This is a genomic window from Enterobacter sp. 940_PEND (assembly GCF_001059415.1).
GTDB lineage: Bacteria > Pseudomonadota > Gammaproteobacteria > Enterobacterales > Enterobacteriaceae > Enterobacter > Enterobacter cloacae_M.
In genome coordinates this window covers 55912-113154 of the sequence record NZ_JUMS01000098.1, presented here as the reverse complement: position 1 = coordinate 113154, position 57243 = coordinate 55912, and the positions used below count along the sequence as shown (strand labels likewise).

Below are 57243 nucleotides of genomic sequence, written 5' to 3'. Positions count from 1 at the left end.
GTTGGCGGTATCCACAATCTCCGGTTCGCGCGCGGCGTTTTCGATGATGGTAGTACCTTCTGCCAGCGTCGCCGCAGACATAATGGTTACAGTTGCGCCCACGCTCACTTTGTCCATGACGATGTGCGCGCCTTTCAGACGACCATTAACGGACGCTTTAACGTAACCTTCTTCCAGCTTGATCTCGGCGCCCAGTTTTTCCAGACCAAAGATGTGCAGGTCAACCGGACGCGCACCGATGGCGCAGCCGCCCGGCAGAGAGACCTGACCCTGACCAAAACGCGCTACCAGCGGGCCAAGCGCCCAGATGGATGCACGCATGGTTTTCACCAGATCGTAAGGGGCTGAAAAGTTGTTCACCTTGCTGGCGTCGATCCAGACGGAACCGTTACGCTCAACTTTCGTGCCCAGTTGGGTGAGCAGCTTCATGGTGGTGTCGATATCTTTCAGCTTCGGTACGTTCTGAATTTCTACCGGCTCTTCAGCCAGCAGCGCAGCAAAGAGGATTGGCAGCGCGGCGTTTTTAGCGCCAGAAATTGTGACTTCGCCCTGGAGACGCGTTGGCCCCTGTACACGAAATTTATCCATTGTGTGCTCTCTTATAAATTCAACCGTGCTGCGGGCCTGTCGCCCTCAGCTCAAAAACCGTTTAGTTTGCGATCGCGTGCCCACTCTTGCGGGGTGAACGCTTTAATCGACAGGGCGTGGATGCGGTTATCCGCAATATATTCCATCAGCGGCGCGTACACAGCCTGCTGTTTCTTCACGCGGCTCATACCGTCGAACATCTCACCCACAGCAATAACCTGGAAGTGACTGCCATCGCCAGTGACGTGGGCTTCCTGAAGGGAGAGTGCATTCATCAGCACTGTCTGGATTTCATGATTTTCCATGGGCTCTTAATCATCTGATAGTGAAAACAAGCCCAACATCTTAGAGCAAAGTGGCGTTGTCTTAAACAAGCAAAAAGCCCCGACGATGAAACAGTCAGGGCTTTCGGAAGTAACGCACTGAAAATATTAACGAGGCAGTACGTCCTGAGGGAGATTGTAGAGCTGCGCAAGGGTCACGACATTATCGCTCGCGCCGTGAAGCGTGACGCTTGTCCCCTGCTTTTTCCCCACGGCAATCAGATGGGCAAGCAGCGCAACACCTGCCGTATCTACCCGCGTGACGTCTGTCAAATCGATAAGCGTCACGCCCTGCATCGCTTCGTGGCGTTTGTCCCACAGTGGGTTCAGCAGATCCTGATCCAGTTCACCGGACAGCTTTAATGTCTCGCCTTCACGCGACCAGCTGAGTTGCTGTGACATTACTTCTTCTCGTCCAGGGTAATTTTCTGGCGAGAGATAGACTGCAGCTGAGCGGTCAGGCCATCAATGCCTTTGGTGCGCAGCAGGTCGCTCCATTCGTTCTGTTTGGTGGTGATCATGCTTACCCCTTCGGCAATCATGTCATACGCCTGCCAGTGACCGGTCTGGCTGTTTTTACGCCACTGGAAATCCAGACGAACCGGCGGACGACCGTTAGGATCGTTGATCGTCACACGGATAGGGACGATAGTCGCATCGCCCAGCGGCTGCTCAGGCGCAATCTGATAGGTCTGACCGTGGTACATCGCCAGAGCCTGGCCATAAGCCTGTTTCAGGTATTCACGGAACGCGGCAAAGTAGGCATCACGCTGCGCAGGGGTCGCGTCTTTGTAGTAACGTCCCAGCACCAGCGCACCCGCATATTTAATCTGCACGTACGGCAGCAGCTCCTGGTCAACAACTTCACGCAGATAATCAGGATTAGCACGAATTTTAGGCTGTTCGTTTTTAAGACGGTCGAAGGTCTTTTTCGCCGCTTCGTCCATCAGTTTGTACGGGTTACTCTGATCCGCAGCGTGGGTGGCGGTTAGAGGGGCGATGACCAGCATGGCAACCATTAACAGTCGTTTAAACATGAATGACTTCTCCTGATATTAATTCGCAGCACCTGGCGTCGGTGCGACGTCGGTATGATCTTCGCTCTGCGCTGGGGCAGCGTCGGATTTTTTCTCATCCCCTTTACTGCTGTAAAGGAACTGACCAATCATATCCTCCAGCACCATCGCGGATTTCGTATCCTGAATGACGCTACCGTCTTTAAGGATAGTCGTTCCCAGCTCGGGGTCTTCAAAGCCGACGTTAAGCGCCAGATATTGTTCGCCCAGCAGGCCGGAAGTGCGGATAGAAAGGGAGCTGGTGTCCGGGATATGGTTGTAACGCTCTTCGATATCCATCGCGACGCGTGGCAGATAGGTTTTCTCATCAAGCGTAATGTCAGATACGCGTCCGATCACCACGCCGCCGATGCGAACCGGTGAACGCGCCTTCAGCCCGCCGATGTTATCGAAGGTGGCATAGATGCGATACGTCGGCTCGGTGCGCACAGACGTGATATCCGCCGCTCTCAGGCAGATAAACAGTGCGGCCAGTAGCGCCAGCAGCAGGAATACACCGACCCAAATTTCATTTTTTCTCGTTTGCATGAACTCAATTCCCAAACATCAGTGCGGTGAGCACAAAATCCAGACCCAGTACGGCCAGCGACGAATGTACGACTGTACGTGTTGTTGCGCGGCTAATGCCCGCCGACGTCGGGATGGCATCGTATCCATTGAACAATGCAATCCAGGTGACCGTAATGGCAAATACCACGCTTTTAATCAGGCAGTTAACCAGATCCATCCGCAGGTCGATGGCGTCCTGCATAGCGGACCAGAAGAAACCGGCATCAATGCCTTTCCAGTGCACGCCAACCAGCGAACCGCCCCAGATACCCACGGCGACAAACAGAATAGTCAGTAACGGTAAAGAGATCACCCCAGCCCAGAAACGCGGCGAGATCACGCGACGCAGCGGATCGACCGCCATCATCTCCATGCTGGAGAGCTGCTCGGTCGCACGCATCAGGCCAATTTCAGCCGTTAATGCCGACCCCGCGCGCCCGGCGAACAGCAGCGCCGCCACAACCGGCCCCAGCTCGCGCAGCAGCGAGAGCGCCACCAGCATCCCAAGGCTGGTTTCCGCACTGTAGGTTGTCAGAACAAGATAGCCCTGTAGCCCAAGCACCATACCGATAAACAGACCGGAGACAATGATGATGAGCATCGACAGCACGCCGACATTATAAAGCTGCCGCACCAGCAGCGGTGCGTGCTTGCGGAATTCCGGCTTGCCGACCAGCGCGTTGAATAACATCAATCCGGCACGCCCGAACGTCCTGATGGTTTTTATGCCACGGTGTCCGAGAGCGGCCAACGCATTTAACAGCATGAGTGGCTTAACTCCCTATTCCCAGTAAATCGTCACGATAGTCGCCTGCCGGGTAGCGGAACGGCACGGGGCCATCGGCAATACCGTCGAGGAACTGCCGCACGCGCGGATCGCAATTTTCCTGCAGCGCCTGAGCGCTGCCGTGTGCGACGATCTTTTTGTCCGCCACGATATAGGCGTAATCGGCAATGCTCAATACTTCAGGTACGTCGTGAGATACCACAATGCAGGTGACGCCAAGCGCGCTGTTCAGTTCAGAGATGAGCTTAACAAGCACGCCCATCGTGATGGGATCCTGTCCAACAAACGGTTCGTCGAACATGATTAAATCAGGTTCTAATGCAATGGCTCGCGCCAGCGCGGCGCGGCGCGCCATCCCGCCGGACAGCTCCGAAGGCATCAGCTTCGCGGCGCCCCGCAAACCGACGGCTTCGAGCTTCATCATCACCGTGCTTTTCAGCAGTTCAGGCGGCAGGCTGGTATGCTCGCGCAGCGGATAGGCCACGTTATCAAAGACATTCATGTCGGTGAACAAGGCTCCCGACTGAAAGAGCATGCTCATGCGTTTGCGGACAGTATACAGACGCGAGCGTGACATCTCCGGGATGTTTTCGCCATCGAAGAGGATTTCACCGCGATCGGGTGGGATTTGCCCACCAATGAGGCGCAGCAGGGTCGTTTTACCGATCCCGGACGGCCCCATGATGGCAGTGATCTTGCCACGTGGTACGGTCAATGAAATATCATCAAATATCAATCTGTTGGCGCGAGAAAAACTCACGCCGCGAACATCGACTAAATTCGCCATCGTTTGGCTCATTTATGGTTCCTTTATTACCCTGCTCACGTTAAGGCATGCCGCCTGAATCAGCCCTCAACTCTGCATTTTTACAGAATAATAGCCGTTGAGGTTAGCGAAAGCTGGCATTTGTTTTACTTTTCCGGCGCATAAAGTCAAAATTAGGAATTCGTTACGCCTCAGACTGTATGCAGTCCAGCCATTCCCGTGCGATGGACCGACGAGTATACCTGAAGAAAGGACTTTTGATGCTTTTAGCAACAGCACTGTTAATAATTGGTTTACTTTTGGTGGTCTACAGTGCTGACCGTTTAGTGTTTGCTGCATCTATCCTGTGTCGCCTGACGGGCGTACCGCCTGTCGTCATCGGGATGACCGTTGTCAGTGTGGGAACGTCACTTCCTGAAATCATCGTCTCTGTCTCGGCATCGCTGCATGGTCAGTTAGACCTGGCAGTAGGTACCGCGATTGGCTCCAACATCGTTAATATACTCTTGATTTTAGGCCTGGCCGCACTGCTCCATCCATTTCGCGTGCATTCTGATGTTCTGCGCCGCGAATTGCCGCTAATGTTAATCGTAAGCCTGCTGGCAGGCTGCGTATTTTACGATGGTGTGCTGAGCTACAGTGACGGCATTTTCCTGCTGGCGCTGGCCGTTATTTGGCTGCTGTATAGTGTTAAAATCGCCCGTCTGGCTGAGAAGCAGGGTCAGGATAGCCTCACGCGGGAGCAGGTCGCCGAACTGCCGCGAGAAGGCACGCTACCTGTTGCCCTGCTCTGGCTTGGCGTTGCGCTGATCATCATGCCGATGGCAACGCGCATGGTCGTGGATAACGCGACGGTGCTGGCGAACTATTTCGCCATCAGTGAACTGACCATTGGCCTGACGGTGATTGCCATCGGCACCAGCCTGCCGGAGCTGGCCACGGCCATTGCGGGGGCACGGAAAGGTGAGGATGACATTGCCATTGGTAATATCATCGGTTCCAACATATTTAATATCGCCATTGTGATGGGCCTGCCGGCCCTGATTACGCCAGGGCCTTTTAATCCCCTGGCGTTCTCACGTGACTACGGCGTGATGTTATTGGTCAGCGTGATATTTGCCCTGCTCTGCTGGCGGCGGCAACGACAGATCGGCAAAGGCGCAGGCGCGCTGCTGACGGGTGGATTTATCGTATGGATGGCGATGCTGTACTGGCTCTCGCCTCTTCTCTCTGGGTAAACGGAAACGCATTATGTCGCAAATAGAATTGCAGCCGGGTTTTGACTTTCAGAAAGCAGGCAAAGAGGTTCTGGAGATTGAACGTGAAGGTCTGGCGCAGTTAGATCAGTACATTAATCAGGATTTTAGTCTGGCATGTGAGAAGATGTTCTACTGTGCCGGCAAAGTCGTGGTGATGGGGATGGGTAAGTCCGGCCACATTGGACGCAAAATGGCGGCAACGTTTGCCAGCACCGGAACCTCTTCCTTCTTTGTACATCCGGGGGAAGCCGCGCACGGTGACCTGGGTATGGTCACGCCGCAGGATATCGTCATCGCGCTGTCCAACTCCGGGGAGTCCAATGAAATTCTGGCGCTGATCCCGGTACTGAAACGACTGCAGGTGCCGCTTATTTGCATGACCAGCCGTCCGGAAAGCAGCATGGCGCGGGCGGCGGATATTCACCTGTGCGTGAAAGTGCCCAAGGAGGCCTGTCCGCTCGGCCTGGCGCCGACGTCCAGCACCACGGCCGCGCTGGTCATGGGTGATGCGCTTGCCGTCGCGCTGCTCGAAGCCCGCGGTTTTACGCCGGAGGATTTCGCACTTTCCCACCCCGGCGGCGCGCTGGGGCGCAAGCTTCTGCTTCGGGTTAACGATATTATGCACACCGGGGATGAGATCCCTCACGTCAGTAAAGAAGCCTCCCTGCGTGATGCGCTGCTGGAAATCACCCGTAAGAATCTGGGTATGACGGTCGTGTGCGACGGTCTGATGAAAATTCAGGGGATCTTCACCGATGGCGACCTGCGTCGCGTGTTCGACATGGGTGTAGATGTCCGCACGCTCGGCATTGCCGACGTGATGACGCCGGGCGGTATCCGCGTCCGTCCGGGTACGCTGGCGGTGGATGTGCTGAACCTGATGCAGTCCCGTCACATTACCTCAGTGATGGTTGCCGATGGCGACCAGTTGCTGGGTGTGGTACATATGCATGATCTGCTGCGCGCAGGCGTAGTGTAATGAAGGATAAGACAATGAGTAATGCGGGTGCATCCCTTGCAACCTGTTATGGACCGGTCAGCACCCAGATGATGGCGAAGGCGGAAAACATTCGTCTGCTCATCCTGGACGTGGATGGCGTACTTTCCGATGGCCTGATTTACATGGGCAATAATGGTGAAGAGCTGAAAGCGTTTAACGTTCGCGACGGCTACGGTATCCGCTGTGCGCTCACCTCGGGTATTGAGGTGGCTATCATCACCGGGCGAAAAGCTAAACTGGTAGAAGACCGTTGTGAAACCTTAGGAATTACCCATCTGTATCAGGGTCAATCCGATAAGATGGCGGCGTTTAAGGATTTACTGGGTAAACTGGCTATCGCACCGGAAAACGTGGCCTACGTCGGAGACGATCTGATTGACTGGCCCGTGATGGCTGAAGTCGGGCTGAGCATCGCCGTTGCCGATGCGCATCCGCTGCTGATCCCGCGCGCTGATTATGTCACCCACATCAACGGGGGCCGTGGTGCCGTACGTGAAGTCTGCGATCTGCTTTTGCTGGCGCAGGGCAAGCTTGATGAGGCCAAAGGGCAATCGATATGAGTAAAACCAGACGCTGGATTATCATTTTGCTTTCGCTTGTCGCACTGGTATTGATTGGCGTGAACCTTGCCGATCGCGACGATACGCAAACGGAAGTGGTCAACAATAACGATCCAACCTATAAAAGCGATCACAGCGACACCGTGGTCTACAGCCCGGAAGGCGCGCTGAACTATCGCCTGATTGCCCAGCATGTTGAATATTTTTCAGATGACGGTATTTCGTGGTTTACCCAGCCTGTCATGACCACATTTGATAAGGACAAAGTGCCGACGTGGTCAATTAAGTCAGATCGGGCAAAACTGACAAATGACCGTATGCTTTATCTGTATGGTCACGTTGAAGTCAACGCCCTGACCGCTGACTCGCAACTGAGAAAAATTACGACGGATAATGCCCAGATTAACCTGGTAACCCAGGACGTGACCTCGCAGGATCTGGTCACACTGTATGGCACAACATTTAATTCCAGCGGTTTGAGAATGCGCGGGAACTTACGCAGCAAGAACGCCGAGCTGATTGAAAAGGTTAGAACCTCCTATGAAATTCAAAACAAACAAACTCAGCCTTAAAGTAATTATCGCCAGCGCGATGCTGGCGACCAGTCTCCCCGCGCTTGCTGTAACGGGCGATACCGACCAACCGATCCATATCGAGTCTGATACCCAGTCTCTCGATATGCAGGGCAACGTCGTCACCTTCACGGGTAACGTCGTCATGACTCAGGGCACCATCAAAATTAACGCCGACAAAGTGGTCGTGACCCGTCCGGGTGGCGAGCAGGGCAAAGAGATCATTGATGGTTACGGCAACCCGGCAACCTTCTACCAGATGCAGGACAACGGCAAGCCGGTGAAAGGTCACGCCTCGCATATGCACTACGAGCTGGCGAAGGACCTGGTCATCCTGACCGGAAATGCGTATCTGGAACAGCTGGACAGCAACATTACCGGCGACCAGATCACCTATCTGGTGAAAGAGCAAAAAATGCAGGCTTCCAGCGAGAAAGGCAAACGCGTCACGACCGTACTGGTTCCGTCGCAGCTGCAGGACAAAGGCAAAGGCCAGGCCCCGGCACAGAAGAAGAGTAACTAATTCGTTATGGCAACATTAACTGCAAAAAATCTCGCGAAGGCCTACAAGGGCCGCCGTGTCGTAGAAGATGTCAGTCTGACCGTCAACTCCGGCGAAATTGTAGGGCTGCTCGGCCCTAACGGTGCGGGTAAAACCACCACCTTCTACATGGTCGTTGGCATTGTGCCGCGCGATGCCGGCAACATTATCATTGACGATGAAGACATCAGCCTTCTGCCGCTGCACGCGCGCGCGCGTCGCGGGATCGGCTACCTGCCGCAGGAAGCCTCCATTTTCCGTCGTCTTAGCGTTTACGATAACCTGATGGCGGTCCTGCAAATTCGTAACGATCTGACCAGCGAGCAGCGTCAGGATCGTGCCAACGAGCTGATGGAAGAGTTCCACATTGAGCATCTGCGCGACAGCCTCGGTCAGGCACTCTCCGGGGGTGAACGCCGTCGCGTTGAGATTGCGCGTGCGCTGGCCGCAAACCCGAAATTTATCCTTCTGGATGAACCGTTTGCTGGCGTTGACCCGATCTCGGTTATCGACATTAAACGCATCATTGAACACCTGCGTGACAGCGGGCTTGGCGTACTGATCACCGACCACAACGTCCGTGAAACGCTGGCCGTGTGTGAACGCGCGTATATTGTGAGCCAGGGCAATCTGATCGCCCACGGTACGCCGCAGCAGATCCTCGAAGACGATCATGTTAAGCGCGTCTATCTTGGGGAAGACTTCAGACTCTGATAGGGTAGAGGTAACGTAACGCCGAACCGGAGAAAAATGCTCTGAACATGAAGCAAGGTTTGCAATTAAGGCTCAGCCAACAACTGGCGATGACGCCGCAGCTACAGCAGGCAATTCGCCTGTTGCAGCTGTCCACGTTAGAACTTCAGCAGGAGCTCCAGCAGGCGCTGGACAGCAACCCCCTGCTGGAACAAACCGATCTTCATGACGAGGTAGATACTCAGCAGTCACAGGATACAGAAGCGCTCGACACCGCGGATGCACTCGAACAAAAAGAGATGCCCGACGAGCTTCCGCTGGATGCCAGCTGGGATGAAATCTACACCGCCGGAACCCCTTCCGGTACGCGTGCAGACTACCAGGATGATGAGCTACCGGTCTACCAGGGTGAGACCACTCAGTCGCTGCAGGATTACCTGATGTGGCAGGTGGAACTCACCCCCTTCTCCGATACCGACCGCGCGATTGCCACGTCCATTGTCGATGCCGTTGACGACACCGGCTATTTGACCGTCACGCTGGACGATATTCTGGAAAGCATGGGCGACGACGAGATTGAGCTTGAGGAAGTCGAAGCCGTTCTGAAGCGCATCCAGCGTTTCGATCCGGTAGGCGTGGCCGCAAAAGATCTGCGTGACTGTCTGCTGATCCAGCTTTCTCAGTTCAGCAAAGAGACGCCATGGATCGACGAGGCGCGCTTAATCATCAGCGATCATCTGGATCTGTTGGCCAACCACGATTTCCGCAGCCTGATGCGCGTCACGCGCCTGAAGGAAGAGGTGCTGAAAGAAGCGGTGAATCTGATCCAGTCGCTCGATCCGCGCCCGGGACAGTCGATCCAGACCAGCGAGCCCGAGTACGTCATCCCGGACGTGCTGGTCAGAAAACACAATGACCGCTGGGTCGTTGAACTGAACTCAGACAGCATCCCTCGCCTGCAAATCAACCAGCAGTATGCCTCCATGTGCACCAGCGCGCGTAACGACTCCGACAATCAATATATTCGCAGCAATCTTCAGGAAGCGCGATGGCTGATCAAAAGTCTGGAGAGCCGAAATGATACGCTGCTACGCGTCAGCCGCTGTATTGTCGAACAGCAGCAGGCGTTCTTTGAGCAGGGCGAAGAGTATATGAAACCGATGGTACTGGCGGATATCGCCCAGGCCGTCGAGATGCATGAATCAACCATTTCCCGTGTCACCACGCAGAAGTATCTGCACAGTCCACGCGGTATTTTTGAGCTTAAGTATTTCTTCTCCAGCCATGTGAATACCGAGGGCGGCGGCGAAGCGTCGTCAACGGCCATTCGTGCCCTGGTGAAGAAGTTGATCGCCGCGGAGAACCCCGCGAAGCCACTAAGCGACAGTAAGTTAACCACCATGCTGTCCGATCAGGGTATCATGGTGGCACGTCGTACTGTTGCGAAGTATCGAGAGTCTTTATCCATTCCGCCGTCCAACCAGCGTAAACAGCTGGTCTGACACAACCGATAAGGAAGACACTATGCAGCTCAACATCACTGGACAAAACGTCGAAATTACTGAGGCTTTACGCGACTTCGTGAACGCGAAGTTTGCAAAACTCGAGCAGTATTTCGAAAGGATCAATCAGGTCTATATTGTGTTGAAAGTGGAGAAAGTGACTCATATCTCGGATGCCACCCTGCATGTTAACGGGGGTGAACTGCATGCCAGTGCGGAAGGGCAAGACATGTACGCTGCTATCGACGGCTTGATTGATAAGCTTGCACGACAGCTCAATAAACATAAAGATAAACTGAAACAACACTAATTGTCCGGGCAGTTAACGGGTGCAGGACGGCCTGTTGTGAAACACAACAGGCCATTTGTACAGTTAGCGCTTAGGTGAAATTATGATGAACAACGATTCCGCTCTTCAACTGAGCAATGTCCTTAACCAGGAATGTACCCGCAGTGCGGTTCACTGCCAGAGCAAAAAACGTGCGCTGGAGATCATCAGTGAACTGGCTGCCAAACAGCTGGGCCTGCCGCCGCAGGTGGTGTTCGAAGCGATTCTGACCCGTGAAAAAATGGGCAGTACCGGTATCGGCAACGGCATCGCGATCCCGCACGGCAAACTGGAAGAGGATACCCTGCGTGCCGTTGGTGTGTTTGTGCAGCTTGAAACACCCATCGCTTTCGATGCCATTGATAACCAGCCCGTCGATCTCCTCTTCGCGCTGCTGGTGCCCGCTGACCAGACAAAAACCCATCTGCATACGCTGTCGCTGGTCGCAAAACGTCTGGCCGATAAAACCATTTGCCGTCGACTGCGCTCGGCCCAAAGTGATGAAGAGCTCTATCAAATTATCACTGAAGCAGAAGGCAATCAGGATGATGCATAACCAGGAGATGGCCTTCACATCTGTTGTCCTGAGGAGAAACGGAACATGGTGCTGATGATTGTCAGTGGCCGTTCAGGGTCCGGGAAATCCGTTGCTCTGCGCGCCCTGGAAGACATGGGTTTTTACTGCGTCGATAACCTGCCGGTCGTGTTATTGCCCGACCTGGCCCGCACGCTGGCGGAGAGACAAACCTCTGCCGCCGTCAGTATCGACGTTCGCAACATGCCTGAATCGCCAGAGATCTTCGAACAGGCCATGAGCAACCTGCCTGACGCGTTCTCGCCTCAGCTGCTGTTCCTTGATGCAGACCGCAATACGCTGATCCGCCGCTACAGCGATACCCGTCGCTTGCACCCGCTATCCAGCAAGAACCTCTCTCTGGAGAGCGCTATCGATGAAGAGAGCGACCTGCTGGAACCGCTGCGTTCCCGTGCCGACCTGATTGTCGACACCTCTGAGATGTCCGTTCACGAGCTGGCGGAAATGCTGCGTACCCGGCTGTTGGGTAAACGCGAGCGCGAATTGACGATGGTGTTCGAATCCTTCGGCTTTAAGCACGGTATTCCAATCGATGCGGATTACGTTTTCGACGTGCGCTTCCTGCCGAACCCGCACTGGGATCCGAAGCTGCGTCCAATGACCGGTCTGGATAAGCCGGTGGCGGCGTTCCTCGACCGGCACACAGAAGTACACAATTTTATCTACCAGACGCGAAGCTACCTTGAGCTATGGTTACCTATGCTGGAGACAAACAATCGTAGCTACCTGACGGTGGCGATTGGCTGTACCGGCGGTAAACATCGTTCGGTTTATATCGCCGAACAGCTGGCCGACTATTTCCGCTCGCGCGGGAAGAACGTTCAGTCCCGTCATCGCACGCTGGAAAAACGTAAAACATGACCGTAAAACAAACCGTTGAGATCACCAATAAGCTGGGTATGCATGCACGCCCGGCGATGAAGCTGTTCGAGCTGATGCAGGGTTTCGATGCCGAGGTTCTGCTGCGGAATGACGAAGGTACCGAAGCGGAAGCGAACAGCGTGATTGCGCTGCTGATGCTGGATTCCGCCAAAGGGCGCCAGATTGAGGTTGAAGCCACCGGTCCTCAGGAAGAGGAAGCTCTGGCGGCGGTGATTGCCCTGTTTAACGCAGGGTTCGACGAAGATTAAGGTCTGCTATTCAGGCGGGTAGCGCTGCGCTTACCCGCTCTACATAAGATTATTACGCTGCATAAACCCCTCTCCACCCAGTTGATTCATCTGGCGCATAATCCACGCCTGACGGCTTCGCACGTACCCTGATGGGGCACTAGCCTTAAAGCGGATAGGGTTCGGTAACACAGCGGCCAATAGCGCCGCTTCTGACATGCTCAGACGGCTGGCTGGCTTATTGAAATACCGCTGTGCGGCAGCTTCCACGCCAAATATGCCGTCGCCAAACTCAGCGACGTTCAGATAGACGGTCAGAATGCGTTTTTTGCTCCAGACCGTTTCCATTCCCAGGGTCAACCCCGCTTCCAGCCCTTTTCGCAACCAGCTTCGACCATCCCACAGAAACAGATTTTTGGCCGTCTGCTGCGACAAGGTTGACGCACCGCGCACGCGGTTTTCATGGCGTTCGTTATGGGCTAGCGCCTTCTCAATGGCCGCCACGTCGAACCCCCAGTGCTCCGGGAATTTCTGGTCCTCCGCCGCGATGACCGCCAGCCCCATGAACGGTGAGATCTCGTCCATGCTCACCCAGTCAGAGTGGGCAACGTAGCCGAAATCGCCGCTGAACCACGCGCTAAGCTGGCGCTCAACCATAACGGCAGAGAACGGAACCGGCATAATGCTGAATAAAGCCAGCCCGCCTCCCCAGAATACCGCCAGCACAAGTACGATGCGCAAGAGAAAACGTTTCACTCCTGCGCCTGCGGCAAATTTACGCCTCATTCAGTCAGCACCAGCACGCGAGCCACCAGCTTTTCAATACCTGAGGCCGCCTCAGCGATATTATTCGCCAGCATATACGCTGGCGTGGTGACAATTTTGTTATCTTCATCAACCACAATGTCATCAACCGGGCACGGAACGTGCTCGCCCCCCATTTCCTCCACGATCTCCGCGGTATCAATATCCGTCCCGATAGTCAGCCGCAGCGGGAAATCAAAAATCCTGGGCAGCATTGCCGGCGCGATGCAGATAAAGCCCAGCGGTTTTCCTGCCGCATGCATGGCCTGCGACAGTGCTTTAAGATGAGGATCGATCTGACACTCCGCCCCCTGCGCAGCAAAGGTACTGAGATTTTTGGCCGCGCCAAACCCACCCGGCACAATGAGCGCATCAAGCTCTGTAGGGTCTGCCTGAATAAGAGGATGGATATCACCTCGCGCAATACGCGCGGCTTCAATCAGTACATTACGAGCTTCTGCCATCGGCTCGCCGGTCAGATGGTTAATCACATCTGCCTGATTTTTGTCTGGCGCAAAACAAATAACCTCTGCTCCCTGCTTAGCCAGGGCCAGCAGCGTGATTACGGCTTCATGTATTTCAGAACCATCGTAAACACCGCATCCGCTCAGCACGACACCAATCTTTTTCATCATGACAATCCTTTTCTGCAACTTGCTGAAGCACATTAATAATTTTGATTAAAACGCTATGCTTCACACATTTCACTGATTCATGTAACAAACCATTTAAGATTTGCTATCTTATCTGCGTGCGGCCTAAATTTTTCAGGCAGCGCCCTTTCGAAAATAACTTTATAAAACAGGCGCAGCCACGATTTCCCTGGTGTTGGCGCAGTATTCGCGCACCCCGGTTAAGCCGGGGTCATTTTTTTCTGGCGTCGACCCAGGCTTTAAGCACCGCCACATCGTTTTGCCACTCTTGTTTCATCTCTTCAACCCAATCACCCACGTTATCTTCCCATGCAGGTAAATCAGGCGACTGAATCTGTTGACCCAGCTGCTGCAGATGGCGTAAGCCGACCGAGCCGGCCGCACCTTTAATCTTATGTCCTTCTTCGACGATGCCCTTCTGGTCCCGGGCGGTCAGGTTTGATTCCAGCACGCTCAGATAGCCCGGCATCATTTTTTCGAACACCGCCAGACCATCGGTAATCAGTTTCGGGCCGACCAGATCGATGTACTGCTCCAGCATCGCGGTATCGAGTATCGTTTGGGCTTTTGCGCTATCAACAGACGTCATGGTGCTCTCCTCTTCATCATGGGTATCCCAGAACTTCTTGATCATGGCGGTCAGAGCAGGCACCGCCAGCGGCTTGCTGAGTACATCGTCCATACCGGCATCGAGATACTCTTTTTTATCTTTCAGCACGTTCGCCGTCAGCGCCACCAGCGGCGGCAGTTCGTCGGCCGCGTACTGACGCGTCAGCTCTCGCGAAATATCCAGCCCGGTCATATCCGGCAGCTGAATATCCAGCAGAACAAGATCGTATTCGCCCGGTTTAAACATCTCCAGCGCGGCCTTACCGGTCATCGCGACATCCACGCTGTTGCCCAGTTTTTCCAGCACCGATCGCGCCACAATCACGTTCAGCTCAATATCTTCCACCAGCAGGACGTGCAGCGCGGGCAGCGGCATGTCGTCGTTTTCAAAGGTGTCTTCAACCTCTTCCGCCACCGCCGGCGCATGGACCGTCAGCGTGAAGGTTGACCCTTTACCCGGCTGGCTGGCAACGGTGATATCGCCACCCATACTCTTCGCCAGCCGTTTAGAGACCGCCAGGCCAATGCCCGTTCCGGTCGCCGGTTTCCCGCCGTTGCTGTCCTTCACCTGGTAGTACATCGCGAAAATTTTGTCCTGCTCCTCCTGCGGAATACCTATCCCGGAGTCCTCTACCTCGAAGTGCAGCATGTCGCCTTCGTCATAGCGGATGCGCACCGCCACCTGCCCCTTCTGGGTAAATTTCACCGCGTTGCTGATAAGGTTCCACAGGATCTGGCGCAGACGCGTGCCGTCAGTCACCACTTTATGCGGCAGCGGCAGGGTTGGCTCCATGACAAAACTCAGTCCCTTCTGCTGCGCCTGCAGGCCGGACAGGTTTTCGAGGTCGGCAAGGAAGCTGGTGAAATCAACAGGCTGATTATCAAGCTGAACTTTACGGCGCTCCATCTTATCCATATCAATAATATCGTTGAAGATATTACCCAGCGTGACCGCTGAGACATGGATAGTCTTGAGGTATTTTTCCTGCTCTGCGGTCAGGTCGGTATCCAGCAGAATACGGCTCAGCCCGACAATGCCATTAAGCGGCGTACGCAGCTCGTGGCTGATGGTGGAGATAAAGGTCGTCTTATCACGGCTGGCGCGCTCCAGGGCATCCTGGTAGCGCTTACGCTCGGTGATATCACGGCCAAAGCCCATCAGGCCGTGGCGTTTCCCCACGCGGTCATAGTAGGGCACCTTACGGATCTCAAAACAGGCCTTGCGTCCGTCCGGGTAATCCAGCCACTGTTCATAGGTCAGCGAGACGTTATGGCGGAATACTTTTTCGTCCGTCTCCATGACCTTGGCCGCCGCTTCTTCAGAGTAAACGTCCTGCGGCTTCAGGTTAATCAGCTGCTTCTCGCTTTTCCCGGTGAGCAACTCCATCGCCCGGTTACAGCCGGAAAACTCTTTATCTTCATTACGGTAAAACACCAGATCCGGCGAAGCATCGAGGAACGACCGCAGGAAAGAGGATTGCTGCTCAAGCTGGATTTGCGTGACCTCGCGCTCTTTCATTTCGATTTTCAGCTGCTCCAGCGTGGCCTGACGCTCGGCTTCCGCCTTCTCACGATCTGAAATCTCCTGATTCAGCTGCGCAATGTTGTCTTTAAGCTGGACGTTGAGCTTCAGGTCGCGCTCACGCATCTCTTCCAGTTTATCGACCAGTTTTGACAGACGCTGACGGGACTCTTCCAGCTGTTCAACCACCACGGAAAGGAAATAGACCGCCCAGGGAGTAATGAGCAAGCCAAAGAAGATGGAGCGGATAACGTCGATACTCTCGACCTGACCATGCAGAACCATGGTGACGGCCATTTGCACGACAATGGCCAGAACGACCAGCGCCAGCGCAAGCAGCATGGAGAAACGCACCAGCCCAAGCTTCATCATCAGGTCGACGTAATACTGGGCAAGCATTCGAATTTGCTTCATAGAGGATCCCTTCACGACTTTATCGCTCAATAATACTCAAATTCAGGGCGAGGCGTTGAAGGTTGTGAGAAAAAGTGCGGGGTGAAACAGGAGATTAGCCTCGCTCCCGGTTAACCGGAAGCGAGGATAGGTCGATCAGGAGCGTTTCAACAGCAGCCAGAGGCTGATCAGGAGGAAACTTGCGCTTGGCAGCAGCGCACCAATTATCGGCGGAATGCCATAAACCAGCGTCAGCGGACCGAAGATCTGATCGAGCACGTAGAACACAAAGCCGAAGCTGATACCGGTCACTACGCGCACGCCCATCGGCACGCTGCGTAACGGGCCGAAGATAAACGACAGCGCCATCAGCATCATCACCGCCACGGACATTGGCTGGAAGATCTTGCTCCACATGTTGAGCTGATAACGTCCCGCATCCTGCCCGCTCGACTTCAGATATTTCACATAGTTGTGCAAACCGCTGATGGAGAGCGCGTCAGGGTCCAGCGCAACAACACCGAGCTTATCGGGCGTCAGGTTGGTCTTCCACGTACCGGTTACAGTCTGAGAACCGGCGATCTGTTTCGGATCGGTCAGGTCAGACTCATCGACCTGGGACAAACGCCACAGTTTATGTTCGGCGTCAAATTTCGCCGAAGAGGCGTGGCGGACTGACTCCAGACGGCGCTGGTCATCGAAAGCATAGATGCTCACCCCACCCAGTTCATCATTCCCCTTCACCCGTTCGATGTAGACGAAATTTTTACCGTCTTTCGCCCATAAACCTTGTTGAGTCGAGAGCAGCGAGCCGCCATACATGGCCTGCGCACGGTAGTTACGCGCCATCTGTTCGCCCTGCGGCGCGACCCACTCGCCAATCGCCATGGTCAACAGCACCAGTGGGATCGCGGTTTTCATGACCGACAGCGCAACCTGCATGCGGGTAAAGCCCGAGGCCTGCATAACGACCAGCTCGCTGCGCTGCGCCAGCATTCCTAGCCCCAGCAGCGCGCCCAGCAGGGCCGCCATCGGGAAGAAGATCTGCACATCTTTCGGCACGCTGAGCAGGGTATACATCCCCGCGCCCATCGCGTCATAGCTCCCCTGCCCGGCTTTTTTCAGCTGATCGACAAATTTGATAATGCCGGAGAGCGACACCAGCATGAACAACGTCATCATGATGGTGGTAAAAATGGTTTTACCGATATAGCGATCAAGAACGCCAAACGCCTGCATTAGATGGCTCCTTTACGCGAGAATCGGGCACGTATGCGGCGCACAGGCACCGTATCCCACAGGTTTAATCCCAGCGCCAGTAAGATGTACAGGCTGTTGACGAACCATGTCCAGACCATAGGGTCCAGCTTACCCTTCGCGCCGTTAGAACGAATCGAGGTTTGCAGCAGGAAATAGATCAGGTAAAGCAGCATCGCCGGCAGCATAGAGAGCACGCGTCCCTGGCGCGGGTTCACCACGCTCAGCGGAACGACAATCAGCGCCATCATAAACACGGTGAAGACAAGCGTAATACGCCAGTGGAACTCAGCGCGCGCTCTGTCGGTATCGGTATTCCACAGGGTACGCATGTCCATTTGCTCGGTATCCGTTGGATCGAGCGCCACCGCCTGATGGCCGATAATGGCCTGATAGTTCTGGAAATCCGTAATACGGAAGTCGCGCAGCATCGCGGTGCCTTCGAAACGGGTGCCTTTGTTCAGCGTCACGATCTGAGAACCATCTTTGCGCTGAGCAAGCTGACCGGAGTCTGCAACCACCACGGAAGGACGCGCGTTACCTTTGGGACGTAACTGCGCCAGGAATACGTCGTTGAATTTACTGCCGTCAACGCTCTCAATAAACAGCACGGAGTTGCCGTCGGTCGCCTGCTGGAACTGACCCTGAGCTAAGGCTGCCATGCCGGGGTTGGCTTTCGCTTCGGCCAGCACTTCGTCCTGATGACGGGAAGACATGGGACCCGCCCACATCACATTCACCGCCGCGACAATACCCGTGAACAGCGCCAGTATCATGGCCGCTTTCACCAGTACCGCTTTGCTCAGGCCACAGGCATGCATCACCGTGATTTCACTCTCGGTGTAGAGTTTCCCAAGCGTCATGAGCAGGCCAAGGAAAAGACTTAGCGGCAGGATGAGCTGCGCCATTTCCGGGATCCCTAAACCAAGCAGGGAAAGCACCAGATTAGTTGGAATTTCGCCGTCAACGGCCGCACCGAGGATCTTAACCAGCTTCTGACAGAAAAAAATCAGCAGCAGGATGAAGAGGATCGCCAGTTGGCTTTTGAGCGTCTCCCGCACCAGATATCTTATGATTATCACTTTAAATACGCCCGTAAAAACCCGTCTCTTTGCTGGAAAATCGCTTGTTTCATGGCTTAAACGTCATTTATTCTCTTGAGTCGTCGAAATCATCGCTAAGATTAAAACATCCGGCGGATTCACGCTTCAGGACTTTTTCTGACGTGTCGAAACCGTAGTAACGTAAGATTAACACGAAGTCACCACAACAGCGGACATGAGTTACGAAAGGTTTCAATTCTATCCGTAGCTGCCGCCGTTGTCTTTAAGATTCAGGAGCGTAGTGCATGGAGTTCAGTGTAAAAAGCGGTAGCCCGGAGAAACAGCGGAGTGCCTGCATCGTTGTGGGCGTCTTTGAACCACGCCGACTCTCCCCGATCGCCGAGCAACTCGATAAAATCAGTGACGGCTATATTAGCGCCCTGCTGCGCCGTGGCGAACTGGAAGGCAAACCTGGGCAGACGCTGTTACTGCACCATGTTCCGAACGTACTGTCAGAACGTATTCTGCTGATTGGCTGCGGCAAAGAACGCGAGCTGGATGAACGTCAGTATAAGCAGGTGATTCAGAAAACAATCAATACGCTGAATGATACCGGCTCAATGGAAGCCGTCTGCTTCCTGACGGAACTGCACGTTAAAGGACGTAACACCTACTGGAAAGTGCGTCAGGCGGTTGAAACGGCAAAAGAGAGCCTGTACAGCTTCGATCAGCTGAAGACCAATAAAAGCGAGCCGCGTCGTCCACTGCGTAAAATGGTCTTTAACGTGCCAACCCGTCGCGAGCTGACCAGCGGCGAACGCGCGATCCAGCACGGTCTGGCGATCGCGGCCGGCATTAAAGCGGCCAAAGATCTCGGCAACATGCCGCCTAACATCTGTAACGCGGCGTACCTGGCCTCTCAGGCGCGTCAGCTGGCCGACGCCTACAGCAAAAACGTCATTACCCGCGTCATCGGCGAACAGCAGATGAAAGAGCTGGGGATGCACTCTTACCTGGCGGTCGGTAACGGCTCGCAGAACGAATCCCTGATGTCCGTCATCGAGTACAAAGGCAATCCGTCCGAAGACGCGCGCCCGATTGTGCTCGTCGGTAAAGGCCTGACCTTCGACTCCGGCGGTATCTCCATCAAGCCTGCCGAAGGCATGGATGAGATGAAGTATGACATGTGCGGTGCGGCGGCGGTTTACGGCGTGATGCGCATGGTTGCGGAACTGCAGCTGCCTATCAACGTGATCGGCGTTCTGGCGGGCTGCGAAAACATGCCTGGCGGGCGCGCCTATCGTCCGGGTGACGTTCTGACCACCATGTCCGGCCAGACCGTTGAAGTGCTGAACACCGACGCCGAAGGCCGTCTGGTGCTGTGTGACGTGCTGACCTACGTTGAGCGCTTCGAGCCGGAAGCGGTGATTGACGTCGCTACCCTCACCGGAGCCTGTGTGATTGCGCTGGGCCACCACATCACCGGCCTGATGTCGAACCATAACCCGCTGGCGCACGAGCTTATTGGTGCCTCAGAGCAGGCTGGAGACCGCGCATGGCGTCTGCCGCTGGGTGACGAGTATCAGGATCAGCTGGAGTCTAACTTTGCGGATATGGCGAACATTGGCGGACGTCCTGGCGGGGCGATCACCGCGGGCTGCTTCCTGGCACGCTTCACCCGCAAGTACAACTGGGCGCACCTGGATATCGCGGGCACCGCATGGCGCTCCGGTAAAGCCAAAGGCGCAACCGGTCGTCCAGTGGCGCTGCTGTCGCAGTTCCTGCTGAACCGCGCAGGTTTTAACGGCGACGAGTAAGTCAAAACGGCAGTAAACCGTAGGCCGGGTAAGGCGAAGCCGCCGCCCGGCTTAAGCATTTAAAGTGAGCACAAGAAGCCCCATATATGAAGAATGCAACGTTCTACCTTCTGGACAACGACACCCATCAGGATGGCCTCAGCGCCGTAGAACAGCTGGTGTGTGAAATTGCCGCAGAACGTTGGCGCGCAGGTAAACGCGTTCTGATTGCCTGTGAAGATGAACAGCAGGCGATTCGCCTGGATGAAGCGCTGTGGGCGCGCCCGCCGGAAAGTTTTGTGCCGCATAACCTGTCGGGCGAAGGCCCGCGCGGCGGTGCACCGGTTGAAATTGCCTGGCCGCAAAAGCGCAACAGCAGCGCGCGCGATATTCTGATTAGCCTGCGGATAGATTTTGCAGATTTTGCCACCGCTTTCACAGAAGTGGTAGACTTTGTCCCTTACGAAGAATCTTTGAAACAACTGGCGCGCGAACGCTATAAAGCGTACCGCCTGGCTGGTTTTAACCTGAATACGGCAACCTGGAAATAATGGAAAAGACATATAACCCACGCGATATCGAACAGCCGCTTTACGAGCACTGGGAACAGCAGGGCTATTTCAAGCCTAACGGCGACGAAAGCAAAGAGTCCTTCTGCATCATGATCCCGCCGCCGAACGTCACCGGCAGTTTGCATATGGGTCATGCTTTCCAGCAGACCATCATGGACACCATGATCCGCTACCAGCGCATGCAGGGTAAAAACACCCTGTGGCAGGCGGGGACTGACCACGCGGGTATCGCGACCCAGATGGTGGTTGAGCGTAAAATTGCCGCTGAAGAAGGAAAAACCCGCCACGACTACGGTCGCGACGCGTTCATCGATAAAATCTGGCAGTGGAAGGCGGAATCCGGCGGCACAATTACCCGTCAGATGCGCCGTCTAGGCAACTCCGTGGACTGGGAGCGCGAGCGCTTCACCATGGACGAAGGCCTGTCTAACGCCGTTAAAGAAGTCTTCGTCCGCCTGTACAAAGAAGACCTGATTTACCGCGGCAAACGCCTGGTAAACTGGGATCCGAAACTGCGCACCGCCATCTCTGACCTGGAAGTGGAAAACCGCGAGTCTAAAGGCTCCATGTGGCACATCCGCTATCCGCTGGCCGATGGCGCAAAAACTGCCGACGGTAAAGATTACCTGGTGGTCGCAACGACCCGTCCGGAAACCCTGCTGGGCGATACCGGCGTAGCCGTTAACCCGGAAGATCCGCGTTATAAAGATCTGATCGGCAAATTCGTGGTGCTGCCGCTGGTAAACCGCCGTATTCCGATTGTGGGCGACGAACACGCCGACATGGAAAAAGGCACCGGCTGCGTAAAAATCACCCCTGCACACGACTTCAACGACTATGAAGTCGGCCGTCGTCACGCCCTGCCGATGATCAACATTCTGACCTTCGACGGTGATATCCGCGAAAGCGCAGAAGTGTACGACACCAAAGGCAACGAATCCGACGTTTACTCCAGCGACATCCCGGCTGAGTTCCAGAAGCTGGAGCGTTTTGCCGCGCGTAAAGCCATCGTGGCTGCCGTTGACGCGCTCGGCCTGCTGGAAGAGATCAAACCTCACGATCTGACCGTGCCGTACGGCGACCGTGGCGGCGTGGTTATCGAGCCAATGCTGACCGACCAGTGGTACGTGCGTGCCGACGTGCTGGCGAAACCGGCTGTGGAAGCGGTAGAAAACGGCAGCATTCAGTTCGTGCCGAAGCAGTACGAAAACATGTACTTCTCCTGGATGCGCGACATTCAGGACTGGTGTATCTCCCGTCAGCTGTGGTGGGGTCACCGTATTCCGGCGTGGTACGACAACGAAGGCAACGTTTACGTTGGCCGTAGCGAAGACGAAGTGCGTCAGGAAAACAACCTGAGCGCGGACGTTGCGCTGCGTCAGGACGAAGACGTTCTGGACACCTGGTTCTCCTCCGCGCTGTGGACCTTCTCCACCCTCGGCTGGCCAGAAAACACCGACGCGCTGCGTCAGTTCCACCCAACCAGCGTGATGGTGTCCGGCTTCGACATTATCTTCTTCTGGATTGCCCGCATGATCATGATGACCATGCACTTCATCAAAGACGAAGACGGCAAGCCGCAGGTTCCGTTCCATACCGTCTACATGACCGGTCTGATCCGCGACGATGAAGGCCAGAAGATGTCCAAGTCCAAGGGGAACGTGATTGACCCGCTGGATATGGTTGACGGTATCTCTCTGGAAGATCTGCTGGAAAAACGTACCGGCAACATGATGCAGCCGCAGCTGGCTGAGAAAATCCGCAAGCGTACCGAGAAGCAGTTCCCGAACGGGATCGAGTCTCACGGTACCGACGCCCTGCGCTTCACCCTGGCGGCACTGGCCTCAACCGGTCGTGACATCAACTGGGACATGAAGCGTCTGGAAGGTTACCGTAACTTCTGTAACAAGCTGTGGAACGCCAGCCGCTTCGTGCTGATGAACACCGAAGATCAGGATTGCGGCTTCAACGGCGGCGAGATGACGCTGTCTCTGGCAGACCGCTGGATCCTGGCGGAATTCAACCAGACGGTGAAAGCGTTCCGCGAGGCGCTGGACAGCTACCGCTTCGATATCGCGGCGGGCATTCTGTATGAATTCACCTGGAACCAGTTCTGCGACTGGTATCTGGAGCTGGCGAAGCCGGTGATGAACGGCGGCACTGAGGCGGAACTGCGCGGCACGCGCAACACGCTGATTACCGTTCTGGAAGGCCTGCTGCGCCTGGCGCATCCGGTCATTCCATTCATCACCGAAACCATCTGGCAGCGCGTGAAGGTAATTGCGGGCATCAACGCCGATACCATCATGCTGCAGCCGTTCCCGGAATTCGATGCGGCCAAGGTTGATGAAGCGGCGTCCGCGGATACCGAGTGGCTGAAACAGGCGATCGTTGCGGTACGTAACATCCGTGCTGAAATGAACATCGCCCCTGGCAAACCGCTGGAGCTGCTGCTTCGTGGCTGCAGCGAAGCGGCCGTTCGTCGCGTCACCGAGAACAACACTTTCCTGAAGACCATGGCGCGTCTGGAAAGCATCACCGTGCTGCCTGCGGATGACAAAGGTCCGGTTTCCGTGACCAAAATCATCGACGGTGCCGAGCTGCTGATCCCGATGGCAGGCCTGATCGACAAAGACGCCGAGCTGGCTCGTCTGGCGAAAGAAGTGGCAAAAGTCGACGTGGAAATTGGCAAAATCGAAAGCAAGCTGGCGAACGAAGGCTTTGTGGCCCGCGCGCCGGAAGCGGTCATCGCGAAAGAGCGCGAGCGTCTGGTTGCTTTCGCCGATGCGAAGACCAAACTGATCGAGCAGCAGGCGGTTATCGCAGCCCTGTAATGCTTTTACCCCTTACGCTTCAGGGCGTAAGGGGTAACCTTCCTGAAAACTCCTCGCTTGCACTCCCCTTTCTGCGGTGCTATTAACAGCAGTTATGTGTCAATTTTTGTTATGAGTAATGCTATGAGCGTGATTACCCCCGTCGCGACGACGATGCGCCGGATCGCTGAGCAGGATAATTCGGCTATCGCCGCCGTTATCCGCACCGTTTCTGCCGAATATGGCCTGACGGCTGACAAAGGCTACACGGTTGCTGACCCGAACCTGGACGAGCTTTACCAGCTCTACAGCCAGCCAGGGCATGCATACTGGGTAATCGAGCAGAACGGCCAGGTGGTGGGCGGCGGCGGCGTGGCGCCTCTCAGCTGCAGCGAGCCGGATATCTGTGAACTACAGAAAATGTATTTCCTGCCAACGGCGCGCGGGCAAGGACTGGCAAAAAAGCTGGCGCTGATTGCGCTGGACCACGCGCGCAAGCAGGGTTTTACACGCTGCTACCTTGAAACAACCGCTTTCCTCAAAGAGGCCATCGGCCTGTATGAACATCTGGGCTTTGAGCATATCGATGCACCGCTGGGCTGTACCGGCCACGTTGATTGCGAAGTCAGAATGCTGAAAAGTCTGTAACTTTCGTTCCTGCCCTCTTCTGTTAAGCGGCTGTAAACTGAATGCTCTACACTCTCAGTTCACACCACAACGGGGGGAAACACGATGTCGAAGATAAAAAGCTACGCCGCACCGCAGGCGGGTGCAGAACTTGAGCTGTACGAGTACGATGCGGGCGAATTAAAAGCAGAAGACGTCGAAGTACAGGTTGATTACTGCGGGATCTGCCACTCGGATCTCTCGATGATCGATAATGAATGGGGCTTCTCGAGCTATCCGCTGGTTGCCGGGCACGAAGTCATTGGCCGCGTCGTGGCGCTCGGTAGCGCCGCGCAGGACAAAGGGCTGAAAGTGGGCCAGCGCGTGGGCATTGGCTGGACGGCACGCAGCTGTGGCCACTGTGACGCCTGTATCAGCGGCAATCAGATCAACTGCCTCGAAGGCGCCGTTCCCACCATTCTGAACAAAGGCGGTTTTGCCGACAAACTGCGCGCCGACTGGCAATGGGTGATCCCGCTGCCGGACAGCATTGATATCGAATCCGCCGGTCCGCTGCTGTGCGGCGGTATCACCGTCTTCAAACCCCTGCTGATGCACCATATCACCGCCACCAGCCGCGTGGGCGTGATTGGTATTGGCGGTCTGGGCCATATCGCTATCAAGCTGCTTCACGCGATGGGCTGTGAAGTCACGGCATTCAGCTCGAACCCGGCGAAAGAGAAAGAAGTGCTGGCGATGGGTGCGGATAAAGTCGTGAACAGCCGCGATCCTGAAGCGCTTAACGCGCTGGCTGGGCAGTTTGACCTGATCATCAACACCGTTAACGTCGATCTCAACTGGCAGCCGTACTTTGAGGCGCTGGCCTACGGCGGTAACTTCCATACCGTAGGTGCTGTGATGAAGCCGCTGCCGGTTCCGGCGTTTACCCTGATCGGCGGGGATCGCAGCGTGTCAGGCTCCGCGACCGGTACGCCGTTTGAGTTGCGCAAGCTGATGAAGTTTGCCGGACGCACCAAAGTGGCGCCGACCACCGAACTGTATCCGATGTCGAAAATCAACGAAGCGATCCAGCACGTGCGTGACGGCAAAGCCCGCTACCGCGTGGTGTTGAAAGCGGATTTTTGATGTGACATAGGCGGGGAATGTGCGGCCTGATGCCCTCCCCCCAACCCTCTCCCACAGGGAGAGGGCGCACACACTAAAAACGGTAACGGTCGTTACCGTTTTGCATCTACCAGGGCCTTAAACACCTCAGCCACCGCGACCGCACCGGGATCCATTACCCCATCCAGATTCTCTTTATTCACATACGATGAACGTCCCGCGCCGGCTTTCGCCATTTTCGCCGTTGCTTCGGCACCGTGCTGTGCGGCCTGCGCCGCTGCCTCGATATCGCCTTTCAGCAACGCCTCCAGCGCCGGCTGCAGCGCGTCGATCAGTGTACGATCGCCGAGATCTGCCCCACCGTACTGCTTCATCTGCGCCAGCCCGCTGAGCAATGCCTCGGGCAGCGGCTGACCATCGTGAAGCTTTTGCCCGGCCGCGGTGAAGAAGATCGACATCAGCACCCCGCTCGATCCGCCCATCACCGTAGCCAGCCGCTCGCCCACCAGCAACAGCAGCGTCGATACGTTATCAAGCGGGAGCTTGCGATCCTCCAGACGCTGCGCAATATCCCGCGCTCCTTGCGCAAAAGTGGAGCCGGTATCGCCGTCGCCCACTTTGGCATCCAGCGCGTTCAGTCGGTTTTCCAGCTGGAGCAGCGTTTTCGTCACCGAGGAAACATATTCAGCCACCCGCAGATTGTCCGACGGAGTGTATTCCACGCGATCGTGAATGGCGGTATGCGCCACGGTGCGCAGTGGCGCAAACGCCACGGGCTTCTGCCAGCCCAGCGTTTCGACCTCGGCGTGAATCGCCTTTTCGAAGAAATCGTTGAGCTTAAGCAGCGTGAGCGAAAAGCCCTTCATGTCCAGCGCGCTCACCAGCGGCGCGGGGCCTATCAGGTACGCGATCTCCTCTTTCAGCGCCGAATGCGCCAGCTCTTTGGTCAGCAGCGCCATCTCCAGCGCCGATACGCCGCCAAGATTGTTAATCAATACCGCAAACCGCCCTTCTCCCGCCTGCGCGCGTAACGGCGTCACCAGCGTGTCGATAATGGCTTTGCTGTTCTGCGTATCAACGACTGAAGCACCGGGCTCGCCGTGAATGCCCAGCCCCAGCTCGACATGGCCCTGCTTAATGCGCCCCTCTTCCTCGTCGCTGCCCGGAAGGTTGCACGTTTGCATCGCAACGCCCAGACTCCAGAGGTTATCGCAGGCCTGTTGCGCAATATCCCGCACCTCGCTTAGCGATTTACCGTGCTCCGCCGCATAGCCCGCAATCTTGTGCACCAGTGCCGTACCGGCAATACCGCGTGGCTGTTTGTTATCCGGCAGCGCGATATCGTCCGCCACGATCGCCATCTCCACCTTAAGACCGTAGCGTTTGGCCTTTTCTGCCGCGAGGCCAAAGTTCAGGCGATCGCCGGTGTAGTTTTTGACAATCAGCAGACAGCCGCGATCGCCCGTGACCGCCACAATGGCATTCAGCACCGCATCCACGCTCGGCGAGGCAAACAGATCGCCACACACTGCCGCCGTCAGCATCCCTTTGCCGACAAACCCGGCGTGCGCGGGTTCGTGGCCTGAGCCGCCGCCGGAGATCACCGCCACGCGGCTTTTGTCCCAGTCTCCACGTGCGACGATCCTGATGGCCGGATCGATATCAAGTTTGACGAGATTTGCGTGTGGCGCAGAAAGCAGTATGCCTTCAATGGCATCGTTGACCAGCTGTTTGCGATCGTTAAAGAAGAATCTGGACATCGTTTCCCACTATTTTTGTGAACCGTATGCAAAAGCATAGTCCGCGCTGGATAATGCGCCGCAAAGTCAGGAATTTACTCAACCAAATTGCGGTCAGGTTGCCTATACTCCACCCAGGACTAAGAGAGGAAGCGCATCATGAGTACACCATTGTTAATTGCCCGGACGCTGGAAAAAGAGCTGTATTTACTGCCTGCGATGGCGAACCGCCACGGTCTGATCACCGGAGCGACCGGGACAGGCAAAACCGTCACCCTGCAAAAGCTGGCTGAGTCGCTTTCGGAGATTGGCGTACCGGTCTTTATGGCTGACGTGAAAGGCGATTTAACCGGTGTGGCTCAGGAAGGTACGGCCTCTGAAAAACTGCTCGAACGGCTGAAGAATATTGGCATCACGGACTGGACGCCGCATAACAATCCGGTGGTAGTGTGGGATATCTTTGGTGAGAAAGGCCACCCGGTGCGCGCTACCGTCTCCGACCTCGGCCCGCTGCTGCTGGCCCGTCTGCTTAACCTCAACGACGTGCAGTCCGGCGTGCTGAATATTATCTTCCGCATTGCCGACGATCAGGGGCTGTTGCTGCTTGATTTCAAAGATCTGCGCGCCATTACGCAGTACATCGGCGATAACGCCAAATCCTTCCAGAACCAGTACGGCAATATCAGCAGCGCCTCGGTGGGAGCCATTCAGCGCGGGTTGCTGACCCTGGAGCAACAGGGTGCCGAACACTTCTTCGGCGAGCCGATGCTGGATATCAAAGACTGGATGCGCACCGACAGCAGCGGCAAAGGCATCATCAACATTCTGAGCTCCGAGAAGCTCTACCAGATGCCAAAGCTCTACGCCGCCAGCCTGCTGTGGATGCTCTCTGAACTCTACGAACAGTTACCCGAAGCGGGCGATCTGGAAAAACCGAAGCTGGTCTTCTTCTTCGACGAAGCGCACCTTCTGTTTAACGATGCGCCGCAGGTATTGCTGGATAAGATTGAACAGGTCATTCGCCTGATCCGCTCCAAAGGCGTTGGCGTCTGGTTTGTTTCACAAAACCCGTCGGACATCCCGGATAACGTGCTCGGCCAGCTCGGTAACCGCGTGCAGCACGCCCTGCGCGCCTTTACGCCGAAGGATCAGAAAGCGGTGAAAGCCGCCGCGCAGACCATGCGCGCTAATCCTGCCTTTGATACCGAAGCGGCGATTCAGGCGTTAGGCACCGGTGAAGCGCTGATCTCATTCCTGGATGCGAAGGGCAGCCCGTCCGTGGTGGAACGCGCCATGGTGATCGCGCCCTGCTCGCGCATGGGGCCGGTTACCGACGATGAACGTAACGGCCTGATTAACCACTCTCCGGTTTACGGGAAGTACGAAGACGAGGTTGATCGCGAGTCCGCGTTCGAGATGCTGCAAAAAGGAGTGCAGGCGACCACCGAATCCCAGGATGCGCCTGCCGCTAAAGGGCAGTCTGTCGCCGTGGATGACGGTATTCTCGGGGGGCTCAAAGACATCCTGTTCGGCAGCACCGGGCCGCGCGGCGGCAAGCGCGACGGCGTGGTACAAACCATGGCGAAAAGCGCGGCGCGGCAGGTCACCAATCAGATAGTGCGCGGCATGCTGGGAAGTCTGTTAGGCGGCCGTCGCCGGTAGCGGGGATAAAGTAAAACTGTCCTATACTTACCTGAGATTCGCCTTTTTGAATACCTCCCCCGTTTGGGAAGGTATTCAAACGCCTCAGTGCTTATCCATATCGCAGCGCATATGATCCCAGCCGGTGTAGTTTTTCACTTCTGGTACTTTGTCTGGCTGTCCTTGCCAGTTGATTTTAAATTGCTCAATACTCCCCTGGAGCCCTTCTTTGGTCATGTAGACCATGCCCCATGCCGCTCCCGGAGAGCGTGGTTTAATATGATGCACAGAGCCGTCCTCAGCTTCATAGGTTATCCCCGGCCCCCCTGTTGCCAGACGGGGGTCATCATAGGGTTTGGATGACATATATAGTCGGTGTTTGGTTTGCAAGAATCCCTGATCGTTTACGACGGTGAAAGATATCAGGGCATCGTAGGGTGGCGAGGAATCGCCATTAGGTTCGTTTTCAGTGGGCGGGAACGATGAAGGATACCATGTCTTCCCATAGTCTTTAGACACAATCGAGCCGGCTGAATCCCAGGTTGGCAGCGCAATATAACGTTCTGAAGGATGAATAAATTTTTTGGTAAAAATACGATAAAACTGGCTTACGGGTTGAGTTCGAATCCCCCGTTTCGTATCGACATACCAGATTTCACCTGCACAATTCCAGCCTTTCAACTCCAGGTAGCGGTGGCCATCAAAACGGTACACAATTTGCGTAGGACTGGTATCTGCGGAGGGCTGATTCATCGCCCAGATGGTCACGATACCGATAACTAATACTAACCATAAGATGAAAAATTTCCGGCTCACGTGATATACCTACTTTTCGTTAATTTGGCTTATATTTAACGCTCGTGGCATTTCCCATTGCAGAATAATTTTTTCTTCGAACTTAACAGGCTTAACAATGCCATATTCAATTTCCATCCTGTTGCGTTTATGGGGTCGGACACCAGCATAATTATTCACTACCCCAAATTCATCTTTCGGTAATATTGCGTCAGGTTTATTCATAAAAAATTTGGTCGTAGAATCATCCAGTTTTCCTGTTCGGTAATATTCTTTAGCCTGAAAATTCTTATTCAACGGATCCCGCCAGTCCGCGCGATGCAAAAGATCCTCCCAAAAACGGCCAGCCTTATAATCAAAAGATTTGCATTGCCCGATGGCTAAATCAAAGGCCATGGCCTGGGAAGGTGCATACTCGCTCATCACAATGGAGGAGTGCTGGCTGTACCCAACGGGATCAGCTTTCTTCCATTCATCTTCCAGCTCATCGCGGTTTTTCAGCCAAACCAGCGTCAGGTTTCTGAACGTATCGACGCCCGACACAACTCCCTGAATCACTTTGTGCTTCCGCTCAACTGTCATCTCTTGCAGCTCGTCAGGGGTCAGCGAATGGCCTGGCTTCATCGTTGGGTAATAATATTTATCCATAGGAAACATGCCTGAGGCTGTTCTGCTCAGGGCATGGGCTTTCGCGGAATACGAAATATAGGCGTCGGGACTTTCTGGATCGATATAAGCTTCATAGGGTATATCGCAGGTTTTCGGGTCGTTGTCTTTTCGGTTTTTCTCACCCTGTAATTCAAATACAAATGGCTCAGGTAATTCTTCGCCATTGATGACAACATCACGAGCAGAGTAAATCGCGTTCGTAACTGAACTGTATTTCGCATCCCCTTTCTGTATTGCGGGCAGTTCGAAGCACGTTTTGTCTGGCGGGAAACCGACATGACCATGCTGGTAAAAGACCCGCTGATACAGGTTTGGAATATGACAGGCGATGTTTTGCGGGATACCGCGCCAGCCAATGCCCTGAATGTTTTTCAGGGATACCGTTCCGTCATTCGGGCAGAAATAATTATACACCTTGCCGTTATTATCCCGTCGGAACCGAGCATCCTGCCGTAATGGGTTATCTGACGGTTTTCGTAATGTGCAAGCGGCCTCCATCGCCAGCATGTCTGCCTCAGTCACCTCGCCACCTTTGTACTGCGTTGCCATCAGGGCACAGAAATTGCTGAATGTCTGCTGACGGGCAACGCTGGTCTGGTGATGACCAGACTGGGCATTTTCTAATAGTCGCTCTTCCAGCGAATACGGGGAGTGGGTCAGAATGGTGCAGTTAACGGGATCATAACCAGCCTGCTTCACCAGCATATTAGCCAGCATTGTAATGATAGTGCCCTGGCTGTGCGCCACGATGTTAATCACATCGTTCTCTGTAACTGGCTCTTTTCGGATTTGAATAATCAAATCCGCCAGCCGCTGAGCGGCAAAAAACTGATAGATGCGGTGTGGGTTGGGAAAGATGGGGTGGGTGAAATCGCCGCCATTTGCATGCAACGTCATAAAACCGGTGGCAGCGACGGCAACGCCACCGGCCCCCGGGCCAAGCATGTCCGGTATATTGGTGGTTGCATTGGCAAACGTGCCACCACCTTTGGCAAAATTGATATCGAGCGCATTTTTAAAGCAGTCGTTCTGAAATGCAAACGCCCCTTTACTGTCATTACCCAGCGCGGCCTTCTTGGTTTCGTCATCTTCCTGGTAGGCGTCGTAAGGGATGTGGGCGTCGCTGCCCAGCTTTCCGACTTCGTCCCGATAACGCTTCTGGTCAGCGCGCCACTCCTCATGCGTAACCGGCTTATAGCCCCAGTAAAAGGGGATAATGGGAGAACGTCCAGGCTCACAGATTTTCTTTTGCGCCTCTTCGTTGTGGGACATGATGAAATCTTTCCACTCGTGCGCATACAGGTCTGAACGGTTCAACCGCTTGCTTAACCCGGAAATAATCCCTTTTTCCTGATTCTGATAAGCTTCCCCAACATCGTTCACACCGTGCACCAGAATCACAATGCATGGCATCGGGCGCGGAACGCCAACTTTACGGGTCTGGGCTACCAGGCCCAAACTTTTGTGAACAGGAATATCGTTTTCAGATATAACGCGTGGACAATACGGACTTATTCTTACACCTATCATCAACGTATCTCCAGATAATGAATACCGCTGAGACAGCTAAAACAACATAAATTACCTTCCATACGGAATATCCTTTTTAAGAGTGGCGATGTAAGACATTACGCCTGTAAGGAAGGCATTTAAATACGAAATAAAATATCAATAAGCACCACAGAAACTCGGATTATTCATCCAGTGAATAACTCACAGAAAAGAGAAAATGGATTTACTGCGATATTAATAGTCTGACGACTACCCACAACTGAAAAGAATAAGAACCATAGCGACTTAAATAAATAAAACTCATCAAATAAACAAATAACGGGATTCATTTATATTGATAAGTTTTCATTAATACTATTCAAATTATTTATAGCAAAACGCTAACGGTCAGAAATTGGAACCCAAGGCATTCCCAGCGCCGTCCCCTGCACGCCATTCTCCTGCAGGTAGCGGTCGATTTCCACCATCCCCGTCCAGCGGTTCTCACACCATAGCGGTGCCAGAAGCGTTGGACGGCGGGCGCTGGCCGAGATGCGGTGGTAGACAATTTCCGGCGGGGTGTGGCGAATCATCTCCCCCGCCGTCACCGTATAGTCCTCAAGCTCAATACCGCTTAACCGCCCGGCTTCCCAGGCTTTCGCCATAATGCTTCCCGTAACGATATGCAGCGGGTGCAGCTTAATGCCGTCCACGCCGGTCTCAACCACCTTTTCCAGCGTCTCCAGGCCGTGCTGCTGCCCTTCACCCGGCAAGCCGACAATCAGGTGCGAGCAGACCTTCAGCCCGCGCTCGCGGGCCAGGCGAGTGGTGCGCTGGTAGCAGGCGAAATCATGGCCACGGTTAATACGGTGCAGGGTTTTGTCGTGCGCGGTCTGCAGGCCCAGCTCCAGCCAGATCTCGTAGCCTTGCTCTTTGTATTCGCTGAGCAGGTCCAGCACCGCGTCCGGTACGCAGTCCGGGCGCGTGCCCACGCACAGCCCAACGATGTTAGCCTGGCTGACGGCCTGCTGATACATAGAGCGCAGCACCTGCACCTCCGCCCACGTGCTGGTGTAGGCCTGAAAATAGGCCAGATACTGCTTCGCGCGGTTCACCTGGCTTGCCTGATGGACAAGCTGTTCAGCGATAGATTTATGCTGCTGGGCTTCGTCAGCAAAGGACGCAACGTTACAGAAGGTGCAGCCGCCTCGCCCGATGGTGCCATCGCGATTCGGGCAGCTAAACCCGCCGTGCAGCGACAGCTTATGAACCTTTTGCCCGTACCGCTGCAAAAGATCCCCACCAAACATATTGACTAATTTCTGTAACTGCATAATCTGATAGACCGTCCCGGAGAAAGGGGACAAGCCTGCCACTTTTAGCCTCTGTCGGCGATGACCTGGATCAATCGCCCTGGACGGCTTTTATCTATATGAATAAATACTCAGGATTACTGCAATTTCATTCACGCTACCCGTGATTACTTTTCCTTATGTTCTGATTGTTTTTTTCATTTATAGCGCCACCACTGAAAAACAGTGGGTTTATGCGGGTTTGCAGCCATTGCCAGATTATTATTCTGCTATAAAACGGCTATTCAGCACGCTACATTGATAATACCGCTTTCATATAGTGAGTCAGATCACACTCCGCTGCGTCCTGCCAGGGCATACAATCAATGTAAAAATAGTTAAATGACATTTAATTTCAAAGACATAAACTCTCTTTAGCACATTTTTGTATAAATAAGATTGCCATTTGACCTGTGTACCAATTCCCGATAAGTTGGAAATCCGCTGGAAGCTTTCTGGATGAGCGGCCTGCTCATCATATTTATGCAGTAATTGAGATTCCCTCTGAAGCAAGTCCTCAAACTTGTTTACCTGCGCGAAAGGATGAAAAAGAGGGCGAATGCGAGGTCCGCGTATGAAACGCAAACCCCGTCGCCATGCTCTTTCTGTGCCTGTGCGCCACGGTAAAGTTCAGTGGGAAGCCCGACGAGCCTGGGGAGGTTCACTGATATGTTGTACGATAAATCCCTTGAGAAGGATAACTGTGGTTTCGGCCTGATCGCCCACATAGAAGGCGAACCTAGCCACAAGGTAGTGCGTACTGCTATTCACGCACTGGCCCGAATGCAGCACCGTGGCGCTATTCTTGCCGATGGTAAAACGGGCGACGGTTGCGGCCTGCTGCTGCAAAAACCGGATCGTTTCTTCCGCATCGTGGCGGAAGAGCGCGGCTGGCGTTTAGCCAAAAACTACGCTGTCGGCATGCTGTTCCTGAACCAGGATCCTGAAAAGGCTGCCGCCTCACGCCGCATCGTCGAAGAAGAACTTCAGCGTGAAACCCTGTCGATTGTCGGCTGGCGCAATGTGCCAACCAACGAAGGGGTGCTCGGTGAAATCGCCCTCTCCTCGCTGCCTCGTATTGAACAGATTTTCGTCAACGCGCCTGCGGGCTGGCGTCCGCGTGATATGGAACGCCGTCTGTTTATTGCCCGCCGCCGCATTGAAAAACGTCTCCAGGACGATAAAGAGTTCTACGTTTGTAGCCTCTCTAACCTGGTGAACATCTATAAGGGTCTGTGTATGCCGGCTGACCTGCCGCGCTTCTACCTGGACCTGGCGGACCTGCGTCTGGAATCGGCCATTTGCCTGTTCCACCAGCGCTTCTCCACCAACACCGTTCCACGCTGGCCGCTGGCTCAGCCGTTCCGCTACCTGGCGCACAACGGCGAGATCAACACCATCACCGGTAACCGCCAGTGGGCCCGCGCCCGTACCTATAAGTTCCAGACGCCGCTGATTCCTGACCTGCACGATGCCGCGCCGTTCGTGAACGAAACCGGCTCTGACTCCAGCTCAATGGATAACATGCTGGAACTGCTGCTGGCGGGCGGGATGGACATCGTGCGCGCCATGCGTCTGCTTGTGCCACCGGCCTGGCAGAACAACCCTGATATGGACCCCGAGCTGCGCGCGTTCTTCGACTTTAACTCCATGCACATGGAGCCGTGGGACGGCCCGGCGGGCATCGTCATGTCCGACGGCCGCTTCGCCGCCTGTAACCTGGACCGTAACGGTCTGCGTCCGGCACGCTACGTCATTACCAAAGACAAGCTCATCACCTGCGCCTCTGAAGTCGGTATCTGGGATTACCAGCCTGACGAAGTGGTCGAAAAAGGCCGCGTCGGTCCGGGCGAGCTGATGGTGATCGACACCCGCGGTGGGCGCATTCTGCACTCTGCCGAAACCGATCACGATCTGAAAAGCCGCCATCCGTACAAAGAGTGGATGGAGAAGAACGTCCGTCGCCTCGTGCCGTTCGAAGATTTATCGGATGAAGAAGTGGGTCGTCGCGAACTGGACGACGATACGCTTGCAAGCTTCCAGAAACAGTTTAACTACAGCGCAGAAGAGCTGGACTCTGTTATTCGCGTGCTCGGTGAAAACGGCCAGGAAGCGGTCGGATCCATGGGTGATGACACCCCGTTTGCCGTACTCTCCAGCCAGCCACGCATCATTTACGATTACTTCCGCCAGCAGTTCGCGCAGGTGACCAACCCGCCGATCGACCCGCTGCGCGAAGCGCACGTGATGTCGCTGGCTACCAGCATCGGTCGCGAGATGAACGTCTTCTGCGAAGCCGAAGGCCAGGCGCACCGTCTGACCTTTAAATCACCGATCCTGCTGTACTCCGATTTTAAACAGCTCACCACCATGAAAGAGGAGCACTACCGCGCAGACACGCTCGATATTACTTTCGACGTGACCGAAGCGAGCCTCGAAGAGACGGTGAATGCGCTGTGTGACAAAGCCGAACAGATGGTGCGTAACGGTACCGTTCTGCTGGTGCTGTCCGACCGCAATATCGCGAAAAACCGTCTGCCGGTGCCTGCCCCGATGGCTGTTGGCGCTATCCAGACGCGTCTGGTCGACAAGAGCCTGCGCTGCGACGCCAACATTATTGTGGAAACCGCCAGCGCCCGCGACCCGCACCACTTTGCCGTGCTGTTAGGCTTTGGCGCGACGGCGATCTACCCGTACCTGGCCTACGAAACGCTGGCGCGCCTGGTGGATACCCGCGCGATCGACAAAGATTACCGCGCGGTGATGCTGAACTACCGTAACGGCATCAACAAAGGTCTGTACAAGATCATGTCCAAAATGGGCATCTCGACCATTGCCTCCTACCGCTGTTCGAAGCTGTTTGAAGCGGTCGGCCTGCATGACGAGGTCGCCAACCTCTGCTTCCAGGGCGTGGTCAGCCGCATCGGCGGCGCCGGTTTTGCTGACTTCCAGCAGGATCTGGTGAACCTGTCCAAACGCGCCTGGCTGGCACGTAAGCCGCTGGATCAGGGCGGTCTGCTGAAATACGTTCACGGCGGCGAGTATCATGCCTACAACCCGGACGTGGTGCGCACGCTGCAGCAGGCGGTTCAGAGCGGTGAATACAGCGATTACCAGCAGTACGCTGAGCTGGTAAACAACCGCCCGGCGGCAACGCTCCGCGACCTCATTGCCCTGAACCCGGGTGATGAAGCGGTCAGCATTGACGAGGTTGAGCCTGCATCCGAGCTGTTCAAACGCTTCGATACCGCGGCGATGTCCATCGGCGCGCTGAGCCCGGAAGCCCACGAAGCGCTGGCGGAAGCCATGAACAGCATCGGCGGCAACTCGAACTCCGGCGAAGGCGGTGAAGATCCGGCGCGTTACGGCACCAACAAAGTGTCCCGCATCAAGCAGGTGGCGTCCGGCCGCTTTGGCGTGACGCCTGCGTACCTGGTCAACGCCGACGTGATCCAGATTAAAGTCGCTCAGGGTGCGAAACCGGGCGAAGGCGGCCAGCTGCCGGGTGATAAAGTTACCCCGTACATCGCCAAACTGCGCTATTCCGTGCCGGGCGTGACGCTGATCTCCCCGCCGCCGCACCACGATATCTACTCTATCGAGGACCTGGCGCAGCTGATTTTCGACCTGAAGCAGGTCAACCCGAAGGCAATGATCTCCGTGAAGCTGGTTTCCGAACCGGGCGTCGGCACCATCGCTACCGGCGTGGCGAAAGCCTATGCGGATCTCATCACCATCGCCGGTTACGACGGCGGTACCGGCGCAAGCCCGCTCTCCTCCGTCAAATACGCGGGCTGCCCGTGGGAGCTTGGCCTGGTGGAAACCCAGCAGGCGCTGGTGGCGAACGGTCTGCGTCACAAGATCCGTCTGCAGGTGGACGGCGGCCTGAAAACGGGCCTCGACATCATTAAAGCGGCGATCCTCGGCGCGGAAAGCTTCGGCTTCGGTACCGGCCCAATGGTTGCGCTCGGCTGTAAATACCTGCGTATTTGCCACCTGAACAACTGCGCAACCGGCGTTGCTACCCAGGACGAGAAGCTGCGTAAGAACCACTATCACGGTCTGCCGTTCAAAGTGACCAACTACTTTGAGTTCATCGCCCGCGAAACCCGCGAGCTGATGGCGCAGCTGGGCGTGAAGCGTCTGGTGGACCTGATTGGCCGTACCGACCTGCTGAAAGAGCTGGAAGGCTTCACGGCGAAGCAGCAGAAGCTGGAGCTGAGCAAGCTGCTTGAAACCGCGCAGCCGCACCCTGGCAAAGCGGTCTACTGCACCGAGAACAACCCGCCGTTCGATAACGGCGTGCTGAACGCGCAGCTGTTGCAGCAGGCGAAACCGTACGTGGACGACAAGCAGAGCAAAACGTTCTGGTTTGATATCCGCAACACCGACCGCTCCGTGGGCGCCTCCCTCTCCGGCTACATCGCGCAAACGCACGGTGACCAGGGGCTGGCGGCGGATCCGATTACCGCGCATTTCAGCGGTACCGCGGGTCAGAGCTTCGGCGTATGGAACGCAGGCGGCGTTGAGCTGTACCTGACCGGCGATGCCAACGACTACGTCGGTAAAGGCATGGCAGGCGGCCTGCTGGCGGTGCGTCCTCCGGTCGGCTCAGCCTTCCGCAGCCATGAAGCCAGCATCATCGGTAATACCTGCCTGTACGGCGCGACCGGCGGTCGTCTGTTTGCAGCAGGCCGTGCGGGCGAGCGTTTTGCGGTGCGTAACTCCGGTGCTATCACCGTGGTGGAAGGCATTGGCGATAACGGGTGTGAATACATGACGGGCGGGATTGTTTGCGTTCTGGGTAAAACTGGCGTGAACTTCGGCGCGGGCATGACGGGCGGTTTTGCGTACGTCCTGGACGAAGACGGTGAGTTCCGCAAACGCGTGAACCCGGAGCTGGTAGAAGTGCTGGACGTTGATACGCTGGCTATCCATGAAGAACACCTGCGCGGCTTGATTACCGAACACGTGCAGCATACCGGTTCTTCGCGCGGCGAAGAGATCCTGGCAAACTGGCCGGCGTTCTCTGCGAAATTCGCGCTGGTTAAGCCGAAGTCCAGCGATGTTAAAGCCCTGTTGGGTCACCGTAGTCGTAGCGCAGCAGAGCTGCGCGTGCAGGCGCAGTAAGGAATTCAGATGAGCCAGAACGTATACCAGTTTATCGACCTGCAGCGTGTTGATCCGCCAAAGAAACCGCTGAAGATCCGCAAAATTGAATTTGTTGAAATCTACGAGCCGTTTTCAGAAGGCCAGGCCAAGGCACAGGCAGACCGCTGCCTGTCCTGCGGTAACCCTTACTGCGAATGGAAATGTCCGGTACACAACTACATCCCGAACTGGCTGAAGCTGGCCAACGAAGGGCGTATTTTTGAAGCCGCCGAGCTGTCTCACCAGACCAACACCCTGCCGGAAGTGTGCGGCCGCGTGTGCCCTCAGGACCGTCTGTGCGAAGGTTCCTGTACGCTGAACGACGAGTTCGGCGCGGTGACCATCGGCAACATCGAGCGCTATATCAACGATAAAGCGTTCGAGATGGGCTGGCGTCCGGATATGACCGGCGTGAAGCAAACCGACAAGCGCGTGGCAATCATCGGTGCGGGCCCGGCGGGCCTGGCCTGTGCGGACGTGCTGACCCGCAACGGCGTGAAGGCGGTGGTCTTTGACCGCCATCCGGAAATCGGCGGTCTGCTGACCTTCGGTATCCCGGCCTTCAAGCTGGAAAAAGAGGTCATGACCCGTCGCCGTGAAATCTTCACCGGCATGGGCATTGAGTTCAAACTGAACGTGGAAGTGGGCCGCGACGTGCAGCTCGACGACCTGCTGAAGGATTACGACGCCGTGTTCCTCGGCGTGGGCACCTATCAGTCCATGCGCGGCGGTCTGGAGAACGAAGATGCGCCGGGCGTGTACGACGCGCTGCCGTTCCTGATTGCCAACACCAAGCAGATCATGGGCTACGGCGAAACCGCCGATGAGCCGTTCGTCAGCATGGAAGGCAAACGCGTGGTGGTGCTGGGCGGCGGTGATACCGCGATGGACTGCGTGCGTACCTCCATTCGTCAGAATGCGGCACACGTGATCTGCGCCTATCGTCGTGACGAAGAGAACATGCCGGGCTCTAAACGCGAAGTGAAAAACGCGCGTGAAGAGGGCGTGGAGTTCCAGTTCAACATCCAGCCTCTGGGTATTGAAGTGAATGCCAACGGTAAAGTGAGCGGCGTGAAGATGGCGCGCACTGAGATGGGCGCACCGGATGCGAAAGGGCGTCGTCGCGCCGAGATCGTAGCCGGTTCTGAGCACGTGATCCCGGCCGATGCCGTAGTGATGGCGTTCGGCTTCCGTCCTCACAGCATGGAATGGCTGGCGAAGCACAGCGTTGAGCTGGATTCGCAGGGTCGCGTGATTGCGCCAGAAGGCAGCGACAATGCATTCCAGACCAGCAACCCGAAAATCTTCGCCGGTGGCGATATCGTTCGCGGTTCTGACCTGGTGGTAACGGCGATTGCCGAAGGTCGTAAAGCGGCTGACGGGATCCTGAACTACCTGGAAGTGTAAGAAAACGAGCCGGATGGAATTACCATCCGGCTTTTTTATGCGGTTAACAGGCTGGCGCGGACCTTCACCACGGCCTTTTTAATCTCTCCCGCCGAGTCGGTGATACACCCCGGTTTATGCGGTTCCCCCGGCATAAACACCACGAACATCCCCGGCCTTAACGCTAGCGATTGTTCCCCCTCGATGCGACGGCAAAGCTGATAATCCTCGTCGCTATGCATTTCCTCGCACTCGCGCGCGGACTCCGCAACGCCAAACAGAATCCGCTCTTCACCGGCCAACAGGAGCTGAATGTCAATATACCGTGTGTGCAGCTCTGCCTTTTTCTGTTCCGGACTCTGAGTGCAAAACTGCATAACATTCATAAAGATATCTTTGCCTTGCACCTCGTAGTGGCCCGGCGCTTTCTCCTGCGGCCGGGCGGCAACCGCCAGCGCCAGCGCATTCACCAGTACGGCGGGCAGGCCCGACGATGCCAGTGACTGCAGCTCTCCCATCATCATAGCGTGTCTCCCGTTGCTAACAGCGCCGCACCCAATAGCCCAGCGTCGTGGCGATAATGCGCTGCCCGAAGCGCCACCTGATATACCTCTGGCTCCTGCGATAAATAGGCTTTCACCAGGGGCAAATATCCTTCCGCCAGCCCCACGCTGCCGCCGACCACGATAACCTGACAGTCGGTAACAGCTTTGACGTCAGCGATCAGTCGAGCCAGCGTTTGTGCAGAATTTGCCACCAGCTTACGGGCCTGCGGTGTATCCCGACTGAATATTGCCTTCGCATCGAGCCCTGCCAGCTCCTCCTTCGCCTGAGCGGCAATACCTCGCCCTGAGGCAATGGCTTCAACGCACCCTCTTCGCCCACAGCCGCAGAGAGGTCCATCTGGATCCGCCAGCGTGTGGCCAAAATGCCCCGCAAGCCCACCGCTGCCCGACTGCAGTTTTCCATTGAGCACAACACCGCCGCCCACGCCGGTTGAAACCGTCAGAAATGCCATATCCTGTTTCTGGTGCAACGCGCAAAACTCTGCCCATGCGGCGGCCTGCGCGTCGTTAAGTGCCGTCACCGGTAATTGCGTGATGGCTTTCAAAAAGGCGACCAGCGGAAAATGTGCCAGCCCGCCCAGGTTGGAAGGATTGATGGAGGTCAGTACGCCGTTTTGAATAATCCCTGTCGACGCCACCGCCACGCGACGGGCATGCGTAACGAGAGGTAAAACCAGGGCACGTAACGCCTCCTCCAGCGCGCCCGGCGTCTGACTGGCGGGAGTCTGGCACTCCCTACGCATCGACAGAACGTGTCCCTCTATCAGGGCGGCGGCGAGCTTTGTTCCGCCAATATCAATCGCCAGCGTCGTCATTTCACCACCTGCTCGCGTTTGACCGCCCCCGCCGGGAAGGCTCCGCTCAGCGGTTTACCGTCGATAGCATCGTGAGTGCGTAGCGCTTCCGGCCTGATCCAACGCTGAACGCGAGACGGCATATCCAGGCCGATCAACAGGATAACCACAAACGTCAGGCCAAAGGAGAGCGATCCCAGCGCGGTTCCCAACTCCATCCGTTGCGACAGCAGCGCGCCGATCACCGGTGCAAGCGCCCCGCCTAGCGCGCCGACGTTATAGGTAAATCCAAGCCCGGCCGCCCGCTGGTCGGTATCGAAGTAACCACCGATGAGTTTAGGCAAGATCCCGGAAATACCCTGACCCAGCATCTGCTGGAAAAAGAGCAACAGCCCGAGCACCCAGATATTCGCACCGCCGATCGCAAACACCGGAATGATGAGCATCTGCGAGGCCAGCAGGCTGCAGACGTACGCTTTACGGGTTCCCAGCCAGTCGCCAAGAAAACCGCCTACGCAGCAGCCCACCGCCGCGCCAAATCCGCTGAAGAACAGCACGCGGGCCACCGTAACCGGATCGTAGGCCAGCTCCGTTTTCAAATAGGTTGGCAGTAGCGCCTGAATCGGCCACGAGTACAGAAAGGCGAATAGCACCACTACCATCAGCGTTACGCCAGTAGGCCAGCGTTTGCCGCTGCTTTGCACCATAAAGCTGATAAAAACGACAGCGCACAGCAGCCCCAGAATGACCACCATCCCGACGTTGTTTAGCTCCCCGGCAAAGCAGAGCCACAGCGCCATACCGGCAAACAGCGTCATGGCAATATTGATTACGCGGTATTTGCCGCGATAAAGAATATCAACCATCGTACGCACCGGGGCTTTACCTTCATGCTTCGCTTGCCAGTCCTCCGCTTCCGGGATGTTTTTACGCAGCCACAGGGCGAAGACGATGGGCAAAATGCCGATAAAGAATAGCGCACGCCAGCCCCAGACGGGGACCACGAGACTGTAAACCTGCGCGGCAATGACGGCGCCCACGGAGAAACCGGAAATCAGAAAACCGCTCGCCTTGTTGCGCAGATGCTTCGGCCAGCTTTCAATCACGTAGGTTGCGCTGGAACCATATTCGCCTGCCATCCCCATGCCAATCACCATTCTGGCAATAAACATGGTGACGTAGCCTGGCGCAAACCCGCAGGCCAGAGTACCGCAGGAGAACAGAACAATGCTGGTTATCATCGCCAGCTTACGGCCATAGCGATCGCCCATCGCCCCCAGCAGCAGGCCACCAAACCAGCGTGAGATAAAGGCCGCCGAAATTAAACTCGCGGCTTCCACCGTCGTCAGGCCGAACTCACTTTTTACTTCCGTCAGAACTAAGGCAATCAGGACAAAATCGAAGCCATCAAGCAAATATCCCAACCAGGCGGCGGAGAAGGCACGCCACTGCGGGCGGCTGAGATGGCGGTACCACGGGATGCTTTGGGTAGATATACTCATTTCACTCTCCCGACGATTTATCTGTCGTTTTGCCGGACGGCGGCTGCGCCTTATCCGGCCTGCGTAATGCGTTAGCGTTTTTCCGCCATCAGCTGTTCTGCCAGGGCTTTTAACGCTGGCACAAATTTTTCGTCCACAGGGGAAAACGGCTTGCGGCACAGCGGTACGGAAACCACGTCCATGTAGTGCAGCACCGTTTTCAGACCACGGAAGACACCGGCTTTGATCAGCACGTCGATAACCTTATTGCACTCGCTTTGCAGACTCTGCGCGGTGGCGTTATCCCCATCCCGAACCGCTTTAGCGATTGCCTGGTAGCGCCAGCCCATGATGTTGTACGTACTGCCGATCCCTCCGTCAGCGCCTGCAAGCAGACCGGAGGCGAAGATCTCGTCGTAGCCGTTGTAGAGCACAAGTTCCGGATGCGCACGGCGGATCTGTTCCATCTGGAAGAGATCGCCAGAGGTTTGCTTCAGCGCGCCGACGCCCGGCAGCGTGACCAGGGTGTTGATCTGCTCAAGCGTCAGCTTCACGCCGCTGAGGGCCGGAATGTTGTAAACCACCATCGGTAACCCCTCTGCAGCGTCAATAATTGCACGATAGTGATCACAGTGTTCTTCAAAGCTGAACGGATAGTAAAACGGTGTGACGGCGGACACGGCGTCAAACCCAAAGCGGGCAGCGGCGGTGGCCAGCCGCTGGCTCTCTGCTGTGCTGACGCAGCCAACATGGGCAATGAGCGTAATTTTCCCCTTCGCCTCTTCCGCCACGATCTCCATGACTTGCTCACGTTCGGAAAGGCTTTGTACAAAAGCCTCTCCTGTTGAACCACCCACATAAAGCCCGTCGATGCCCTGCTCAATATTGAACTGCACCAGACGGCGCAGGCTCTCTGTATCCAGCATTTGTTGTTGAGTAAACGGGGTCAGGAGTGCGGCCATTACGCCGCGTAATTGCGTTGCCATAGTTACCTCAATCGATCGTGTGTTTGTTAAAATGACATACCTTTATACCTGTTATACCAGACCAATTATGCAGCAGTGGAATACAGAACGCTTATATTGCGATCTGCTTCACTAAAGGATCGTTATTTTTTGGCTTTTGAATGTTGGCCGAAAGCGTGCCAGGTGGCAGAAACGCTGTTGAGATGGGTCTGGAGTGCGCGATCGGCCTCATCCGGGTCCCGGCGGCGGATCGCATCGACGATCGCAATATGCTGGTGATAGCTGACTTCATTATGCTTATACAGCTCGGCATCCGGCACTTTAGGGCGCGCGGCAATCAGCCAGTCGAGCAGCGCAACGTGGATCGCATTAAAGATCGGATTGCCGGGAATTTCCGCCAGCACGCGGTGAAAATCGACGTCGGATCGGATAAACAGGGCGTTATCATCCAGAGACTGGCTGTTGATCTCCAGCGCTTGTGTCAGCCGAGCGATTTGCTCGTCAGTGGCAAATTCAGCGGCAAAACGGACAAGGCTGGATTCAAAGAACAGACGTAGCTGTTCAAAATGGGCAATGCCGCCGGGCTGGGTAAGGAAATCTTTCGCCATGCCTGAAAGCTCGTTGATGATGGTATCGGCAGAAGGCATGGAGACGCGGGCACGTTCACCGTTGTTGATCTGCACCAGTCCTTTACGCTTTAGCGCCGCCAGCGCCTCCCGCACCGAAGGGCGACCCACGTTGAAGAACTCCATCAGCTCACGTTCGGAGGGAAGTTGTTCTCCCTGAGCAAACTCTTTGCGGCGGATCATCTGCTCGAGCTCTTCTTCCACCATATCGGACAGCTTTTTGCGCGCCAGAGGACGACGTCGCAGGCTGCGGCCAATAGTTTCATCAGAGTTTTCAGCTTTAAGATCAGTTGGTTTCATTGCAGTCCGGTGCCATAGAAGTAAAACAATTTATCATAACACAGGAAATTAGAGGGGGCGAAAAGGGGCAGAAAGCAAAACAGGCCCGATTGGGCCTGTTTGATTATTTCACGACGCGAAGAGCCGGACGACCACCGCGCGGAGGCGGATCGTCATCAGGGTCATTGTCGTCGTGATGATCGGGTTTATCACCATCGATAAGTGACATCACCGTGTCGCTTTCGCGCTCATCGGATGCGTTGTCATCATTCAGGCTGGCAACATCTTCATCATACGCCGCTTCCGGCTCGAACATGGTACCCGCACCGTTTTCACGCGCGTAGATAGCCAGCACGGCTGCCAGAGGTACGGAAACCTGACGCGGCACGCCGCCGAAACGCGCGTTGAAGCGCACTTCATCGTTTGCCAGCTCCAGGTTACCCACCGCGCGCGGCGCAATGTTCAGTACGATCTGCCCGTCACGCGCGTATTCCATTGGAACCAGCACGCCCGGCAACGTCACATCCACAACCAGGTGCGGCGTGAGCTGGTTATCCAGCAGCCATTCATAGAAGGCGCGCAGCAGATACGGACGGCGTGGGGTAAGTTGTGACATTTCCACAGTCATTAGCCTCGGCCGAGACGCATTTCACGTTCCGGTTCAGTTAAAGATGCCAGGAAAGAGTCGCGTTCAAATACGCGAGTCATATAGCCCTTCAGCTCTTTCGCGCCAGGACCGCTGAATTCTACGCCCAGGGTTGGCAGACGCCACAGCAGCGGTGCCAGGTAGCAATCCACCAGGCTGAACTCATCGCTCAGGAAGAATGGTTTCTGACCAAACACAGGAGCGATCGCCAGCAGCTCTTCACGCAGTTGTTTACGTGCAGCGTCAGCTTCAGAAGCAGAACCGCTGGTAATCACGTTCATCAGCGAGTACCAGTCTTTTTCGATACGCTGCATGTACAGGCGGCTTTCACCACGCGCGACAGGGTAAACAGGCATCAATGGCGGATGCGGGAAACGCTCATCCAGATATTCCATAATGATACGGGATTCCCACAGGGTCAGCTCGCGATCCACCAGCGTCGGTACGCTTTGGCTCGGGTTGAGATCGATCAGATCCTGAGGCGGGTTATCCTTTTCCACATGCTCGATCTCAAAACTGACACCCTTCTCGGCCAGCACGATACGAACCTGATGGCTATAAATGTCAGTAGGACCAGAAAACAGCGTCATTACCGAACGTTTGTTGGCAGCGACAGCCATGAAAACCTCCAGGTATATTCAGAATTTTTACTGCTACCAGCCCAACAGGGGCCAGCCAGATGTTGTATCGCCCATCCCAGAGAAAACACATTGTTCAAGAAACGAACAAAAATCGAGTATTCACCGATATTTGGGCAGAAAATTGGATGATAGTTTACCAGATTTTGATGGCTTTGTGGTGAGGGGATTCTGGAAATGTGGAAAAAGAGAAGATATATGCATGGATATTGTGGATAACCTGCGCATTATCCATAAAAAAACCCGCCGAAGCGGGTTTTTCGCCAATCGTTCTGCGTAAGCAGAATGGATTAACGTTTGGAGAACTGTGGACGACGACGTGCTTTACGCAGACCCACTTTCTTACGTTCAACCTGACGCGCGTCACGAGTAACGAAGCCAGCTTTACGCAGTTCAGAACGCAGGGATTCGTCGTACTCCATCAGAGCGCGGGTGATACCGTGACGGATCGCACCTGCCTGACCGGAGATACCACCACCTTTAACGGTGATGTACAGATCCAGTTTTTCTACCATGTCAACCAGTTCCAGCGGCTGGCGAACTACCATGCGGGCAGTTTCGCGACCGAAGTATTGTTCCAGAGAACGCTGGTTGATTACGATTTTACCACTGCCCGGTTTGATGAAAACGCGAGCTGCGGAACTTTTGCGGCGACCAGTGCCGTAGTATTGATTTTCAGCCATTGCCTATAATCCCGATTAGATGTCAAGAACTTGCGGTTGCTGTGCCGCGTGGTTGTGCTCGTTGCCTGCGTAAACTTTCAGTTTACGGAACATAGCACGACCCAGCGGGCCTTTTGGCAGCATGCCTTTAACCGCGATTTCAATCACACGCTCAGGACGGCGGGCAATCATCTCTTCAAAGGTCGCTTCTTTGATACCACCGATGTGGCCAGTGTGGTGATAGTACACTTTGTCAGTACGCTTGTTGCCGGTTACAGCAACTTTATCAGCGTTCAGAACGATGATGTAATCACCGGTATCAACGTGCGGAGTGTATTCCGCTTTATGCTTACCGCGCAGGCGACGAGCCAGTTCAGTAGCCAGACGGCCCAGAGTTTTACCGGTCGCGTCAACAACATACCAGTCGCGCTGTACGGTTTCTGGTTTAGCTGTAAAAGTTTTCATTAAAAGCTTACCCAAATAATAAGTTACACGTTGGTGAACACCCAAACGTTTAGTCAGTTGAGGTTCACACGACAAAGTCCGGCAAACCTACCCCTTCGAATAGCACATGCCGACACATAGAAAGTTTCGGGAAAAAAACCTTCTCGTAACGTGGGGTCGCAAGATTATAGAGAAGTTGAGGTCAAAGATCGACCCTTAAATGTGATTTGGAATGGGTTTTTCGGGGGTGTGGAAAATGCCGGGTGGCGGCTGCGCCTTACCCGGCCTACAAGGTTCCCTTCTCAGGGAGAGGGTGGCATTTATGGCATATGCTCCAGCTTCAGGTATTCCTCACTCTGCATCTCCTGCAGGCGCGACAGGCAGCGCTGGAACTCAAATTTCAGCCGCTCTCCCTGGTAAATCTCATATAAAGGTACCTCGGCGCTGACCACCAGCTTGACGTGGCGCTCATAAAACTCATCCACCAGCGCAATGAAGCGCCGTGCTTCGCTCTCCATCAGCCGCGTCATCACCGGCACGTCCAGCACCATCACGGTGTGGAACAGACGCGAAAGCGCAATGTAGTCGTGCTGGCTGCGGGCATCCACGCAGAGCGTCGTAAAGGAGACCGCCAGCGTTTGGTTTTCGACGCCAAGCGTGGGCAGCGGTCGATGGTTAATCTCGAGTTCCGGGGCGTGCTCGCGTTTTGCCCCCGCCAGCGCCAGCCAGAGTGTATCCATCTCGCGGGTGGTCTCTGCATTTAACGGCGAAAGCCACAGATGCGCCTGAGTCAGCGTGCGCAGACGATAATCGACACCGGCATCAACGTTCATGATGTCGCAGTGCTGCTTGATGGCATCAATGGCGGGCAGGAAGCGTGCCCGCTGCAGGCCGTTACGATAGAGCTCATCCGGCGGGATATTCGACGTGGCCACCAGCGTGATCCCGCGGGCAAATAGCGCTTTCATCAGGCCGCCTAGCAGCATGGCATCGGTGATGTCAGACACAAAAAACTCGTCGAAGCAGAGCACGTCCGTTTCAGCTTTGAACCTGTCGGCCACAATCTCCAGCGGATCGCTTTTGCCCTGCAGTGCGGTCAGCTCTTCATGCACCCGCAGCATAAAACGATGGAAGTGCAGACGCTGCTTACGTGCGCCAGGCAGGCTCATGTAAAACAGGTCCATCAGCCAGGTTTTTCCGCGACCGACCCCGCCCCACATATATAAACCGCGTACCGGCGCGTGAGCCTGTGGCGCTTTTTTACCGAGCAACCGCCCAAATGCCGCCTTTAGCCCACCGTTCTGTTCGACTTCAGCGGGTTTTGCCGTGAGCTCCTGATAAATCATCTCCAGACGGTTTACCGCCTCACGTTGAACGTCATCAGGCTGATGAGTGCCCTCGTTAAGGGCCAGTTGATAACGCGATGCAGGGGACAGGTTTTGCATAATCTTATTGTTATTCCTTCAATTAACGCTCACCAGCAGACGTGACTGATGAAAAAAAGGCCGTTCTACACTACGCGATGATACGTCAGGATTCCACTTCTGCAGAAATAGCGGTTATAGTGGCATTATCAGGCACAGGCAGGAGCCGAGCCAACACCCTACGGAACAACAAGACAACGGGAGAAGTTCATGACCTGGGAATATGCGCTAATCGGTTTAGTCGTCGGCATCGTCATCGGTGCTGTGGCCATGCGTTTCGGTAATCGCAAATTGCGTCAGCAGCAGTCACTGCAGTACGAACTGGAAAAGAACAAAGCCGAGCTGGAAGAGTATCGTGAAGAGCTGGTCAGCCATTTTGCCCGCAGCGCCGAGCTGCTGGACAACATGGCAACCGACTATCGTCAGCTGTATCAACATATGGCAAAAAGCTCCAGCAGCCTGCTGCCGGAAATGACCGCGGAAACCAACCCGTTCCGCAACCGTCTGGCTGACTCTGAAGCCGGTAACGATCAGGCGCCCGTTCAGATGCCTCGCGACTATTCCGATGGCGCGTCCGGCCTGCTGCGCGGCGGTGTAAAACGCGATTAATCGCACAACCTGAATTTATTTTACGGGCGCAGCGATTGCGCCCGTCCTTTCCTGATGACCCCAGCTATCATTTAGTTAAACACCTCATTGTTCAGCGGTTTAAAATTCAATAACATCAACGTGTTTTTAGGGCCGTTTTTCCTTTATTCCAGGTTACGAGAGTCAACATCGATGAAGAAAAAAAACCAGCTGTTGAGCGCTATCGCGTTAAGTGTCGGGTTATCTCTCTCGGCGTCCGTCCCTGTATTTGCCGCCATTCCTTCCCAGGTGCCTGGCCAGGCGGCCATTCCAAGCCTCGCGCCCATGCTGGAAAAAGTGTTGCCTGCGGTCGTTAGCGTTCAGGTTGAGGGCACCGCAGTACAAAGCCAACGCGTCCCTGAAGAACTGAAAAAATATTTCGGCGATGAGTCTCCCGACCAGCAGGCGCAGCCTTTTGAAGGCCTGGGCTCTGGCGTCATTATTGATGCGGCAAAAGGCTATATCCTGACCAACAACCACGTCATCAGCCAGGCCGATAAAATCAGCGTCCAGCTTAACGATGGCCGTGAATTTGATGCCAAACTGATCGGCGGCGACGACCAGAGCGACATCGCGCTGCTGCAGGTACAAAACCCAAGCAACCTGACCCAGATTGCCATCGCGGATTCCGACAAACTGCGCGTCGGCGATTTTGCCGTCGCCGTGGGCAACCCCTTTGGCTTAGGGCAGACCGCAACTTCCGGGATCGTCTCGGCGCTGGGACGCAGCGGTCTCAACCTGGAAGGGCTGGAAAACTTTATCCAGACCGATGCATCAATCAACCGTGGTAACTCCGGCGGAGCATTGCTTAACCTTAACGGCGAGCTGATCGGGATTAACACGGCTATTCTGGCCCCGGGCGGCGGCAGCATCGGGATCGGTTTTGCTATCCCCAGCAATATGGCCAAAACCCTGGCGCAGCAGCTGATCCAGTTCGGTGAAATCAAACGCGGGCTGCTGGGTATTAAAGGTATGGAGATGAGCGCGGATATCGCAAAAGCCTTCAATATCAACGTACAGCGCGGGGCGTTTGTCAGTGAAGTGCTGCCAAACTCCGGCTCGGCAAAAGCGGGCGTGAAATCAGGGGATGTGATCGTCAGCCTGAACGACAAACCGTTGAACAGCTTTGCAGAACTGCGTTCACGGATTGCCACGACGGAACCTGGCGCCAAAGTGAAGCTGGGCCTGATACGTGACGGCAAGCCGCTTGACGTTGAGGTGACGCTGGATAAGAGCACCTCTTCCTCGGCCAGCGCGGAGCTTATCGCCCCGGCGCTACAGGGGGCTACGTTGAGCGACGGGCAGCTGAAGGACGGTACGAAAGGCATTAGCATCGATACCGTCGAGAAGAGCAGCCCTGCCGCACAGGCCGGATTGCATCAGGATGACGTGATTATCGGTGTCAACCGCAACCGCGTGCAGTCTATTGCCGAACTGCGCAAGGTGCTGGAAAGCAAACCAGCGGTTATTGCCCTGCAGGTCATGCGTGGCAATGAGTCCATCTATATTCTGTTGCGCTAAGCATTTGCGACCCGGACATCACCGCTGCGTGTGATGTCCGGATAACTCATGTTATGCTGCAAATCGTTCCTTTTTTAACGACACGCGCATCATGCTTTTAAAGCTCTTACGTTCTACTGTCATCGGTTTGATTGTCGCTGGCCTGCTGCTGCTGGCGCTGCCGTCTTTACGTCAGTTCAATAAACTGTCGGCTCCCCAGTTCGATAGCACGGATGAAACGCCGGCCACCTATAACCAGGCCGTCCGCCGTGCCGCACCTGCCGTGGTTAACGTCTATAACCGAGGCCTGAATACCTCAGCCCATAACCAGCTGGAGATCCGCACCCTCGGCTCCGGCGTGATCATGGACGAGCGCGGCTACATTATTACCAACAAGCACGTGATTAACGATGCCGACCAGATCATCGTCGCTCTGCAGGATGGCCGCGTGTTTGAGGCGTTACTCGTTGGTTCTGACAGCCTGACCGACCTGGCCGTTCTGAAAATTAACGCCACGGGCGGTTTGCCGGTCATCCCGATCAACCGTAAACGTACCCCGCATATTGGTGACGTCGTACTGGCTATCGGTAACCCTTACAACCTGGGCCAGACCATCACCCAGGGGATAATTAGCGCGACCGGTCGTATCGGTCTGAACCCCTCCGGGCGGCAGAACTTCCTGCAAACCGATGCCTCCATCAACCACGGTAACTCCGGCGGGGCGCTGGTGAACTCGCTGGGCGAGCTGATGGGTATCAATACCCTCTCGTTCGATAAAAGTAACGACGGTGAGACGCCGGAAGGGATCGGCTTTGCCATTCCGTTCCAGCTGGCGACCAAAATTATGGATAAACTGATCCGCGACGGACGCGTGATCCGCGGCTATATCGGTATCGGCGGGCGCGAAATTGCACCGATGCATACCCAGGGCGGCGGTATCGATCAGATTCAGGGCATCGTGGTTAACGAGGTGGCACCGGGTGGTCCGGCGGCTAACGCGGGGATTCAGGTAAACGATGTCATTGTTTCGGTCAACGGCACGCCAGCGGTCTCTGCGCTGGAGACGATGGATCAGGTGGCAGAAATTCGCCCGGGTTCTATCATTCCTGTTGAGGTCATGCGCAACGATAAGAAACTGACGCTGCACGTGACGATTCAGGAATACCCGGCCACTAACTGACAGGCATAAAAAAACGGAGCGATAAGCTCCGTTTTTTTTACCGGGAGACGGTTCGTATTACTTGTTAACGAACTCTTCGCCCAGGGTGATATCTTTCTTCAGCGTATCCAGCATGCCTTCCATCGCGTGTTGTTCAAACGCGCTCAGCGTACCAATGGATTTACGCTCTTCGATACCGTTTTTACCCAGCAGCAGCGGTTGGGAGAAGAAGCGAGCGTGTTCGCCATCGCCTTCAACGTAAGCGCATTCAACAACGCCTTTCTCGCCCTGCAGAGCGCGAACCAGTGACAGACCAAAACGCGCAGCCGCCTGGCCCATAGACAGGGTTGCAGAACCGCCACCCGCCTTCGCTTCCACCACTTCGGTGCCCGCGTTCTGGATACGTTTAGTCAGGTCAGCCACTTCCTGCTCGGTGAAGCTCACGCCTGGGATCTGCGACAGCAGAGGCAGGATGGTGACGCCAGAGTGACCGCCAATTACCGGTACTTCCACTTCTGTTGGCTGCTTGCCTTTCAGCTCAGCAACAAAGGTGTTGGAACGGATGATATCCAGCGTGGTTACGCCGAACAGTTTGTTTTTGTCGTAGACACCCGCTTTCTTCAGCACTTCTGCCGCGATAGCCACGGTGGTGTTCACCGGGTTAGTGATGATGCCGATGCATGCTTTCGGGCAGATTTCTGCAATCTGCTGCACCAGGTTTTTCACGATGCCCGCGTTGACGTTGAACAGGTCTGAACGATCCATGCCTGGCTTACGCGCCACGCCTGCAGAAATCAGCACCACGTCGGCACCCTGCAGCGCAGGACGTGCATCTTCACCGGAGAAGCCTTTGATTTTTACAGCAGTCGGGATGTGGCTCAGGTCAACCGCCACACCTGGGGTTACCGGAGCAATATCGTACAGGGAGAGTTCTGAGCCTGAAGGCAGTTGGGTTTTCAGTAGTAGGGCAAGCGCCTGGCCGATACCACCAGCAGCGCCGAGGACTGCGACTTTCATCCTAAACTCCTTATTATGGTTAACTTAAGTATCTGTAAATCCGTTGCGGCGACCATAATTCAGCAAGTAAATAATTACAATTTTCGTAGCTAAAGAATTTGAGGTCACGCGACTTTATCTCTCACCAGAAGACTATCTGACGACAGAGGGCAACGCATTAAGAGGTGGTTACAATACACCCTGCCCCGCCACCAAAACAACATCATTTTGATAACATTTAATTTACTTTTAAGCTTATTTGCGTGGCGTGACCCAGGCATGTTTTCTGATAACGAAATCTGATAAAATCACTCCCTTTCATAACATTATTTCAGCCTGGCGCTGAGTAGATAATTTGCATAAAAATTCATCCACATGCATAATAATGTTGTTTCTATCGTCATATTCCGGGTGACTTATGCGAAGCTCGTCTAAGCAAGAAGAATTAGTAAAGGCCTTTAAGGCGCTACTCAAAGAAGAGAAATTCAGTTCTCAGGGAGAAATTGTTCAGGCGCTGCAGGAACAAGGCTTCGATAACATCAACCAGTCGAAAGTCTCCCGCATGTTAACGAAATTTGGCGCGGTGCGTACGCGTAACGCCAAGATGGAGATGGTCTATTGCCTGCCGGCAGAACTTGGCGTGCCGACCACCTCCAGCCCGCTCAAAAATCTGGTTCTGGATATCGATCATAACGACGCCGTCGTGGTGATCCACACAAGCCCGGGTGCCGCGCAGCTGATTGCCCGCATGCTGGACTCGCTGGGTAAAACGGAAGGTATCCTCGGTACTATCGCCGGTGATGACACCATCTTTACCACACCGGCTAGCGGTTTCTCCGTGAAAGATCTCCACGAAGCCATTCTGGTACTGTTCGAACAGGAACTCTAATCCCCTCTCCCCGTAGCGCCGCTGCGGGGATCGTTCTGCTTCCGCTGCGTTTCTCACTCTTTTCCTCTGCCCTTCACTTTGACAGATAGTGCTTTTTACCACCTATTAACATTCATCCGGTGAATGCTAAATCAAAAAATCGCACAAAAAATCAAAGACTGATATCCATATGATTTTATTAGATATAACCAACAAAAACGAACAAAAAACGTTCAACATTATGCAATTTAGTTATAAAAAACAGGCTGGTTAACACGTAATAACAAGAGAAACCATTAGTCTGGTATTAATTTTTGCCGTTATTAGTGTATACTTGATTTTGTGATGAGGGTCACGAAACAAGACCCCACGAAAAAATTCGACGAGGTAAGAATCATGAAAATCAAATCAACTGTAGCGGCGCTCAGCGTCCTGTCCGTCTTGTCATTCGGTGCTTTCGCAGCAGACTCTATCAATGCTGACCAGGCGCAATCCCGCCAGGCCATCGGTACGGTTTCTGTCGGCGCGGTCGGCACATCGCCAATGGACATGCATGAGATGCTGAACAAAAAAGCGGAAGAACAGGGTGCGTCATCCTATCGCATCATCGAAGCGCGTTCTGGTGACCACTGGCACGCCACCGCTGAGCTGTACAAATAAGTTTTAGTAATAACTGAAGACGAAAATCTCCACTCAACGGCACCAGGCATAAAAATAGCTGTTCAACCCTTCTCGCCGTTGAGTAAAAAACCCTATTCAGGAGTAAAGACTATGAAAACCAAATTGATCATCGCAACCCTCGGTATGGCATCCGTTCTCTCTTTCGGCGCAAGCGCAGCCGTACAGCAGGTAAATGCCGACCAGGCACAAAATCTACAGCGTATGGGCAGCATCTCCGTAACGTCTGTCACCGGTTCACCGATGGATATTCGTCACGAACTTGCCGCCAAAGCTGAAAAAGCAGGCGCCAGCAGCTATCGCGTCACCGAACTGAATCAGGGTGACCACTGGCATGCAACGGCAGAGCTGTATAAATAAACCCTCGTCGTATCTCATCATACGACTTGCCCCTGGCCTCATGGTCAGGGGCTTTTTTCATTCAATGCCGCGCGTTAAAGCGCAGCTGCCCTTCAAGCTCTTCTTCCGCTTCATCGAACAGCAATATCAGCGCGCCAAAACGTCTTCGCAGCTTATCAGGCAAATGGATGAACTCAATTTCCAGCGGTAGCGGCAACTGACTGCCGGTGACCACGTCCCACAGCGTATCCAGATTCGTCACGCTTTCTCGTTCAAGATCAAACGCCCGGATAAATTCACGGTAGAAGTCTTCCTGACTGTCGATCTCGTCAAAATCAAACGTATAGGTTTTCATTGCCAGCCACCCAGTCCAGGCGAGCGGCAGATGCCGCCCTGTCTATTATAATCCCCCAATATGCAGGGTTTTAACTTCCAGATACTCTTCCAGCCCCAGCACGGAGCCCTCTCGTCCAAGGCCTGACTCTTTTACGCCGCCAAAGGGCCCAAGCTCCGTGGAGACAGCGCACTCGTTGATGCCGATCATCCCGCTCTCGATGGCCTGTGAAACGCGGAAGACCCGAGAAAGATTCTGGGTGTAGAAGTAAGCCGCCAGTCCATAGGGGGTGTTGTTGGCGCGCTGGATAACTTCATCTTCCGAGGTGAAACGGAAGCACGCCGCCACCGGGCCAAACGTCTCTTCTTCTGCCAGCTTCATGCCTTCATGGCAGTCGCCCAGTACGGTTGGCATCCAGAAATTCCCGCCAAGTGGATGAGGCTTACCTCCTGCCAGTACGGTTGCGCCCCGGGCAACGGCGTCGTCGACATGCTCACGCACCTTGTTTACCGCAGAAGGTTCAATCAGCGGCCCGACCACGACCCCCTCCTCAAGACCATTACCCACCTTCAGCGCATTCACCGCATCGGCGAGTTTATTCACAAATTTGTCGTAGACGGTTTCCTGAATATAAAAACGGTTCACGCTGACGCAGACCTGCCCGGCATTGCGGAACTTGTTGGCGATCGCACCCTTAACCGCGGCGTCGATATCCGCATCCTCAAAAACGATATACGGGGCATTTCCCCCCAGCTCCATCGAGACTTTTTTCATGGTTTCTGCGGCGTTACGCACCAGCGTTTTGCCGACGGAGGTTGAGCCGGTAAAGGAGATTTTACGTACGTCGCGGCTTGCCATAATCGCATCGCTGATTTCATGCGTATTCCCGGCTACGGCGTTGAGAACACCGTCGGGCACTCCGGCCTGTTTCGCCAGCGTAAGCAGCGCAAAGGCGCTGAGCGGTGTGTTATTGGCCGGTTTAATGACCCCGGTGCATCCTGCTGCCAGCGCCGGGCCTAACTTGCGGGTGAGCATGGCCATCGGGAAGTTCCATGGCGTAATCGCTGCGACCACACCAATGGGTTCACGGGTCGCCAGAATGCGTGAGCCGGGTTTTATCGGCGGAATAATTTCACCGTTCGCGCGTTTGGCCTCTTCGGCAAACCACTGGATAAAGCTGGCGGCGTACTCGACTTCTCCCTCCGCTTCTTTCAGGGGTTTGCCCTGTTCGGTGGTCATCAACCGCCCGAGCCAGCTTTTATTCTCAATAATCAGTTCGTACCAGCGGTAGAGAATCGCCGAGCGTTCTTTCGCGGTTTTGGCACGCCATGCCGGGAAGGCCTGGGTAGCCGCTGCAATAGCGTCTTCGGTCTGTGCTTTACCCGCTTTTGCGACTTTAGCAATGACCTCGCCGGTCGCGGGATTCAGCACATCAAAGGTTGTATCCAGCGTTTTCCAGATTCCGTTGACCAGATAACCGGTCTGAAAAAGGATGTGGTCCTGAAGCGCCTGGGTCGTCATGTGTTCTCCCTTTCTGAAATGTAAGAACGTGCTGGAATAAGTATAGCCACAAAAAAACCGACGCTTTTGGCGTCGGTTTTTTACTTCAGTCAGTTATCCGTGAGGGCATTCTGGTAGCGATGCAGCATAAACACCAGCCGTCCTACCGGCTCGGTCACCTGAGGCGGCGCCTCCCAGTGCTTGAGCTTTTCCTGATAGGTATCGAGCTCTTCAAGCAGCTGCGTAAAGTAGCGGCGCCGTTTGTCATCGCTGCTGGCAGAAAGCACGTGATCGGCGGTACGACGCAGCTGGCGGTGGTATGCCGACAGATCGTCGTTGATCGGCACGGGCGCGTTACGCAAACGCTGGTGCGCAATGATCATGGTTAACGCCAGGCGGAACTTCGCGATATCGCCCGGGAACTTGTTCAGCAGCAAAAACAGCTGCTGGTACAGCGCGGGGAGGTGGTTCTCTTTACGGCGCGCGGTATTGGTTGTCAAAGATGACACGGCAGCCGACACGAACTGGTTCAGCAGCACGCGGCCCGTTCTTGCCTGCGAGTTATCCCGCACCAGCAGTATCACCATCATGGCCAGGAAGCAGCCCACCAGCTGGCCTAACGCGCTGTCGAGGAACTGGCTGAAATGGAAGGTCATCGGGTTATCGAGCACGATGATGTTAATCGTACTCGCCAGCGCCCCCAGCGATCCCAGACGCCGCTTTTGCACTTCAATGCCGATAAAGAACGCCATTACCGCCAGGCTAATACAGAGCAGCAGCATGCTCTGTTGCGTCGACGGGATGATGACCAGGAAATAGAGCGCGCCTATCGGCAACGCGGCAATCGTGCCGTAAAGGAAATCAATGGCGACCATACGCGGATTAGGCAGACGCATCGCCAGTGCGGTCACAACGGCAATCATCACCATCGCGCCGCTGCCGGACGTCCAGCCCGTCCACAGCCAGAACAGCGTGCCGAGCATGCAGGCAAGCGTCGTACGCCAGAAATTGACCATGGCATGATGGCGCTCGGCGGATTCCGCCTTGATCAC

General features: G+C 55.2%; 55 protein-coding genes (2 of these 55 cut by a window edge). 25 read left to right on the top strand and 30 right to left on the bottom strand.

Annotated features, from left to right (window positions below; translation table 11 throughout):
* The 7 genes from murA to mlaF all read right to left on the bottom strand — a co-directional run.
* Nucleotides 1-588, bottom strand: partial view of a UDP-N-acetylglucosamine 1-carboxyvinyltransferase gene (murA, locus tag ADJ24_RS14085; RefSeq protein WP_023309349.1) — the beginning only. The gene continues 672 nt to the left of window position 1, outside the view; the window shows 588 of its 1260 coding nt (coding positions 1-588); its start codon is at nt 586-588; the stop codon falls past the left edge of the window.
* 50 nt (nt 589-638) lie between these two features.
* Nucleotides 639-893, bottom strand: coding sequence for a BolA family iron metabolism protein IbaG (ibaG, locus tag ADJ24_RS14080; RefSeq protein ID WP_008501458.1), 255 nt, complete (start codon nt 891-893; stop codon nt 639-641).
* Nucleotides 894-1019: 126 nt separating this feature from the next.
* The gene (mlaB, locus tag ADJ24_RS14075; RefSeq protein ID WP_023309350.1) at nt 1020-1313 is read right to left on the bottom strand and encodes a lipid asymmetry maintenance protein MlaB; all 294 of its coding nucleotides are present in this window, start codon (nt 1311-1313) and stop codon (nt 1020-1022) included.
* Nucleotides 1313-1948 (bottom strand): phospholipid-binding protein MlaC, encoded by a 636-nt coding sequence (gene mlaC / locus ADJ24_RS14070; RefSeq protein ID WP_023309351.1) that lies wholly within the window; start codon nt 1946-1948, stop codon nt 1313-1315. The genes mlaB and mlaC overlap by 1 nt, the downstream gene beginning before the upstream one ends.
* An 18-nt stretch (nt 1949-1966) precedes the next feature.
* Entirely contained in the window at nt 1967-2515 is a 549-nt protein-coding gene (gene mlaD / locus ADJ24_RS14065) for an outer membrane lipid asymmetry maintenance protein MlaD (RefSeq protein ID WP_023309352.1), read from the bottom strand.
* A gap of 4 nt (nt 2516-2519) precedes the next feature.
* Complete coding sequence (gene mlaE / locus ADJ24_RS14060; RefSeq protein ID WP_010436044.1) at nt 2520-3302, bottom strand: lipid asymmetry maintenance ABC transporter permease subunit MlaE; 783 nt, start codon at nt 3300-3302, stop codon at nt 2520-2522.
* Nucleotides 3303-3309: 7 nt separating this feature from the next.
* Nucleotides 3310-4122, bottom strand: coding sequence for a phospholipid ABC transporter ATP-binding protein MlaF (gene mlaF, locus ADJ24_RS14055; protein ID WP_023309353.1), 813 nt, complete (start codon nt 4120-4122; stop codon nt 3310-3312).
* A gap of 227 nt (nt 4123-4349) precedes the next feature.
* Between mlaF and ADJ24_RS14050 the strand changes: the two genes are divergently transcribed.
* The 11 genes from ADJ24_RS14050 to npr all read left to right on the top strand — a co-directional run bounded on the left by ADJ24_RS14050 (nt 4350) and on the right by npr (nt 12269).
* Nucleotides 4350-5327, top strand: coding sequence for a calcium/sodium antiporter (locus ADJ24_RS14050; protein ID WP_023309354.1), 978 nt, complete (start codon nt 4350-4352; stop codon nt 5325-5327).
* Between the two features lie 13 nt (nt 5328-5340).
* On the top strand, nt 5341-6327 hold the full coding sequence (gene kdsD, locus ADJ24_RS14045; RefSeq protein WP_023309355.1) for an arabinose-5-phosphate isomerase KdsD: 987 nt from the start codon (nt 5341-5343) through the stop codon (nt 6325-6327).
* Nucleotides 6328-6341: 14 nt separating this feature from the next.
* Entirely contained in the window at nt 6342-6908 is a 567-nt protein-coding gene (gene kdsC, locus ADJ24_RS14040) for a 3-deoxy-manno-octulosonate-8-phosphatase KdsC (protein WP_023309356.1), read from the top strand.
* Nucleotides 6905-7480 carry an LPS export ABC transporter periplasmic protein LptC gene (gene lptC, locus ADJ24_RS14035; RefSeq protein WP_023309357.1) on the top strand — a complete coding sequence of 192 codons (576 nt, stop codon included), beginning with the start codon at nt 6905-6907 and terminating at the stop codon, nt 7478-7480. The genes kdsC and lptC overlap by 4 nt, the downstream gene beginning before the upstream one ends.
* On the top strand, nt 7449-8003 hold the full coding sequence (lptA, locus tag ADJ24_RS14030) for a lipopolysaccharide ABC transporter substrate-binding protein LptA (RefSeq protein WP_023309358.1): 555 nt from the start codon (nt 7449-7451) through the stop codon (nt 8001-8003). The genes lptC and lptA overlap by 32 nt, the downstream gene beginning before the upstream one ends.
* 6 nt (nt 8004-8009) lie before the next feature.
* Complete coding sequence (gene lptB / locus ADJ24_RS14025; protein WP_023309359.1) at nt 8010-8735, top strand: LPS export ABC transporter ATP-binding protein; 726 nt, start codon at nt 8010-8012, stop codon at nt 8733-8735.
* Nucleotides 8736-8782: 47 nt separating this feature from the next.
* Nucleotides 8783-10216, top strand: a complete 1434-nt coding sequence (gene rpoN, locus ADJ24_RS14020; RefSeq protein ID WP_023309360.1) for an RNA polymerase factor sigma-54 — start codon at nt 8783-8785, stop codon at nt 10214-10216.
* Nucleotides 10217-10238: 22 nt separating this feature from the next.
* Entirely contained in the window at nt 10239-10526 is a 288-nt protein-coding gene (gene hpf / locus ADJ24_RS14015) for a ribosome hibernation promoting factor (protein WP_008501444.1), read from the top strand.
* An 82-nt stretch (nt 10527-10608) separates the two neighbouring features.
* Nucleotides 10609-11100: a PTS IIA-like nitrogen regulatory protein PtsN gene (ptsN, locus tag ADJ24_RS14010; RefSeq protein WP_008501443.1), complete on the top strand. Its 492-nt coding sequence runs from the start codon at nt 10609-10611 to the stop codon at nt 11098-11100.
* A 45-nt stretch (nt 11101-11145) separates the two neighbouring features.
* Nucleotides 11146-12000 carry an RNase adapter RapZ gene (gene rapZ / locus ADJ24_RS14005; protein ID WP_014885397.1) on the top strand — a complete coding sequence of 285 codons (855 nt, stop codon included), beginning with the start codon at nt 11146-11148 and terminating at the stop codon, nt 11998-12000.
* Nucleotides 11997-12269, top strand: coding sequence for a PTS phosphocarrier protein NPr (npr, locus tag ADJ24_RS14000; RefSeq protein WP_003861872.1), 273 nt, complete (start codon nt 11997-11999; stop codon nt 12267-12269). Before rapZ ends, npr begins: the two co-directional genes overlap by 4 nt.
* 39 nt (nt 12270-12308) lie before the next feature.
* On the opposite strand, the gene mtgA is transcribed toward npr, so the two are convergent.
* The 5 genes from mtgA to lptF all read right to left on the bottom strand — a co-directional run bounded on the left by mtgA (nt 12309) and on the right by lptF (nt 18568).
* Nucleotides 12309-13034: a monofunctional biosynthetic peptidoglycan transglycosylase gene (mtgA, locus tag ADJ24_RS13995; RefSeq protein ID WP_023309361.1), complete on the bottom strand. Its 726-nt coding sequence runs from the start codon at nt 13032-13034 to the stop codon at nt 12309-12311.
* A complete protein-coding gene (gene elbB / locus ADJ24_RS13990) occupies nt 13031-13684 on the bottom strand; it encodes an isoprenoid biosynthesis glyoxalase ElbB (RefSeq protein WP_032667950.1) in 654 nt (217 codons plus the stop codon). Before elbB ends, mtgA begins: the two co-directional genes overlap by 4 nt.
* Before the next feature lie 232 nt (nt 13685-13916).
* Nucleotides 13917-16250: an aerobic respiration two-component sensor histidine kinase ArcB gene (arcB, locus tag ADJ24_RS13985; RefSeq protein WP_023309363.1), complete on the bottom strand. Its 2334-nt coding sequence runs from the start codon at nt 16248-16250 to the stop codon at nt 13917-13919.
* 135 nt (nt 16251-16385) lie between these two features.
* Complete coding sequence (lptG, locus tag ADJ24_RS13980) at nt 16386-17468, bottom strand: LPS export ABC transporter permease LptG (RefSeq protein WP_023309364.1); 1083 nt, start codon at nt 17466-17468, stop codon at nt 16386-16388.
* On the bottom strand, nt 17468-18568 hold the full coding sequence (gene lptF, locus ADJ24_RS13975) for an LPS export ABC transporter permease LptF (RefSeq protein WP_024906345.1): 1101 nt from the start codon (nt 18566-18568) through the stop codon (nt 17468-17470). The genes lptG and lptF overlap by 1 nt, the downstream gene beginning before the upstream one ends.
* Before the next feature lie 266 nt (nt 18569-18834).
* On the opposite strand from lptF, the gene pepA reads away from it, so the two are divergent.
* The 5 genes from pepA to ahr all read left to right on the top strand — a co-directional run bounded on the left by pepA (nt 18835) and on the right by ahr (nt 25462).
* Entirely contained in the window at nt 18835-20346 is a 1512-nt protein-coding gene (gene pepA / locus ADJ24_RS13970) for a leucyl aminopeptidase (RefSeq protein WP_023309366.1), read from the top strand.
* Between the two features lie 86 nt (nt 20347-20432).
* The gene (holC, locus tag ADJ24_RS13965; RefSeq protein WP_008502815.1) at nt 20433-20876 is read left to right on the top strand and encodes a DNA polymerase III subunit chi; all 444 of its coding nucleotides are present in this window, start codon (nt 20433-20435) and stop codon (nt 20874-20876) included.
* The gene (locus ADJ24_RS13960; RefSeq protein ID WP_023309367.1) at nt 20876-23731 is read left to right on the top strand and encodes a valine--tRNA ligase; all 2856 of its coding nucleotides are present in this window, start codon (nt 20876-20878) and stop codon (nt 23729-23731) included. The genes holC and ADJ24_RS13960 overlap by 1 nt, the downstream gene beginning before the upstream one ends.
* Before the next feature lie 123 nt (nt 23732-23854).
* On the top strand, nt 23855-24358 hold the full coding sequence (locus ADJ24_RS13955) for a GNAT family N-acetyltransferase (protein ID WP_023309368.1): 504 nt from the start codon (nt 23855-23857) through the stop codon (nt 24356-24358).
* A gap of 84 nt (nt 24359-24442) precedes the next feature.
* Nucleotides 24443-25462 carry an NADPH-dependent aldehyde reductase Ahr gene (gene ahr / locus ADJ24_RS13950; protein WP_023309369.1) on the top strand — a complete coding sequence of 340 codons (1020 nt, stop codon included), beginning with the start codon at nt 24443-24445 and terminating at the stop codon, nt 25460-25462.
* Nucleotides 25463-25554: 92 nt separating this feature from the next.
* Here the strand turns inward: ahr and ADJ24_RS13945 are convergent, their stop codons facing one another.
* The gene (locus ADJ24_RS13945; RefSeq protein ID WP_023309370.1) at nt 25555-27201 is read right to left on the bottom strand and encodes a dihydroxyacetone kinase subunit DhaK; all 1647 of its coding nucleotides are present in this window, start codon (nt 27199-27201) and stop codon (nt 25555-25557) included.
* A gap of 138 nt (nt 27202-27339) precedes the next feature.
* Between ADJ24_RS13945 and ADJ24_RS13940 the strand changes: the two genes are divergently transcribed.
* On the top strand, nt 27340-28842 hold the full coding sequence (locus tag ADJ24_RS13940; protein ID WP_023309371.1) for a helicase HerA-like C-terminal domain-containing protein: 1503 nt from the start codon (nt 27340-27342) through the stop codon (nt 28840-28842).
* Nucleotides 28843-28926: 84 nt separating this feature from the next.
* Here ADJ24_RS13940 and ADJ24_RS13935 read toward each other — a convergent pair whose 3' ends face one another.
* The 3 genes from ADJ24_RS13935 to ADJ24_RS13925 all read right to left on the bottom strand — a co-directional run bounded on the left by ADJ24_RS13935 (nt 28927) and on the right by ADJ24_RS13925 (nt 33110).
* Nucleotides 28927-29574 carry a T6SS immunity protein Tli3 family protein gene (locus tag ADJ24_RS13935; RefSeq protein ID WP_032668272.1) on the bottom strand — a complete coding sequence of 216 codons (648 nt, stop codon included), beginning with the start codon at nt 29572-29574 and terminating at the stop codon, nt 28927-28929.
* Nucleotides 29575-29646: 72 nt separating this feature from the next.
* Nucleotides 29647-31815, bottom strand: coding sequence for a T6SS effector phospholipase Tle3 domain-containing protein (locus tag ADJ24_RS13930; protein WP_048702678.1), 2169 nt, complete (start codon nt 31813-31815; stop codon nt 29647-29649).
* A 362-nt stretch (nt 31816-32177) separates the two neighbouring features.
* The gene (locus ADJ24_RS13925) at nt 32178-33110 is read right to left on the bottom strand and encodes a TIGR01212 family radical SAM protein (RefSeq protein ID WP_123244539.1); all 933 of its coding nucleotides are present in this window, start codon (nt 33108-33110) and stop codon (nt 32178-32180) included.
* 687 nt (nt 33111-33797) lie between these two features.
* Between ADJ24_RS13925 and gltB the strand changes: the two genes are divergently transcribed.
* Together gltB and gltD are read left to right on the top strand one after the other, a co-directional pair.
* Entirely contained in the window at nt 33798-38258 is a 4461-nt protein-coding gene (gltB, locus tag ADJ24_RS13920) for a glutamate synthase large subunit (protein ID WP_032665053.1), read from the top strand.
* 9 nt (nt 38259-38267) lie between these two features.
* A complete protein-coding gene (gltD, locus tag ADJ24_RS13915) occupies nt 38268-39686 on the top strand; it encodes a glutamate synthase subunit GltD (protein WP_023309377.1) in 1419 nt (472 codons plus the stop codon).
* A gap of 35 nt (nt 39687-39721) precedes the next feature.
* On the opposite strand, the gene nanQ is transcribed toward gltD, so the two are convergent.
* The 10 genes from nanQ to zapE all read right to left on the bottom strand — a co-directional run bounded on the left by nanQ (nt 39722) and on the right by zapE (nt 48211).
* Complete coding sequence (nanQ, locus tag ADJ24_RS13910; protein ID WP_023309378.1) at nt 39722-40189, bottom strand: N-acetylneuraminate anomerase; 468 nt, start codon at nt 40187-40189, stop codon at nt 39722-39724.
* Nucleotides 40186-41046: an N-acetylmannosamine kinase gene (nanK, locus tag ADJ24_RS13905; protein ID WP_023309379.1), complete on the bottom strand. Its 861-nt coding sequence runs from the start codon at nt 41044-41046 to the stop codon at nt 40186-40188. The genes nanQ and nanK overlap by 4 nt, the downstream gene beginning before the upstream one ends.
* On the bottom strand, nt 41043-42527 hold the full coding sequence (locus ADJ24_RS13900) for an MFS transporter (protein ID WP_023309380.1): 1485 nt from the start codon (nt 42525-42527) through the stop codon (nt 41043-41045). The genes nanK and ADJ24_RS13900 overlap by 4 nt, the downstream gene beginning before the upstream one ends.
* Nucleotides 42528-42598: 71 nt before the next feature.
* Entirely contained in the window at nt 42599-43492 is an 894-nt protein-coding gene (gene nanA, locus ADJ24_RS13895; RefSeq protein ID WP_023309381.1) for an N-acetylneuraminate lyase, read from the bottom strand.
* A 122-nt stretch (nt 43493-43614) separates the two neighbouring features.
* The gene (nanR, locus tag ADJ24_RS13890; protein WP_023309382.1) at nt 43615-44397 is read right to left on the bottom strand and encodes a transcriptional regulator NanR; all 783 of its coding nucleotides are present in this window, start codon (nt 44395-44397) and stop codon (nt 43615-43617) included.
* A gap of 103 nt (nt 44398-44500) precedes the next feature.
* The gene (sspB, locus tag ADJ24_RS13885; RefSeq protein ID WP_024906337.1) at nt 44501-44998 is read right to left on the bottom strand and encodes a ClpXP protease specificity-enhancing factor; all 498 of its coding nucleotides are present in this window, start codon (nt 44996-44998) and stop codon (nt 44501-44503) included.
* 5 nt (nt 44999-45003) lie between these two features.
* A complete protein-coding gene (sspA, locus tag ADJ24_RS13880) occupies nt 45004-45642 on the bottom strand; it encodes a stringent starvation protein SspA (protein WP_014885418.1) in 639 nt (212 codons plus the stop codon).
* Nucleotides 45643-45950: 308 nt separating this feature from the next.
* The gene (gene rpsI, locus ADJ24_RS13875; RefSeq protein ID WP_003860436.1) at nt 45951-46343 is read right to left on the bottom strand and encodes a 30S ribosomal protein S9; all 393 of its coding nucleotides are present in this window, start codon (nt 46341-46343) and stop codon (nt 45951-45953) included.
* A 15-nt stretch (nt 46344-46358) separates the two neighbouring features.
* Nucleotides 46359-46787, bottom strand: coding sequence for a 50S ribosomal protein L13 (rplM, locus tag ADJ24_RS13870; protein WP_006178824.1), 429 nt, complete (start codon nt 46785-46787; stop codon nt 46359-46361).
* 299 nt (nt 46788-47086) lie between these two features.
* Entirely contained in the window at nt 47087-48211 is a 1125-nt protein-coding gene (zapE, locus tag ADJ24_RS13865; protein ID WP_023309384.1) for a cell division protein ZapE, read from the bottom strand.
* A gap of 189 nt (nt 48212-48400) precedes the next feature.
* On the opposite strand from zapE, the gene zapG reads away from it, so the two are divergent.
* The 3 genes from zapG (at nt 48401) to degS (ending at nt 51497) form a co-directional block, all read left to right on the top strand.
* On the top strand, nt 48401-48799 hold the full coding sequence (gene zapG / locus ADJ24_RS13860; RefSeq protein ID WP_008502832.1) for a Z-ring associated protein ZapG: 399 nt from the start codon (nt 48401-48403) through the stop codon (nt 48797-48799).
* A 171-nt stretch (nt 48800-48970) separates the two neighbouring features.
* Nucleotides 48971-50338, top strand: coding sequence for a serine endoprotease DegQ (degQ, locus tag ADJ24_RS13855; RefSeq protein WP_023309385.1), 1368 nt, complete (start codon nt 48971-48973; stop codon nt 50336-50338).
* 91 nt (nt 50339-50429) lie between these two features.
* Complete coding sequence (gene degS / locus ADJ24_RS13850) at nt 50430-51497, top strand: outer membrane-stress sensor serine endopeptidase DegS (protein WP_023309386.1); 1068 nt, start codon at nt 50430-50432, stop codon at nt 51495-51497.
* 57 nt (nt 51498-51554) lie between these two features.
* Here the strand turns inward: degS and mdh are convergent, their stop codons facing one another.
* Complete coding sequence (gene mdh / locus ADJ24_RS13845) at nt 51555-52493, bottom strand: malate dehydrogenase (protein WP_023309387.1); 939 nt, start codon at nt 52491-52493, stop codon at nt 51555-51557.
* A gap of 397 nt (nt 52494-52890) precedes the next feature.
* Here mdh and argR point away from each other — a divergent pair, with 397 nt between their 5' ends.
* The 3 genes from argR (at nt 52891) to yhcN (ADJ24_RS13830) (ending at nt 54378) form a co-directional block, all read left to right on the top strand.
* Complete coding sequence (gene argR, locus ADJ24_RS13840) at nt 52891-53361, top strand: transcriptional regulator ArgR (RefSeq protein WP_023309388.1); 471 nt, start codon at nt 52891-52893, stop codon at nt 53359-53361.
* A gap of 375 nt (nt 53362-53736) precedes the next feature.
* Complete coding sequence (gene yhcN, locus ADJ24_RS13835) at nt 53737-54000, top strand: peroxide/acid stress response protein YhcN (RefSeq protein WP_023309389.1); 264 nt, start codon at nt 53737-53739, stop codon at nt 53998-54000.
* Nucleotides 54001-54111: 111 nt separating this feature from the next.
* Nucleotides 54112-54378 carry a peroxide/acid stress response protein YhcN gene (gene yhcN, locus ADJ24_RS13830; protein WP_023309390.1) on the top strand — a complete coding sequence of 89 codons (267 nt, stop codon included), beginning with the start codon at nt 54112-54114 and terminating at the stop codon, nt 54376-54378.
* A gap of 61 nt (nt 54379-54439) precedes the next feature.
* Here the strand turns inward: yhcN (ADJ24_RS13830) and ADJ24_RS13825 are convergent, their stop codons facing one another.
* The 3 genes from ADJ24_RS13825 to aaeB form a co-directional block, all read right to left on the bottom strand.
* Nucleotides 54440-54712 (bottom strand): barstar family protein, encoded by a 273-nt coding sequence (locus ADJ24_RS13825; protein WP_023309391.1) that lies wholly within the window; start codon nt 54710-54712, stop codon nt 54440-54442.
* A 45-nt stretch (nt 54713-54757) separates the two neighbouring features.
* Nucleotides 54758-56212 (bottom strand): NAD-dependent succinate-semialdehyde dehydrogenase, encoded by a 1455-nt coding sequence (locus ADJ24_RS13820; RefSeq protein ID WP_023309392.1) that lies wholly within the window; start codon nt 56210-56212, stop codon nt 54758-54760.
* Between the two features lie 89 nt (nt 56213-56301).
* Nucleotides 56302-57243: the end of a p-hydroxybenzoic acid efflux pump subunit AaeB gene (gene aaeB / locus ADJ24_RS13815; RefSeq protein ID WP_023309393.1), read on the bottom strand. 1026 nt of this gene lie beyond the right edge of the window; 942 of the gene's 1968 nt are visible here — the last part of the coding sequence; the start codon falls outside the window, past its right edge — the gene reads right to left on this strand; the stop codon is at nt 56302-56304.

Bases quoted from the DNA above. Each gene is read 5' to 3' on its own strand.
- ibaG (WP_008501458.1), bottom strand. From the start codon at position 893: ATGGAAAATCATGAAATCCAGACAGTGCTGATGAATGCACTCTCCCTT.
- mlaB (WP_023309350.1), bottom strand. From the start codon at position 1,313: ATGTCACAGCAACTCAGCTGGTCGCGTGAAGGCGAGACATTAAAGCTG.
- mlaC (WP_023309351.1), bottom strand. From the start codon at position 1,948: ATGTTTAAACGACTGTTAATGGTTGCCATGCTGGTCATCGCCCCTCTA.
- mlaD (WP_023309352.1), bottom strand. From the start codon at position 2,515: ATGCAAACGAGAAAAAATGAAATTTGGGTCGGTGTATTCCTGCTGCTG.
- mlaE (WP_010436044.1), bottom strand. From the start codon at position 3,302: ATGCTGTTAAATGCGTTGGCCGCTCTCGGACACCGTGGCATAAAAACC.
- mlaF (WP_023309353.1), bottom strand. From the start codon at position 4,122: ATGAGCCAAACGATGGCGAATTTAGTCGATGTTCGCGGCGTGAGTTTT.
- ADJ24_RS14050 (WP_023309354.1), top strand. From the start codon at position 4,350: ATGCTTTTAGCAACAGCACTGTTAATAATTGGTTTACTTTTGGTGGTC.
- kdsD (WP_023309355.1), top strand. From the start codon at position 5,341: ATGTCGCAAATAGAATTGCAGCCGGGTTTTGACTTTCAGAAAGCAGGC.
- kdsC (WP_023309356.1), top strand. From the start codon at position 6,342: ATGAGTAATGCGGGTGCATCCCTTGCAACCTGTTATGGACCGGTCAGC.
- lptC (WP_023309357.1), top strand. From the start codon at position 6,905: ATGAGTAAAACCAGACGCTGGATTATCATTTTGCTTTCGCTTGTCGCA.
- lptA (WP_023309358.1), top strand. From the start codon at position 7,449: ATGAAATTCAAAACAAACAAACTCAGCCTTAAAGTAATTATCGCCAGC.
- lptB (WP_023309359.1), top strand. From the start codon at position 8,010: ATGGCAACATTAACTGCAAAAAATCTCGCGAAGGCCTACAAGGGCCGC.
- rpoN (WP_023309360.1), top strand. From the start codon at position 8,783: ATGAAGCAAGGTTTGCAATTAAGGCTCAGCCAACAACTGGCGATGACG.
- hpf (WP_008501444.1), top strand. From the start codon at position 10,239: ATGCAGCTCAACATCACTGGACAAAACGTCGAAATTACTGAGGCTTTA.
- ptsN (WP_008501443.1), top strand. From the start codon at position 10,609: ATGATGAACAACGATTCCGCTCTTCAACTGAGCAATGTCCTTAACCAG.
- rapZ (WP_014885397.1), top strand. From the start codon at position 11,146: ATGGTGCTGATGATTGTCAGTGGCCGTTCAGGGTCCGGGAAATCCGTT.
- npr (WP_003861872.1), top strand. From the start codon at position 11,997: ATGACCGTAAAACAAACCGTTGAGATCACCAATAAGCTGGGTATGCAT.
- mtgA (WP_023309361.1), bottom strand. From the start codon at position 13,034: ATGAGGCGTAAATTTGCCGCAGGCGCAGGAGTGAAACGTTTTCTCTTG.
- elbB (WP_032667950.1), bottom strand. From the start codon at position 13,684: ATGAAAAAGATTGGTGTCGTGCTGAGCGGATGCGGTGTTTACGATGGT.
- arcB (WP_023309363.1), bottom strand. From the start codon at position 16,250: ATGAAGCAAATTCGAATGCTTGCCCAGTATTACGTCGACCTGATGATG.
- lptG (WP_023309364.1), bottom strand. From the start codon at position 17,468: ATGCAGGCGTTTGGCGTTCTTGATCGCTATATCGGTAAAACCATTTTT.
- pepA (WP_023309366.1), top strand. From the start codon at position 18,835: ATGGAGTTCAGTGTAAAAAGCGGTAGCCCGGAGAAACAGCGGAGTGCC.
- holC (WP_008502815.1), top strand. From the start codon at position 20,433: ATGAAGAATGCAACGTTCTACCTTCTGGACAACGACACCCATCAGGAT.
- ADJ24_RS13960 (WP_023309367.1), top strand. From the start codon at position 20,876: ATGGAAAAGACATATAACCCACGCGATATCGAACAGCCGCTTTACGAG.
- ADJ24_RS13955 (WP_023309368.1), top strand. From the start codon at position 23,855: ATGAGCGTGATTACCCCCGTCGCGACGACGATGCGCCGGATCGCTGAG.
- ahr (WP_023309369.1), top strand. From the start codon at position 24,443: ATGTCGAAGATAAAAAGCTACGCCGCACCGCAGGCGGGTGCAGAACTT.
- ADJ24_RS13945 (WP_023309370.1), bottom strand. From the start codon at position 27,201: ATGTCCAGATTCTTCTTTAACGATCGCAAACAGCTGGTCAACGATGCC.
- ADJ24_RS13940 (WP_023309371.1), top strand. From the start codon at position 27,340: ATGAGTACACCATTGTTAATTGCCCGGACGCTGGAAAAAGAGCTGTAT.
- ADJ24_RS13935 (WP_032668272.1), bottom strand. From the start codon at position 29,574: ATGAATCAGCCCTCCGCAGATACCAGTCCTACGCAAATTGTGTACCGT.
- ADJ24_RS13930 (WP_048702678.1), bottom strand. From the start codon at position 31,815: ATGATAGGTGTAAGAATAAGTCCGTATTGTCCACGCGTTATATCTGAA.
- ADJ24_RS13925 (WP_123244539.1), bottom strand. From the start codon at position 33,110: ATGCAGTTACAGAAATTAGTCAATATGTTTGGTGGGGATCTTTTGCAG.
- gltB (WP_032665053.1), top strand. From the start codon at position 33,798: ATGTTGTACGATAAATCCCTTGAGAAGGATAACTGTGGTTTCGGCCTG.
- gltD (WP_023309377.1), top strand. From the start codon at position 38,268: ATGAGCCAGAACGTATACCAGTTTATCGACCTGCAGCGTGTTGATCCG.
- nanQ (WP_023309378.1), bottom strand. From the start codon at position 40,189: ATGATGATGGGAGAGCTGCAGTCACTGGCATCGTCGGGCCTGCCCGCC.
- nanK (WP_023309379.1), bottom strand. From the start codon at position 41,046: ATGACGACGCTGGCGATTGATATTGGCGGAACAAAGCTCGCCGCCGCC.
- ADJ24_RS13900 (WP_023309380.1), bottom strand. From the start codon at position 42,527: ATGAGTATATCTACCCAAAGCATCCCGTGGTACCGCCATCTCAGCCGC.
- nanA (WP_023309381.1), bottom strand. From the start codon at position 43,492: ATGGCAACGCAATTACGCGGCGTAATGGCCGCACTCCTGACCCCGTTT.
- nanR (WP_023309382.1), bottom strand. From the start codon at position 44,397: ATGAAACCAACTGATCTTAAAGCTGAAAACTCTGATGAAACTATTGGC.
- sspA (WP_014885418.1), bottom strand. From the start codon at position 45,642: ATGGCTGTCGCTGCCAACAAACGTTCGGTAATGACGCTGTTTTCTGGT.
- rpsI (WP_003860436.1), bottom strand. From the start codon at position 46,343: ATGGCTGAAAATCAATACTACGGCACTGGTCGCCGCAAAAGTTCCGCA.
- rplM (WP_006178824.1), bottom strand. From the start codon at position 46,787: ATGAAAACTTTTACAGCTAAACCAGAAACCGTACAGCGCGACTGGTAT.
- zapE (WP_023309384.1), bottom strand. From the start codon at position 48,211: ATGCAAAACCTGTCCCCTGCATCGCGTTATCAACTGGCCCTTAACGAG.
- zapG (WP_008502832.1), top strand. From the start codon at position 48,401: ATGACCTGGGAATATGCGCTAATCGGTTTAGTCGTCGGCATCGTCATC.
- degQ (WP_023309385.1), top strand. From the start codon at position 48,971: ATGAAGAAAAAAAACCAGCTGTTGAGCGCTATCGCGTTAAGTGTCGGG.
- degS (WP_023309386.1), top strand. From the start codon at position 50,430: ATGCTTTTAAAGCTCTTACGTTCTACTGTCATCGGTTTGATTGTCGCT.
- mdh (WP_023309387.1), bottom strand. From the start codon at position 52,493: ATGAAAGTCGCAGTCCTCGGCGCTGCTGGTGGTATCGGCCAGGCGCTT.
- argR (WP_023309388.1), top strand. From the start codon at position 52,891: ATGCGAAGCTCGTCTAAGCAAGAAGAATTAGTAAAGGCCTTTAAGGCG.
- yhcN (WP_023309389.1), top strand. From the start codon at position 53,737: ATGAAAATCAAATCAACTGTAGCGGCGCTCAGCGTCCTGTCCGTCTTG.
- yhcN (WP_023309390.1), top strand. From the start codon at position 54,112: ATGAAAACCAAATTGATCATCGCAACCCTCGGTATGGCATCCGTTCTC.
- ADJ24_RS13825 (WP_023309391.1), bottom strand. From the start codon at position 54,712: ATGAAAACCTATACGTTTGATTTTGACGAGATCGACAGTCAGGAAGAC.
- ADJ24_RS13820 (WP_023309392.1), bottom strand. From the start codon at position 56,212: ATGACGACCCAGGCGCTTCAGGACCACATCCTTTTTCAGACCGGTTAT.